Annotated in this window: 58 protein-coding genes (1 of these 58 only partly in view); 29 read left to right on the top strand and 29 right to left on the bottom strand. The window is 68.2% G+C overall.

Going from position 1 to position 54971, the window contains the following annotated elements; translation table 11 throughout:
• Positions 1 to 188 precede the first annotated feature (188 nt).
• Positions 189 to 1304 (top strand): succinylglutamate desuccinylase/aspartoacylase family protein, encoded by a 1116-nt coding sequence (locus WT53_RS12330; RefSeq protein ID WP_034206018.1) that lies wholly within the window; start codon positions 189 to 191, stop codon positions 1302 to 1304.
• 131 nt (positions 1305 to 1435) lie between these two features.
• Here the strand turns inward: WT53_RS12330 and WT53_RS12325 are convergent, their stop codons facing one another.
• The gene (locus tag WT53_RS12325; RefSeq protein ID WP_034206017.1) at positions 1436 to 2242 is read right to left on the bottom strand and encodes a MetQ/NlpA family ABC transporter substrate-binding protein; all 807 of its coding nucleotides are present in this window, start codon (positions 2240 to 2242) and stop codon (positions 1436 to 1438) included.
• Positions 2243 to 2548: 306 nt separating this feature from the next.
• On the opposite strand from WT53_RS12325, the gene WT53_RS12320 reads away from it, so the two are divergent.
• The 10 genes from WT53_RS12320 to WT53_RS12270 all read left to right on the top strand — a co-directional run bounded on the left by WT53_RS12320 (position 2549) and on the right by WT53_RS12270 (position 12143).
• Positions 2549 to 3706 (top strand): porin, encoded by a 1158-nt coding sequence (locus WT53_RS12320; RefSeq protein WP_034206016.1) that lies wholly within the window; start codon positions 2549 to 2551, stop codon positions 3704 to 3706.
• 220 nt (positions 3707 to 3926) lie between these two features.
• Positions 3927 to 4187, top strand: a complete 261-nt coding sequence (locus tag WT53_RS12315; RefSeq protein WP_011548992.1) for a DUF2866 domain-containing protein — start codon at positions 3927 to 3929, stop codon at positions 4185 to 4187.
• A gap of 124 nt (positions 4188 to 4311) precedes the next feature.
• Entirely contained in the window at positions 4312 to 4695 is a 384-nt protein-coding gene (locus WT53_RS12310; RefSeq protein ID WP_034206015.1) for a DUF6232 family protein, read from the top strand.
• A gap of 210 nt (positions 4696 to 4905) precedes the next feature.
• Complete coding sequence (locus WT53_RS12300; protein ID WP_034206014.1) at positions 4906 to 5133, top strand: hypothetical protein; 228 nt, start codon at positions 4906 to 4908, stop codon at positions 5131 to 5133.
• A 233-nt stretch (positions 5134 to 5366) separates the two neighbouring features.
• Positions 5367 to 7640, top strand: coding sequence for a TonB-dependent hemoglobin/transferrin/lactoferrin family receptor (locus tag WT53_RS12295; protein WP_060260016.1), 2274 nt, complete (start codon positions 5367 to 5369; stop codon positions 7638 to 7640).
• A gap of 49 nt (positions 7641 to 7689) precedes the next feature.
• On the top strand, positions 7690 to 8781 hold the full coding sequence (locus WT53_RS12290) for a hemin-degrading factor (RefSeq protein ID WP_060260014.1): 1092 nt from the start codon (positions 7690 to 7692) through the stop codon (positions 8779 to 8781).
• Entirely contained in the window at positions 8778 to 9695 is a 918-nt protein-coding gene (locus WT53_RS12285; protein WP_059780075.1) for a hemin ABC transporter substrate-binding protein, read from the top strand. The genes WT53_RS12290 and WT53_RS12285 overlap by 4 nt, the downstream gene beginning before the upstream one ends.
• Positions 9696 to 9710: 15 nt before the next feature.
• Complete coding sequence (locus tag WT53_RS12280; RefSeq protein ID WP_060260011.1) at positions 9711 to 10799, top strand: iron ABC transporter permease; 1089 nt, start codon at positions 9711 to 9713, stop codon at positions 10797 to 10799.
• Between the two features lie 19 nt (positions 10800 to 10818).
• A complete protein-coding gene (locus tag WT53_RS12275; protein ID WP_060260008.1) occupies positions 10819 to 11649 on the top strand; it encodes a heme ABC transporter ATP-binding protein in 831 nt (276 codons plus the stop codon).
• Between the two features lie 104 nt (positions 11650 to 11753).
• Positions 11754 to 12143 carry a VOC family protein gene (locus WT53_RS12270; protein WP_060260004.1) on the top strand — a complete coding sequence of 130 codons (390 nt, stop codon included), beginning with the start codon at positions 11754 to 11756 and terminating at the stop codon, positions 12141 to 12143.
• Between the two features lie 30 nt (positions 12144 to 12173).
• Here the strand turns inward: WT53_RS12270 and WT53_RS12265 are convergent, their stop codons facing one another.
• The gene (locus tag WT53_RS12265; RefSeq protein WP_034206008.1) at positions 12174 to 12785 is read right to left on the bottom strand and encodes a trimeric intracellular cation channel family protein; all 612 of its coding nucleotides are present in this window, start codon (positions 12783 to 12785) and stop codon (positions 12174 to 12176) included.
• Between the two features lie 8 nt (positions 12786 to 12793).
• Positions 12794 to 14956, bottom strand: coding sequence for a penicillin-binding protein 1A (locus WT53_RS12260; RefSeq protein ID WP_060260001.1), 2163 nt, complete (start codon positions 14954 to 14956; stop codon positions 12794 to 12796).
• Between the two features lie 239 nt (positions 14957 to 15195).
• On the opposite strand from WT53_RS12260, the gene WT53_RS12255 reads away from it, so the two are divergent.
• Positions 15196 to 15990: an aminoglycoside phosphotransferase family protein gene (locus WT53_RS12255; RefSeq protein WP_034206006.1), complete on the top strand. Its 795-nt coding sequence runs from the start codon at positions 15196 to 15198 to the stop codon at positions 15988 to 15990.
• A gap of 80 nt (positions 15991 to 16070) precedes the next feature.
• Here WT53_RS12255 and WT53_RS12250 read toward each other — a convergent pair whose 3' ends face one another.
• The 5 genes from WT53_RS12250 to WT53_RS12235 form a co-directional block, all read right to left on the bottom strand.
• Positions 16071 to 16907 carry a bifunctional allantoicase/(S)-ureidoglycine aminohydrolase gene (locus tag WT53_RS12250; RefSeq protein ID WP_034206005.1) on the bottom strand — a complete coding sequence of 279 codons (837 nt, stop codon included), beginning with the start codon at positions 16905 to 16907 and terminating at the stop codon, positions 16071 to 16073.
• Positions 16908 to 17763: 856 nt separating this feature from the next.
• The gene (locus WT53_RS12245) at positions 17764 to 18201 is read right to left on the bottom strand and encodes a hypothetical protein (protein ID WP_027781621.1); all 438 of its coding nucleotides are present in this window, start codon (positions 18199 to 18201) and stop codon (positions 17764 to 17766) included.
• A gap of 375 nt (positions 18202 to 18576) precedes the next feature.
• A complete protein-coding gene (locus tag WT53_RS12240; protein ID WP_059780081.1) occupies positions 18577 to 19236 on the bottom strand; it encodes an isoprenylcysteine carboxylmethyltransferase family protein in 660 nt (219 codons plus the stop codon).
• 159 nt (positions 19237 to 19395) lie between these two features.
• Complete coding sequence (locus WT53_RS33835) at positions 19396 to 19572, bottom strand: hypothetical protein (RefSeq protein ID WP_179949012.1); 177 nt, start codon at positions 19570 to 19572, stop codon at positions 19396 to 19398.
• Between the two features lie 248 nt (positions 19573 to 19820).
• Positions 19821 to 20240 carry an HIT family protein gene (locus tag WT53_RS12235; protein WP_034206003.1) on the bottom strand — a complete coding sequence of 140 codons (420 nt, stop codon included), beginning with the start codon at positions 20238 to 20240 and terminating at the stop codon, positions 19821 to 19823.
• A gap of 245 nt (positions 20241 to 20485) precedes the next feature.
• Between WT53_RS12235 and WT53_RS12230 the strand changes: the two genes are divergently transcribed.
• Positions 20486 to 21907 (top strand): serine hydrolase, encoded by a 1422-nt coding sequence (locus WT53_RS12230; protein WP_060259998.1) that lies wholly within the window; start codon positions 20486 to 20488, stop codon positions 21905 to 21907.
• Between the two features lie 75 nt (positions 21908 to 21982).
• Here the strand turns inward: WT53_RS12230 and WT53_RS12225 are convergent, their stop codons facing one another.
• The 6 genes from WT53_RS12225 to WT53_RS12200 form a co-directional block, all read right to left on the bottom strand.
• On the bottom strand, positions 21983 to 22606 hold the full coding sequence (locus tag WT53_RS12225) for a glutathione S-transferase family protein (RefSeq protein ID WP_034206001.1): 624 nt from the start codon (positions 22604 to 22606) through the stop codon (positions 21983 to 21985).
• Positions 22607 to 22678: 72 nt separating this feature from the next.
• Positions 22679 to 24178, bottom strand: a complete 1500-nt coding sequence (locus tag WT53_RS12220; RefSeq protein WP_060259995.1) for a TIGR01777 family oxidoreductase — start codon at positions 24176 to 24178, stop codon at positions 22679 to 22681.
• Positions 24175 to 25044, bottom strand: coding sequence for a thiol-disulfide oxidoreductase DCC family protein (locus WT53_RS12215; RefSeq protein WP_060259993.1), 870 nt, complete (start codon positions 25042 to 25044; stop codon positions 24175 to 24177). Before WT53_RS12215 ends, WT53_RS12220 begins: the two co-directional genes overlap by 4 nt.
• A gap of 94 nt (positions 25045 to 25138) precedes the next feature.
• Positions 25139 to 25609: a DUF2269 domain-containing protein gene (locus WT53_RS12210; protein ID WP_059780085.1), complete on the bottom strand. Its 471-nt coding sequence runs from the start codon at positions 25607 to 25609 to the stop codon at positions 25139 to 25141.
• Positions 25606 to 26925 (bottom strand): SDR family oxidoreductase, encoded by a 1320-nt coding sequence (locus tag WT53_RS12205; RefSeq protein WP_059780216.1) that lies wholly within the window; start codon positions 26923 to 26925, stop codon positions 25606 to 25608. Before WT53_RS12205 ends, WT53_RS12210 begins: the two co-directional genes overlap by 4 nt.
• Positions 26926 to 27013: 88 nt before the next feature.
• Positions 27014 to 27547 carry a GbsR/MarR family transcriptional regulator gene (locus tag WT53_RS12200; protein ID WP_034205998.1) on the bottom strand — a complete coding sequence of 178 codons (534 nt, stop codon included), beginning with the start codon at positions 27545 to 27547 and terminating at the stop codon, positions 27014 to 27016.
• Positions 27548 to 27710: 163 nt separating this feature from the next.
• Between WT53_RS12200 and fabV the strand changes: the two genes are divergently transcribed.
• The gene (fabV, locus tag WT53_RS12195; RefSeq protein ID WP_034205997.1) at positions 27711 to 28913 is read left to right on the top strand and encodes an enoyl-ACP reductase FabV; all 1203 of its coding nucleotides are present in this window, start codon (positions 27711 to 27713) and stop codon (positions 28911 to 28913) included.
• Between the two features lie 49 nt (positions 28914 to 28962).
• Here fabV and WT53_RS12190 read toward each other — a convergent pair whose 3' ends face one another.
• Entirely contained in the window at positions 28963 to 29667 is a 705-nt protein-coding gene (locus tag WT53_RS12190) for an SDR family oxidoreductase (protein ID WP_034205996.1), read from the bottom strand.
• A 347-nt stretch (positions 29668 to 30014) separates the two neighbouring features.
• On the opposite strand from WT53_RS12190, the gene WT53_RS12185 reads away from it, so the two are divergent.
• Positions 30015 to 30599, top strand: a complete 585-nt coding sequence (locus tag WT53_RS12185) for a TetR/AcrR family transcriptional regulator (RefSeq protein ID WP_060259990.1) — start codon at positions 30015 to 30017, stop codon at positions 30597 to 30599.
• Positions 30600 to 30638: 39 nt separating this feature from the next.
• Here WT53_RS12185 and WT53_RS12180 read toward each other — a convergent pair whose 3' ends face one another.
• The gene (locus WT53_RS12180; RefSeq protein WP_034205994.1) at positions 30639 to 31217 is read right to left on the bottom strand and encodes a membrane protein; all 579 of its coding nucleotides are present in this window, start codon (positions 31215 to 31217) and stop codon (positions 30639 to 30641) included.
• Positions 31218 to 31242: 25 nt separating this feature from the next.
• Complete coding sequence (locus tag WT53_RS12175; protein WP_060259987.1) at positions 31243 to 31773, bottom strand: GNAT family N-acetyltransferase; 531 nt, start codon at positions 31771 to 31773, stop codon at positions 31243 to 31245.
• A 204-nt stretch (positions 31774 to 31977) separates the two neighbouring features.
• Here WT53_RS12175 and WT53_RS12170 point away from each other — a divergent pair, with 204 nt between their 5' ends.
• The 3 genes from WT53_RS12170 to WT53_RS12160 all read left to right on the top strand — a co-directional run bounded on the left by WT53_RS12170 (position 31978) and on the right by WT53_RS12160 (position 33394).
• On the top strand, positions 31978 to 32343 hold the full coding sequence (locus WT53_RS12170; protein ID WP_060259986.1) for a helix-turn-helix transcriptional regulator: 366 nt from the start codon (positions 31978 to 31980) through the stop codon (positions 32341 to 32343).
• Positions 32315 to 32800 carry an SRPBCC family protein gene (locus tag WT53_RS12165; protein ID WP_060259983.1) on the top strand — a complete coding sequence of 162 codons (486 nt, stop codon included), beginning with the start codon at positions 32315 to 32317 and terminating at the stop codon, positions 32798 to 32800. The genes WT53_RS12170 and WT53_RS12165 overlap by 29 nt, the downstream gene beginning before the upstream one ends.
• A 117-nt stretch (positions 32801 to 32917) precedes the next feature.
• The gene (locus WT53_RS12160) at positions 32918 to 33394 is read left to right on the top strand and encodes an SRPBCC family protein (RefSeq protein ID WP_059821935.1); all 477 of its coding nucleotides are present in this window, start codon (positions 32918 to 32920) and stop codon (positions 33392 to 33394) included.
• A gap of 15 nt (positions 33395 to 33409) precedes the next feature.
• Here WT53_RS12160 and WT53_RS12155 read toward each other — a convergent pair whose 3' ends face one another.
• From WT53_RS12155 to WT53_RS12140, 4 genes are all read right to left on the bottom strand, one after another.
• The gene (locus WT53_RS12155; protein ID WP_034205990.1) at positions 33410 to 34525 is read right to left on the bottom strand and encodes an amidohydrolase; all 1116 of its coding nucleotides are present in this window, start codon (positions 34523 to 34525) and stop codon (positions 33410 to 33412) included.
• A gap of 1 nt (position 34526) precedes the next feature.
• The gene (locus tag WT53_RS12150; protein ID WP_060259980.1) at positions 34527 to 35834 is read right to left on the bottom strand and encodes an MFS transporter; all 1308 of its coding nucleotides are present in this window, start codon (positions 35832 to 35834) and stop codon (positions 34527 to 34529) included.
• An 83-nt stretch (positions 35835 to 35917) separates the two neighbouring features.
• Positions 35918 to 37210 carry a CaiB/BaiF CoA-transferase family protein gene (locus WT53_RS12145; protein WP_060259977.1) on the bottom strand — a complete coding sequence of 431 codons (1293 nt, stop codon included), beginning with the start codon at positions 37208 to 37210 and terminating at the stop codon, positions 35918 to 35920.
• Entirely contained in the window at positions 37207 to 38193 is a 987-nt protein-coding gene (locus tag WT53_RS12140) for a hydroxymethylglutaryl-CoA lyase (protein ID WP_060259974.1), read from the bottom strand. The genes WT53_RS12145 and WT53_RS12140 overlap by 4 nt, the downstream gene beginning before the upstream one ends.
• 172 nt (positions 38194 to 38365) lie before the next feature.
• Between WT53_RS12140 and WT53_RS12135 the strand changes: the two genes are divergently transcribed.
• Positions 38366 to 39184 (top strand): IclR family transcriptional regulator, encoded by an 819-nt coding sequence (locus tag WT53_RS12135; protein WP_060259971.1) that lies wholly within the window; start codon positions 38366 to 38368, stop codon positions 39182 to 39184.
• A 141-nt stretch (positions 39185 to 39325) separates the two neighbouring features.
• Positions 39326 to 39964 carry a 2-hydroxychromene-2-carboxylate isomerase gene (locus WT53_RS12130; protein WP_060259967.1) on the top strand — a complete coding sequence of 213 codons (639 nt, stop codon included), beginning with the start codon at positions 39326 to 39328 and terminating at the stop codon, positions 39962 to 39964.
• Between the two features lie 27 nt (positions 39965 to 39991).
• On the opposite strand, the gene WT53_RS12125 is transcribed toward WT53_RS12130, so the two are convergent.
• Positions 39992 to 40975, bottom strand: a complete 984-nt coding sequence (locus WT53_RS12125; RefSeq protein WP_059834305.1) for a LysR family transcriptional regulator — start codon at positions 40973 to 40975, stop codon at positions 39992 to 39994.
• Between the two features lie 101 nt (positions 40976 to 41076).
• Here WT53_RS12125 and WT53_RS12120 point away from each other — a divergent pair, with 101 nt between their 5' ends.
• Positions 41077 to 42309, top strand: a complete 1233-nt coding sequence (locus tag WT53_RS12120) for an MFS transporter (RefSeq protein WP_060260154.1) — start codon at positions 41077 to 41079, stop codon at positions 42307 to 42309.
• A gap of 426 nt (positions 42310 to 42735) precedes the next feature.
• Entirely contained in the window at positions 42736 to 43428 is a 693-nt protein-coding gene (locus WT53_RS12115; RefSeq protein ID WP_060260149.1) for a phosphatase PAP2 family protein, read from the top strand.
• A 102-nt stretch (positions 43429 to 43530) separates the two neighbouring features.
• Here the strand turns inward: WT53_RS12115 and WT53_RS12110 are convergent, their stop codons facing one another.
• Entirely contained in the window at positions 43531 to 44190 is a 660-nt protein-coding gene (locus WT53_RS12110) for a glutathione S-transferase family protein (RefSeq protein WP_034205982.1), read from the bottom strand.
• A gap of 122 nt (positions 44191 to 44312) precedes the next feature.
• A complete protein-coding gene (locus tag WT53_RS12105; protein WP_060259964.1) occupies positions 44313 to 45383 on the bottom strand; it encodes a rhodanese-like domain-containing protein in 1071 nt (356 codons plus the stop codon).
• A gap of 495 nt (positions 45384 to 45878) precedes the next feature.
• On the opposite strand from WT53_RS12105, the gene WT53_RS12100 reads away from it, so the two are divergent.
• From WT53_RS12100 to WT53_RS12085, 4 genes are all read left to right on the top strand, one after another.
• Positions 45879 to 46616 (top strand): HipA family kinase, encoded by a 738-nt coding sequence (locus WT53_RS12100; protein WP_060259961.1) that lies wholly within the window; start codon positions 45879 to 45881, stop codon positions 46614 to 46616.
• Positions 46613 to 47482 (top strand): DUF3037 domain-containing protein, encoded by an 870-nt coding sequence (locus WT53_RS12095; RefSeq protein WP_060259958.1) that lies wholly within the window; start codon positions 46613 to 46615, stop codon positions 47480 to 47482. Before WT53_RS12100 ends, WT53_RS12095 begins: the two co-directional genes overlap by 4 nt.
• A gap of 103 nt (positions 47483 to 47585) precedes the next feature.
• The gene (locus WT53_RS12090; protein ID WP_060259955.1) at positions 47586 to 48491 is read left to right on the top strand and encodes an HTH-type transcriptional regulator ArgP; all 906 of its coding nucleotides are present in this window, start codon (positions 47586 to 47588) and stop codon (positions 48489 to 48491) included.
• Positions 48492 to 48646: 155 nt separating this feature from the next.
• Positions 48647 to 48859, top strand: coding sequence for a DUF1059 domain-containing protein (locus WT53_RS12085; RefSeq protein WP_034205979.1), 213 nt, complete (start codon positions 48647 to 48649; stop codon positions 48857 to 48859).
• A 109-nt stretch (positions 48860 to 48968) separates the two neighbouring features.
• Here WT53_RS12085 and ltaE read toward each other — a convergent pair whose 3' ends face one another.
• The 3 genes from ltaE to WT53_RS12070 all read right to left on the bottom strand — a co-directional run bounded on the left by ltaE (position 48969) and on the right by WT53_RS12070 (position 50989).
• Positions 48969 to 49982 (bottom strand): low-specificity L-threonine aldolase, encoded by a 1014-nt coding sequence (gene ltaE, locus WT53_RS12080; protein ID WP_060259952.1) that lies wholly within the window; start codon positions 49980 to 49982, stop codon positions 48969 to 48971.
• A 115-nt stretch (positions 49983 to 50097) separates the two neighbouring features.
• Positions 50098 to 50649, bottom strand: coding sequence for a YMGG-like glycine zipper-containing protein (locus WT53_RS12075; protein ID WP_034205977.1), 552 nt, complete (start codon positions 50647 to 50649; stop codon positions 50098 to 50100).
• A 13-nt stretch (positions 50650 to 50662) separates the two neighbouring features.
• Positions 50663 to 50989 (bottom strand): hypothetical protein, encoded by a 327-nt coding sequence (locus tag WT53_RS12070; RefSeq protein ID WP_059780102.1) that lies wholly within the window; start codon positions 50987 to 50989, stop codon positions 50663 to 50665.
• Between the two features lie 469 nt (positions 50990 to 51458).
• On the opposite strand from WT53_RS12070, the gene WT53_RS12065 reads away from it, so the two are divergent.
• The 3 genes from WT53_RS12065 to WT53_RS12055 are packed head-to-tail and all read left to right on the top strand — an operon-like array spanning position 51459 to position 54069.
• Positions 51459 to 52880, top strand: a complete 1422-nt coding sequence (locus WT53_RS12065; RefSeq protein ID WP_059780103.1) for a cytochrome ubiquinol oxidase subunit I — start codon at positions 51459 to 51461, stop codon at positions 52878 to 52880.
• 30 nt (positions 52881 to 52910) lie between these two features.
• Positions 52911 to 53918, top strand: coding sequence for a cytochrome d ubiquinol oxidase subunit II (gene cydB / locus WT53_RS12060; protein WP_060259949.1), 1008 nt, complete (start codon positions 52911 to 52913; stop codon positions 53916 to 53918).
• Positions 53890 to 54069 (top strand): hypothetical protein, encoded by a 180-nt coding sequence (locus WT53_RS12055; RefSeq protein ID WP_034205973.1) that lies wholly within the window; start codon positions 53890 to 53892, stop codon positions 54067 to 54069. The genes cydB and WT53_RS12055 overlap by 29 nt, the downstream gene beginning before the upstream one ends.
• Positions 54070 to 54320: 251 nt before the next feature.
• On the opposite strand, the gene WT53_RS12050 is transcribed toward WT53_RS12055, so the two are convergent.
• Together WT53_RS12050 and WT53_RS12045 are read right to left on the bottom strand one after the other, a co-directional pair.
• Complete coding sequence (locus tag WT53_RS12050; RefSeq protein ID WP_034206306.1) at positions 54321 to 54515, bottom strand: YqaE/Pmp3 family membrane protein; 195 nt, start codon at positions 54513 to 54515, stop codon at positions 54321 to 54323.
• 179 nt (positions 54516 to 54694) lie between these two features.
• A protein-coding gene (locus WT53_RS12045) for an alkaline phosphatase family protein (protein ID WP_060259945.1) crosses the window boundary here: on the bottom strand, positions 54695 to 54971 show its 3' portion. 1400 nt of this gene lie beyond the right edge of the window; only the last 277 of its 1677 coding nucleotides appear in the window; its start codon lies beyond the right edge, outside the window; the stop codon is at positions 54695 to 54697.

Here is a 54971-nt window from a genome sequence, read left to right as displayed (position 1 = left end):
CGGGCTCCGCGAGGAGCCCGTTTTTTTTGCGCGCGGCGCCGGCGACGTTATTTTTTTCGCGTCAACCCGATGATTCGCAAAGGAAAACCGCGCGTTCTGGCGCCGGTTTGATGGCGGCGAGAAAGGCAACGTACAATCGATCTTCCACGCACATGGATCATTCGCGGCTGCGCCGCACTCCCCTCATCATGCAAACGCAGACCCATCCGCTGATTTCCCCCGCCGTCGGTACCGAACGCCAGATCACCAGCTTCCATTACGGCCCGCGCGGCGGCAAGAAGGTCTATATCCAGTCGTCGCTGCACGCGGACGAGCTGCCCGGCATGCTGGTCGCCACGCTGCTGCGCCGCAAGATCGCCGCGCTCGAAGCCGCCGGCAAGCTGCGCGGCGAAATCGTCGTCGTGCCCGTGCCCAATCCGATCGGCCTGTCGCAGCACGTGTTCGGCGATCACCTCGGCCGCTTCGAGCTCGGCTCGATGCAGAACTTCAACCGCAATTTCTACGATCTCGCGGCGCTCGTGCTGCCGCGTGTCGAAGAGCGCCTCACGAACGACGCGCAGCGCAATCTGGCCGTCGTGCGCACGGCGATGCGCGAAGCGCTCGACGAGCAGAAGCCGCGCACCGAGCTCGACTCGCAGCGCCTCGCGCTGCAGAAGCTGTCGTTCGACGCCGATATCGTGCTCGACCTGCACTGCGACAGCGACGCGGTGATGCATCTCTACACGAATCCCGATCTGTGGCCGGACGTCGAGCCGCTGGCGCGCTATCTCGATGCCAAGGCGTCGCTGCTCGCGCTGAATTCGGTCGGCAACCCGTTCGACGAAATCCACAGTTTCTGCTGGTCGGATCTGCGCAGCCGCTTCGGCGACCGCTTCCCGATCCCGAACGGCGCGATTTCGGTCACGGTGGAACTGCGCAGCGAACGCGACGTGTCGTACGAGTTCGCCGAAAAGGATGCGCAGGCGATCGTCGAATACCTGACCGAGCGCGGCATCGTCGAAGGCACGCCGGCGCCGCTGCCGCCGCTCGCGCACCCGGCCACGCCGCTCGCGGGCACCGATCCGCTCGTCGCGCCCGTGTCGGGCGTGATCGTGTTCCGCACGCCGGTCGGCGCGATGATCGAGGCAGGCCAGGCCGTGGCCGACATCGTCGATCCGCTGACCGATCGCGTCGTCACGCTGAAGAGCAGCGTGTCGGGCGTGCTGTACGCGCGCCAGGTCGTGCGCTTCGCGACGGCCGGCATGGAAGTCGCGCGCATCGCGGGCGCGACCGCGATCCGCACCGGCTCGCTGCTGTCCGCCTGAGCCCGGGCGCGCAACCCGCGCGCCAGGCCATCCCGCACTGTGCATGCAATCGCATGCACCAACGCAATCGCCCGCTTGCGCGGGCGATTCGCTTTCCGGAGCACGCGTCGGCGGCCGCGCGCGAACGCCGTTCAGAACGCCGGCACGATCGCGCCGCCGAACTTCTGGTCGATGAACTTGCGCACGTCGTCCGACTCGTAGGCCGCGACGAGCTTCTTCACCCACGGCTTGTCCTTGTCCTGCGCGCGCACCGCGATCAGGTTCGCGTACGGCCCGCGCAGATCCTCGATCGCGATCGCATCCTTCACCGGCGTGAGCCCGGCCTTGACCGCGTAGTCGGTGTTGATCGACGCGGCATCGACGTCGGGCAGCGCGCGCGGCAGTTGCGCGGCGTCGAGCTCGACGATCCTGATCTTCTTCGGGTTCTCGGCGACGTCGAGCGGCGTCGCGTTCACGCCGTTCGTGCCGACGCCGGCCTTCAGCTTGATCACCCCGTACTTCTGCAGCAGCAAGAGCGCGCGGTTGCCGTTCGACGGGTCGTTCTGGATCCCGACCTTCGCGCCGACCGGCAGATCCTTCAGCGACTTGAGCTTCTTCGAATAGAAGCCCATCGGCGCGGTATAGGTGAGCCCGACGTTGACGATCTTGTAGCCGCGCTGCTTGATCTGGCTGTCGAGGAACGGCTGGTGCTGGAAGCCGTTCGCATCGAGATCGCCGGAATCGAGCGCCGCGTTCGGCTGCACGTAGTCGTTGAATTCGATGACCTTGATCGCGAGCCCTTCGCGCGCGGCGACCTTCGTCACTTCGGTCCAGATCTGCGCGTCGGGGCCGCTCATCGTGCCGACTTTCAGCGTTTGCGGGTCGGCGTGCGCGCCGGGGGCGGCGAATGCCAGCGCGGCGGCGAGTGCGCCGAGGCCGGTCAGGATCGAACGTCGCATGGTGTCCTCTTGTCCCGTGTCGTTGTTGAAGCGCGCATCGTGGCACGGGGCCGGAACGGCACCAACCAAGCTTATTTCATGTGCATATTCCCGACCGTCATCGAATCTCAGGCGGAATCGGTATAACTCCCTGCTGTACAACCGGGCAAAATCCAGTGTCGCATCGGCACCACACATTCTTCATATGACAGTCGCTGTCATATTCATTACGTGGCCCGCCGATAAAGTTGCGCCGGTCCGTGAAAGCGCCCATAGAGTGCGCCGGAACCGCAACTGGACACGCCATTCATTCGCTCGGAGAATCCTTTGAACAAGAAACTGTTGACCCTCGCCGCCCTGGCAGCAACGGCCGGCACGGCACACGCACAAAGCAGCGTGACTCTGTACGGCGTCATCGATGCCGGTATCAGCTACGTGAACCACAGCAAGACCGCCAACGGCGGCACGGGCAAGCTGTTCAAGTACGACGACGGCGTGGCCCAGGGCAGCCGTTGGGGCCTGCGCGGCACCGAAGACCTCGGTGGCGGCCTGAAGGCGATCTTCGTGCTCGAAAACGGCTTCAACAGCGGCAACGGCACGATCGGCCAGGGTGGCGCGATCTTCGGTCGCCAGGCTTACGTCGGCCTGAGCCAGTCGCAATACGGCACGGTCACGTTCGGCCGCCAGTACTCGTTCTCGACCGACATCCTCGGCTCGAACTACTCGACGGGCGGCAACACGGTCGCGGGTAACTACGCGTACCACGTGAACGACATCGACCAGCTCACGTCGAGCCGCATCAACAACGCCGTGAAGTTCCAGAGCGCGAACTACTCGGGCTTCACGTTCGGCGCGTTGTACGGCTTCTCGAACTCGACCGACTTCGCAGGCGCACCGGCAACGACGACGGGCACGACGACGACGGCAGGCTCGTCGCGCGCATACAGCTTCGGCCTGAACTACGCGAACGGCCCGTTCTCGCTCGGCGCCGCCTACACGGACATCCGCTTCCCGAGCCAGTCGACGCCGGCCTTCTCGACGACGATCGCGAACCTGAGCACCGGCAACGTCCGCGACCTGCGCACGTACGGCGTGGGTGGCCGCTACGTCTGGGGCCCGGCGACGGCATGGCTGCTGTGGACGCGTACGCAGTTCTCGACCGTGTCGGGCGCGGGCGGCACGTTCTACAACGCATATGAAGCAGGCGCGAAGTACGCGTTCACGCCGGCACTGTCGGGCGGCCTCGGCTACACGTACACGAACGCCACGCAGAACGGCAACTCGTGGCACTGGAACCAGGTCAACGGTATCGCCGACTACGCACTCAGCAAGCGTACGGACGTGTACGGCCTGGTCGTGTACCAGCAGGCTTCGGGCAAGGGCGTGCAAGCGCAGATCGGCTCGAGCACGAGCTACTTCAATACGTCGGGCACGGGTTCGAAGAACCAGATCGCCGCACGTATCGGTATCCGTCACAAGTTCTAAAAGCATCCGCTCGACTGTCCGCGTCACGCGGACCGCGACGGCAAGCAGCGCCCCGCTCCACGCGGGGCGCTTTTTTATGGGCTTTTAAGTTTCGCTTAATTCTGGGCTGAGAGGATGCTCTCACCCCCCCTGTTGGCCGCCTGAGCATCGGCGGCTTTTTTTTTGAGACACCCCTACGGCACCGCCATCAACTGCCCACAAGACAGGATCGGAGGCCACGATGATCGAAGATACCGTTTTCAGCCATCTGCACGCGATTCTGACGTGCCAACATTCGCTGCCGGTCCAGAGTTGCCGCGTGTCGGTGGAAATGCAGCGCCCCTGGGGCCGTCCGTATCGCCTCGTCGAGTGGACGATGCATCTCGACGCGCCCGCGCGGCGCCAGATCGTGCCGGCCGAATCGACCGACGAAGAAATCGCCGAGGTCGTCGCGTCGCACGTGCCCGGCCGGCTTTACGGCGACGGCCGGCTGCAGTTCTGAACGCGTCTGCGCGCCACCCGCCTTCCGGCTTTCGGCCGCGCCGCACGCATCGTGCGGCAGTCGGTCTCGTTTGACGCGGCAACGAAACCTGCTACGCTGCGCGTTTTCGTCCACGCAACACACGATGGAAAACGCATTCAACGAACGCGGCGTCATGGTCACGCGCAACGGCCTGTCGGCCGCCGGGCAGGTATTCGCACTGCGTGACATTCGCCACGTCGACGTCGTCAAGATTCCGAAGAACCGGCTCGTGCCGTCGCTGATCTCGCTGATCGGCGCGGCCATCGCCGTCGCCGGTGGCATCGGCGCATCGAGCGCCGCGCTGGTGGTCGGCGCGATGCTCGTCGTCGTCGGCTATCTCGCCTGGGCCACGCAGGACATCACGTATCGCCTGATGGTCGAGATGCCCGACGGCAAGCGCGAAGCGCTGTCGAGCGTCGACGCCGCGTTCGTCGAACGCGTCGCGCAGGTCGTGCGCGATGCGCAGGCCGCGACGGCGGCCGGCTGATTCCATTCGCGTCGCGGCACGCTTCGGTTCGCGATCGGCGGATGCACGCGGCGCGTATCGGCTCACGCGGCGCGTCGTCGTTTCGGGCCGAGGCATCTTCGTCGAATCGGCTTCCCGCGTCATCGTCTCGCGTGCCGCGCGTGCGCGGCGACTGCCGACCGCCTAGTATGGAAAGAGCGGCCCGCCGCCGCATCGTCCGAGGAGGCCAGCATGAACGCCCAATCGCTGTCCGGCATGCTCCGCGCACAGGAACTGCTGATCGTGTCGATGATCCGCGCGCTTCCCCTTGACGAACGCCGTGCGCTCGTCGATCTCTACACCGAACAGATCGCGTTCGCCGAACAGGCCGGTATCGAAGGCCACGGCGATCGCGCGACACACGATGCGTTCATCGCGCATGCGCGCAACCTGCTGATTCGCATCGAAGCGCTCGCTTAAAACCCCATTTCCCCGGAATTTCCGTCCCGGCTCGCACGAGCCGTGCATGCGAGCACTCACTCGCGTGGGTCGCTTCGCGTCCTTGTATCGATAATAATTCTCATTTACACTGACAAAATTGTCAGTTGCCTTTCAAATCGCCGTTTGCCGCATGCCGCGCGCAAACGGGCCAGCCAGGTGAACGCGTCACCCAGCCAGCCTTCGGGCTTGTTATCGTCAATGGGAGACCACCTGTGCATTGCTATACGCTGGCGCGGCGGCCGATCTGTGCCGCGCTGTTCGGCGCGTTCGGCCTGTCCGCCGCCACGGCTCACGCCGATTCGGCGCCGCAAGGCGCCACCCCGCCTGCCGCCGTCCTGACCGCCGCCGCGTCCACGCGCGGCGATGCGGCGCTGCTCGACCCCGTCACCGTCACGGCCACCCGCACCGCCACCGCGGCGAGCCGCACGGCGGCGTCCGTGTCGGTGATCACCGACGAGGATCTCGAAGCGCAGCAGGCCACCAACATCAAGGACGCGCTGCGCTACGAGCCCGGCATCACGGTGCGCCGCACCGCGTACCGGCCCGGCAGCGCCGCGCTCGGCGGCGGCCGCGACGGCGATTCGAGCATCAACATCCGCGGCCTCGAGGGCAATCGCGTGCTGCTGATGGAAGACGGCATCCGCCTGCCGAACGCGTTCTCGTTCGGGCCGCTCGAAGCCGGGCGCGGCGACTACGCCGATCTCGACACGCTCAAGCGCATCGAGATCCTGCGCGGGCCGGCGTCGGCGCTCTACGGCAGCGACGGCCTGACCGGCGCGGTGAACTTCATCACGAAGGATCCGCGCGACCTGCTGTCGATCTACGGCAAACCCCATTACTTCTCGTTCCGGCCGAGCTACGACTCGGCCGACCGCAGCGTCGGCGCGACCGTGTCGGCCGCGGGCGGCAACGATCGCATCCAGGGGATGATCATCGCCGACGGCCGGCGCGGCCACGAGGTCGACACGCGCGGCGGCAACAACTCGGCGAGCACGCTGCGCACGACGTCGAACCCGCAGGACGTCTATTCGGAATCGCTGCTCGGCAAGCTCGTGCTGACGCCGACCGCGCGCGACACGGTCAAGCTCACCGCCGAAACGGTGCAGCGGCGCGTGAGCACGGATGTGCTCTCCGCGATCAATGCGCCGGCGACGCTCGGCCTCACGACTCGCGACCGGCTCGAGCGCAACCGCTTCAGCGTCGACTACGACTTCCGCGACGACGCATTCCGCTGGTTCCAGACCGCGCACGTGCAGTTCTACTACCAGGACGCGAAGCAGGACCAGTACGCGTTCGAGACGCGCGGCGCGCCGCTGAAATCGCGCTCGCGCGACAACCAGTACAAGGAACGCACGTTCGGCGGCGCCGCGTTCGCCGAAAGCGGCTTCGCGACCGGCCCGCTCGCGCACAAGCTGCTGTACGGCGTGGACGGCAGCCTGTCGCGCGTGACGAACATGCGCGACGGCACGGTGCCGGGCGTCGGCGAAGCGTTCCCGAACAAGGCGTTCCCCGACACCGACTACACGCTGTTCGGCGCGTTCGTGCAGGACCAGATCGGCTACGGCCGCCTGCTCGTCACGCCGGGCCTGCGCTTCGACACGTACCGGCTGAGCCCGACCGAAAACGATCCGCTGTTCACCGGCAAGGCCGTGTCGACGAGCGCGAACGAACTGTCGCCGCGCGTCGCCGTGCTCTACGAGATCACGCCCGCGGTCATTCCGTACGTGCAGTACGCGCACGGCTTCCGCGCGCCGACGCCCGACCAGGTGAACAGCAGCTTCTCGAATCCGGTGTACGGCTACACGTCGATCGGCAATCCGAACCTGAAGCCCGAAACCAGCGACACGTTCGAAGCCGGCCTGCGCGGCAAGGCCGGCACCGGCTACGGCGTCGTGCGCTACAGCGCGGCCGCGTTCACCGGCCGCTACCGCAACTTCATCTCGCGTACGACGATCGCCGGCAGCGGCCGCCCGGTCGACCCGTTCGTGTTCCAGTACGTGAACTTCGCCGACGCGCGCATCCACGGCCTCGAAGGCCGCGCCGAATGGGTGATGCCGAACGGCATCACGCTGAAGACGGCGATGGCGTTCACGAAAGGCTCGACGCAGAACGACGGCGCGGCCAGCCAGCCGCTCAACACCGTGAACCCGTTCTCGGCCGTGTTCGGCGTGCGGTACGAGCCGGGCGAACGCTGGTTCGTGCAGACCGACCTGCTGTTCCAGGCCGCCAAACGCGACAAGGACGTCGACAAGTCCGACTGTTCGAACAAGGCGTGCTTCACGCCGCCGTCGTCGTTCGTCGTCGACCTGCGCGGCGGCTACCGCTTCAACAAGCACGTGAGCGCGACGATCGGCATCCGCAACCTGTTCGACCGCAAGTACTGGAACTGGTCGGACGTGCGCGGCATCGCGGCCGATTCGCAGGTGCTCGATGCGTATTCGTCGCCCGGCCGCACGGTCGCCGTCAGCATGAAAGTGGATTTCTGATGCGCGGTGCCCGCGCTGCCACCCCAACCGTTACTTGAAGGAGTCCGACATGATGCCATCCGCCCTTCCCGGTCAATCGGCCACGCCGGCCCGCGCGGCCGCCGCGCTGCGCGACGCGTTCATCAAGCTCAAGACCGAGCGCCAACTGCGCAACCGCGACGTCGCGCAGGCGCTCGGCGTCAGCGAAGCCGAGGCGCTCGCCGCGTTCGTCGGCGAGCACGTCGTGCGGCTCGACGCGCGCTTTCCGACGATGTTCGAGGAAATGCCGCGCCTCGGCCGCGTGATGGCGCTCACGCGCAACGACACGGCCGTCCACGAAAAAGACGGCGAGTACGCGCAGATGAGCCACGACGGCCCCGTCGGCCTCGCGCTCGGCGACATCGACCTGCGCATCTTCTATCGTCACTGGGTGTCGGCGTTCGCGGTGCGCGACGAAACCGCGCACGGCCCGCTGAAGAGCCTGCAGTTCTTCGATGCGCAGGGTCATGCGATCCACAAGGTCTACCTGCGCGCGCACAGCGATCATGCCGTATACGACGCGTTCGTCGAACGCTGGCGCGCGCCGTCGCAGGAGCCGGGCCTCGAGGTCGCGCCCGCCGCGCCGAAAACGCCCGAGCGCGCGGACACCGAGATCGACGTCGCAGGCTTTCGCGCCGCGTGGGACGCGATGACCGACACGCACCAGTTCTTCGGCATCACGCAGCGCTTCGGCGTGAGCCGCATGCAGGCGTTGCGTCTCGCCGATCCGCACTACGCGTATCCGGTCGAAACCGCGCATGCGTTGCGCCACGTGCTCGAACAGGCGGCGAAGAGCGGCCAGCCGATCATGGTGTTCGTCGGCAACGCGGGGATGATCCAGATCCATACGGGCCCCGTCGCGAACGTGCGCGAGGTCGGCGCGTGGATCAACGTGCTCGATCCGGGATTCAACCTGCACGTGCGCGAAGACCTGATCGCCGCGGCGTGGGTCGTGAAGAAGCCGACGAGCGACGGCATCGTCACGTCGCTCGAGCTGTTCGACCGGCAGGGCGACCACGTCGCGCTGTTGTTCGGCGAGCGCAAGCCCGGCAAGGCCGAGCGCGACGACTGGCGCACGCTCGTCGCGACGCTGCCGGCGGCCGCCCGCGGAGCCGCGCGGTGAGCGCGCGGCCGTTCGATCCGCGCCGCCGGTCGCTGCTGGCCGGCGCAGCGGCCGGCGCGCTCGCGGCCGCGCTGCCCGGCGGCGTGCTCGCCCAGGCCGCACCGGCCGCCCCGACGCGCGTGATCGTGATCGGCGGTGCGCTCGCGGAGACCGCATTCGCGCTCGGCGGCGCCGAGACGCCGCGTTATCGGCTCGTCGGCGCCGACACGACCTGCACGTATCCCGACGCCGCGAAGCGCCTGCCGAAGGTCGGCTACCAGCGCGCGCTGTCGGCCGAAGGGCTGCTGTCGCTGCGGCCCGATCTCGTGCTGGCATCGGCGGAAGCCGGCCCGCCGACGGCGATCGCGCAAGTGAAAGGCGCCGGCGTCACGGTGACGACGTTCGACGAGCGCCACGACGTCGAATCGGTACGCGCAAAGATCGCCGGCGTCGCGCAAGCGCTCGACGTGCGCGACGCCGGCGCCGCGCTGCTGCGGCGTTTCGATCGCGACTGGCAGGCCGCGCGCGACGCGGTCGCCGCGCGCGTGCCCGGCGGCGCGCAGCCGCCACGCGTGCTGTTCGTGCTGAACCATACCGGCACCCAGGCGCTCGTCGCCGGCCAGCGCACCGCCGCCGACGCGATGATCCGCTACGCGGGCGCGCGCAACGCGATGCAGGGCTTCGATCACTACAAGCCGCTGACGACCGAGGCGCTCGCGGCGGCCGCACCCGACGTCGTGCTGATCTCCGACGAAGGGCTGGCGGCCGTCGGCGGTCACGCCGCGCTGCTCGCGACACCCGGCTTCGGCGCGACGCCGGCCGGCCGCGCGCGGCGCGTCGTGTCGCTCGACGCGCTGTTCCTGCTCGGCTTCGGCCCGCGCCTGCCGCTCGCCGTCACGACCTTGCATCGACGCCTGTCGGATGCGCTCGCCTGATTCTGGATCGACCCGATGCCCGCTCACGTTTCGCCTTTCAACGCGCCATCGTCCGCCTCGCGTACCGGCGCCGCGCGCGTCGGCACGTCGCGCCGCTTCGCGCCGTTCGTCCTGGCCGCGCTCGCCGTTCTGGTTGGCGCGATGTCCGTCGTCGCGCTGTGCGTCGGCGCGTACCGCATTCCGCTGGCGGAAGCCTGGGCCGCACTGAGCGGCGACGCGGCTGCGCAACAGGCGCGCGCCGTGCTGTTCGACATCCGCGCGCCGCGCGTCGCGCTCGCGCTGCTGGTCGGCGGCGGCTTCGGCGCGACCGGCGCCGCGATGCAGGCGCTGTTCCGCAATCCGCTCGCCGATCCGGGGCTCGTCGGCGTGTCGAGCGGCGCCGCGCTCGGCGCGACCGTGCTGATCGTGCTCGGCCCCGCGCTCTTCGCCGCCCACGCGAGCGCGGCCGCGCTGCCGGTCGCCGCGTTCGCGGGCGGCCTCGCGGTCGCGGCGCTCGTCTACCGGCTGGCCGCATCGCGCGGCCGGCTTGCGCTACCGCTGCTGCTGCTCGCCGGCATCGCGATCAATGCGCTGGCCGGCGCGGCGATCGGGCTGCTCACGTTCGTCGCCGACGATGCACAGCTGCGTTCGCTGACCTTCTGGAGCCTCGGCAGCCTCGGCGGCGCGCAATGGTCGACGCTGGCGGCCGTCGCGCCGTGCGTCGCGATAGGCTGCGTGCTGCTCGTGCGCGAACGCGACGCGCTGAACGCGCTGCAGCTCGGCGAAACCGAAGCGCTGCATCTCGGCGTGCCCGTGCAGCAACTGAAGCGGCGCGTGCTCGTCGCGGTCGCGCTCGCGGTCGGCGCGCTCGTGTCGTGCGCGGGCATCATCGGCTTCATCGGGCTCGTCGCGCCGCATTGCATGCGCCTCGCGTGCGGCCCCGACCAGCGCATCGTGCTGCCCGGCGCCGCATTGCTCGGCGCGTTGCTGACGCTCGCGGCCGATCTCGCCGCGCGCACCGTCGCCGCGCCCGCCGACATTCCGCTCGGCGTGCTGACCGCGCTGCTCGGCGCGCCGTTCTTCCTCGCGCTGCTGTGGAAGAACCGCGGCGCGCTCGGCGGGTAATCCCTTCTTCGAGACGACCATGCTGACCGCCCACCACCTCGACGTCGCCCGCCGGCACGGCACGATCCTGCGCGACCTGTCGCTGTCGATCGAACCCGGCCGCGTGACGGCGCTGCTCGGCCGCAACGGCGCGGGCAAGAGCACGCTGCTGAAAGCCTTCGCCGGCGAGCTGACCGGCAGCATCGCGCCGAACGGCGTGCGCGTGACGGGCGACGTCACGCTGAACGGCGAATCGCTCGCGCGCATCGACGCGCGGCGGCTCGCGTGCCTGCGCGCGGTGCTGCCGCAGGCCGCGCAGCCGGCCTTCCCGTTCAGCGTCGACGAAATCGTGCTGCTCGGCCGCTATCCGCATACGCGGCGCGGCGGTACGCGGCACGTGATCGCACACCGCGATCGCGACATCGCGTGGCGCGCGCTCGAACGCGCGGGCGCCGATGCGCTCGTCGGCCGCGACGTCACGACGCTGTCGGGCGGCGAACTCGCGCGCGTGCAGTTCGCACGCGTCCTCGCGCAGCTGTGGCCGGACCACGACGCGACGGAACCGGGCCCGCGCTACCTGCTGCTCGACGAGCCGACCGCCGCGCTCGATCTCCCGCACCAGCACCGCCTGCTCGATACCGTGCGCGCCGTCGCGCGCGAATGGCAGCTCGGCGTGCTCGCGATCGTCCACGATCCGAACCTCGCCGCGCGACATGCGGATGCGATCGCGATGCTCGTCGACGGCACGATCGTCGCGCATGGCGCACCGCGCGACGTGATGACGCCAGCCCATATCGCGCGGTGCTATGGCTTCGCGGTGAAGATGGTGGAAACCGGCGACGGGACGCCGCCGGTGATGGTGCCCGCGTAGCGCGGGCGTGTGTCGCGCGATCGTTGCGTCGCTCGATGTCGTACGCCGCCTTTGGCTGCGGCGTTCTTTCCAGATCCGTCGTATCTCCCCTTCGAGGTGCCCCCGTGCCGCTTCCGATGACCCGCATCATCCTGTACGTCCGCGACGTCGCGTTGCTGAAGGCGTTCTATCGACGGCATTTCGCGCTGCCCGTCATCGAGGAAATCGACGGAGAATGGGCCGTGCTCGACGCGGGCGCGATCGAGCTCGCGCTGCATCGGGCCGGCCCGGCGTTCCGCCCTGCGGCCGCATCGGCAAGCACGAACGCGAACGTGGCCGCCAGCAACGTGAAGCTCGTATTCACGATCGACGCCGATATCGACGCGTATCGCGACCGGCTCGCCCGCGACGGCGTGACCGTGCGCGCGCTGAAGCGCTACGACGGCTTCCCGTACCGGATGGTCGACGGCATCGATCCGGAAGGGAACGTCTTTCAGGTGATGCAGCCGGACTGAATGCCGGCGCGCAGGCTCGGGCACGCGCGCTCAATGCTCGACGTCCGCCGCGCCGAAGCTTCGCATCTTCCAGCCGAGTCGCACGGCGAGCATCCGCATCGAGAAGCCGGCCGCCAGCGCGACGAGCGTCGCGCATCCCGCGTCGATGCCGACATGCTGCATCCCGACATACAGCGCGCCCGTGACGAACGCGACGCTCGCATACAGTTCCTCGCGCAGGATCAGCGGCATCTCGTTGCACAGCAGGTCGCGCAGCATCCCACCACACACGCCGGTGATCGCGCCGGCCAGCACCACGATGATCGGCGCCGTGCCGGTCGACGCGCCGATGTCGCAGCCGATGATCGTGAACGCCGCGAGGCCGATCGCATCGACGGTGACGAACAGCGTCTTCATGCGCGCGACGTGCCGCGCCGCCCACGACGCGACGGTCGCGGCGACGAGCGTAATCACCAGGTATTCGGGATGCGCGATCCAGCCGAGCGGATAGTGGCCGAGCAGCACGTCGCGCACGGTGCCGCCGCCGAGCGCCGTCACCGCGCCGACGAGCGCGAGCCCGAAGCGGTCCATCCCGCGGCGCATGCCCATCAGCGCCCCCGACATCGCTTCCGCGACGATCGCAATCAGATAGAGCGTATGCATGGCGCGCGTCAGTCGTCGGTCCGGAACAGGTCGAGCACGCGTTCGCGCTCGGCCGCATCGACGGCGGCGGGCATCGGTGCGTCGCGCTTGCCGTGGTCGGCCGGCGCATCCGGCGCATCCGGCGCATCCGGCGCATCCGGCGCATCCGGCGCATCGACGGCCGCCGCGCCGCCGCATGCAAAGCGGCTGCGGATATACGCCGGCACGTCGGCCGTGCACGTGCCGCGCGTGTATTCGGCGTAGACGAAATCGCCGTCGACGAGCGCGACGTCCTGCGGCGGCGTCGCGGCGACCGGCGTGCGCCCGTCGACAGCCGTCTTCATGTAGTCGAGCCAGACCGGCAGCGCCAGCGTCGCGCCGGTCGCCCGCCCCATCGGGCGCGGCGTGTCGTAGCCGAGCCACGCGACCGCGACGATGCCCGACGAGTAGCCGGCGAACCATACGTCCTTCGACCCGTTCGACGTACCCGTCTTGCCCGCCGTATCGTCACGCCGCAGCGCGAGCGCGCCGCGCGCGGTGCCGGCCCGCACGACGTCGCGCAGCATGCTGTCCATCACGAACGCATTGCGCGCCGATACGACCCGTTCGCCCGCCGGCACGGTCGCCTCGTACATCGCGCCGCCGTGGCGCTGCTTCACCGACAGGATCAGGCGCGGCTCCATCCGCGTTCCGCCGTTCGCGAACACGCCGTATGCGCTCGCGAGTTCGAGCGGCGTCACGGCGCCCGCGCCGAGCGCGAGCGGCAGCGACGCCGGATTGCGCTGCGCGTCGAAGCCGAAACGCACCGCGTGCTGCTGCACGTAGCGCGCGTCGGCCGCCTGCATCAGGCTGACCGCGACCAGGTTCTTCGAGCGCACGAGCCCGCGCCGCACCGGGATGAAGCCTTCGTAGCGATTGCCGAAATTACGCGGACGCCACGGCCGCGCGCCGGTTTCCGCGTGCGTGAGCGTGCGCTGCGTATCGTCGACGAGCACACCGGGGAAGTAGCCCTTCTCCAGCGCCGCCGAATAGACGAACGGCTTGAAGCTCGACCCCGGCTGGCGATACGCCTGCAGCGCATGGTCGAACACGTTGCGGTCGAAATCCGCGCCGCCGACCAGCGCGAGCATGTCGCCGGTGGCCGCATCGAGCGACACGAGCGCGCCTTCGAGCCCGTTGCGCATGTCGCGCTTCGCGCGCGGCTGCCGGCTCAGCGTGCGCTCGAGCGCGGCTTCGGCCGCGCGCTGGTCGCGCATCGAGATCGTCGTCGTCACGTCGAGGCCCAGCGTGTATGCGTCGTCGTGAAACCGCTCGACCATCATCCGGCGCGCGCGCTCGGCGACGTACGGCGCCGCGACGATCCCGGGCGGCGGCGTGGTCGCCAGCGCGATCGGCGCGTCGACGGCCGCGCGATACGTCGCCTCGTCGAGCTGGCCGAGCGCATGCATCCGGCCGAGCACGTAGTTGCGCCGCGCGGTCGCGCGCGCCGGGTTGACGACCGGGTTGAACGCGGACGGCGCCTTCGGCAACCCGGCGAGCGCGGCCGCCTCGCCCGCGCTCAGCGCGTCGAGCGGCTTGCCGAAGTACACGTGCGCGGCCGCCGCGAAGCCGTACGCGCGCTCGCCCAGATAGATCTCGTTCATGTACAGCTCGAGCAGCTTGTCCTTGCTGTATTCGCGTTCGAGCTTGGCCGCCATCAGAATCTCGGCGAGCTTGCGGCTCAGCACCTTGTCGCGCGTCAGGTAGAAGTTGCGCGCGACCTGCATCGTGATCGTGCTGCCGCCCTGCCCCGGCTGCCCGGTGACGACGTTCGCGAACGTCGCCCGCGCGAGGCCGCCGACATCGACCGGGCCGTGTTCGTAGAACTTCGCGTCCTCGGCCGCGAGCAGCGCATGCCGCATCAGCGGCGGGATGCGTTCGAGCGGCACGAACTCGCGCCGCTCGACGCCGTATTCGGCCAGCAGGTCGCCGTCGCGCGAGAAGATCCGCAGCGGCAGCGCGGGACGATAGACGGCCAAGTGTTCGACGGACGGCAACTGCGTCCAGATGCGGTCGATCGTCCAGGCGCCGATGCCGGCGCACGCGAGCGTCAGGCCGAGCAACGCGCCCGCGAGCGTGCGCCATACGCGGCGGCGGCGCGGCGGTGCGGAGGGCGGCGCGGGCGGCGGCAGGTTGGCGGTGGGGTCGGTCATGTCGGGCTCCTTCTTCAATGCCGCGACGGCCGGCGCGCGAGCGGCGCCGATCGGTCGCGAAAGGCGCGCATTGTCGAAGGGATGACGTGAAACCGGAACATTCTTTAGCCAAAGTTTGGCTGGCTAAATTTTATTTAGGAAAGGGCGGCGGGTCGGTTCGCGGCGCGCGTGCGGGCCTGCGGCACGCGGTCATGGCGGACCGCGCGGCGCGCGAGCCGGTTCGCCTGTACCATCGCGTGATGTTCGATCGATATCTCGACCTGTGGGGCCTCGTCCCCGACGGCGGCCCGATCCTGACCGCGAGCGGCGGCCTGTTGCCGGTCGTCTGGCGCGCGCGGCCCGCGATGCTGAAAGTCGCCACATGCGACGAAGAGCGCCGCGGCAATGCGCTGATGGCGTGGTGGAATGGGCAAGGCGCCGCGCAGGTGTGGCGGCACGACGGCGACGCGATCCTGCTCGAACGCGCGCAGCCGGCGCCATCGCTAGCCGCATTGTCGGCAGCAGGCCACGACGACGACACGATGCGCATCGCCTGCGACGTCGTGGCGCGGCTGCACGCACATCGTGCGCCGCAGGTGCCTGCGGTCGTGCCGCTGCATGACTGGTTCTACGCGCTGCTGTCGAGCGATGCGGACCACGATGCGCTGCGTTGTTCGGCGGCGGTCGCTCGCCAGTTGCTGGCCAAGCCATCCGTGGACGAAGTCGTGCTGCACGGCGACATTCACCACGACAACATTCTTCATTTCGACGATCGCGGCTGGCGCGCGATCGACCCGAAAGGGCTGCGCGGCGAGCGCACGTTCGACTACGCGAACCTGTTCTGCAATCCCGCTCACGACATCGCGGTCGATCCCGTGCGTTTCGAGCGGCGCATCGTGCTCGTGGCCGACGCCGCACGACTCGACCGGCGCCGGCTGCTGCAGTGGATACTCGCGTGGTCGGGGCTGTCGGCCGTGTGGTTGATCGAAGACGAGCTGCCGCCCGATACGCGGCTGCAGATCGCCGCGCTGGCTGCGGCCGCGCTCGACCGGTAGCCCCACACCGCGCGCATCGCCCATGAAAAAAGCCCACCGGCTCACACCGGCGGGCTTTCGTATCCGACCTACGTCGCGCTTCAGCGCGCCGGGTTCAGCGTCAGGTTCATGTGACGGTTCACGTCCTTGTACAGCAGATAACGGAACCGCCCAGGCCCGCCCGAATAGCACGCCTGCGGGCAGAATGCGCGCAGCCACATGAAGTCGCCGGCTTCCACCTCGACCCAGTCCTGGTTCAGGCGATAAACGGCCTTGCCTTCCAGCACGTACAGGCCGTGCTCCATCACGTGCGTTTCGGCGAACGGAATCACGCCGCCCGGCTCGAACGTCACGATGTTCACGTGCATGTCGTGACGCATGTCGCTCATGTCGACGAAGCGCGTCGTCACCCATGCGCCGTTGGTGCCCGGCATCGGGATCGGCTCGACGTCCTGCTCGTTCGTCACGAACGCTTCGGGCAGTGGAATGCCGTCGACGGCCTGGTAATGCTTGCGGATCCAGTGGAAACGCACCGCCGCATCGCTGACGTTGTGCAGCGTCCAGTCCGCGCCCGGCGGAATGAACGCGTAGCCGCCCGGCTTCAGCGTGTGCTGCTTGCCTTGCAGCGTCAGCTCGGCTTCGCCTTCGACGACGAACAGCACGGCTTCGGCGTTCTTGTCCTGCTCGGGCTTGTCGCTGCCGCCGCCCGGATTCACTTCGACGATGTACTGCGAGAAGGTTTCCGCGAAACCCGACAGCGGGCGGGCGATCACCCACAGGCGCGTGTGGGTCCAGAACGGCAGCCAGCTCGTGACGATGTCGCGCATCACACCCTTCGGGATCACCGCGTACGCCTCGGTGAACATCGCGCGATCGGTCAGCAGATCCGTTTGCGGCGGGTGGCCGCCGTGCGGCGCGTAATACGTTGTCTTAGACATATTGCATCCAGGCAATGGGTTGGTCCGGCCCCGGGCGCAAACGGCGTCGGGCGGTCCGCATGCGCGTGGGGCACGCAAGCGACGGCGGGACATCGTTGCCGGGGTGGCTTGAAAGCGCATGCGCCTTCGATCGGTCGGCCAGGCTTCGCGTCGGGTCCGTCCGGTTCGGCGGACGCGGCGGCCCGAGTCGTCGGGCCGGCGGCCGGGCCGCCGCGCTCGCGATCATGCGGCGAGGCGCGGACGACGGCACGGTTCGGTGCCGTACGCGAGCATCGCCGACGATAGCGAAGTCGATCCCGATCGACCAATTAAATGTTGCGATGACATCCATTCGATTTGCCACTACCCGCCGGCGCCCGTGATGCGCGGTCGGGAAGCGTCGAGGGACGGGCCGACTATCGGGGAAATCCTGACGGTTGCGACGTTCGCCGGAATGCGTCGATACACGGCAATGCGGCGCGCAAGCGACGGTCTCGGTGCATTTCGTGACGCGGATCGAAGTCGGTTGCTACGTGCGGGGCAGCGGATCGCTGCGACAGGATCGCGGGAGACGATCAGGTCAAGTCAGGTTGGAACGAGTCGACGTGTCGAAGGAAAAACAGATGTCGTTCGGCCGATCCTGTGCGGATGCGTTCGGACGCGGCAGACGATGTCGTCGAGAAACGGGCAAAACGGCGGGAGGAGAATGGCCGGCCCGTCGATCGGGCACACGGCAGCGGCTGATGCAGCCGGAGAAGAATCGCCGGTCTGGCCGGCGAAGCGGCCCGGCAGGACGCCGGGCTGAAGTTCGCGTCGGGATGCCGACGCCGTCGGCGCGCCGGTGCGCGGCTCGCGCACCGTGCCGCGCCAGCGGCGATCAGTCCCAGTCGCGGTGGTGACGATGCTTGCGGTGACGGTAGCCGCGGTCGCCGTGATCGCGATCGTACGAACTGCGCGACATGTTGCCGCCGAGTGCCGCGCCGGCGCCGCCGCCGACTGCCGCGCCCAGCAGGCCGCCCGTACGGCCGCCCATCGCGTTGCCTGCGGCGGTACCTGCGCCGCCGCCAAGAGCGCCGCCGATGATCGCGCCGGTGCGCTCGCGACGGTTCGACGTCACCGCGCCGCCGGCGCCGCCGCCGATCGCGCCGCCGATGACGGAGCCGGTGCTGCCGCCGACCGCGCCGCCGACCGCTGCGCCGGCAACCCCGCCGAGCGCGCCGCCGAGCGCGTTGTTCAAGTCACCGGCCACTGCCGGCAGTGCGGTCGCGCCGGTCAGCACGGCGACGACGAGAGCGGGGGCGATTTTCTTCCACATTCCCGTATTCTTCCTTGTTCGCAATTCTGGTTATCGAGGTCCGCTCGGTACGACGATCTGAATCGATCGACGTCGGGCCAGGCATTGTGCCGAACCGCGGACCAATTCATTTCAATGAGCTTGCGGCGAAGAATAGCACCGGTCCCGCATTCCTGCCGTAGACATTCTGGTAACAAGTTGTTTACGAATCGCGCATACCGCACGCGTACCGTAAATCGCTGGAAATCCTTGCTGGTATTGACTTGTGCGAGGGTCCGGCCCCGCTCGGGCATAGACCGCTCATGCACGCGAACGCACGTTCGAGACACACGTGGCAACACATCTGCACATGCGGTAAGCGGCCTCCGAACAACGGGCGGCGAAAAGATGACGGGGTCAGTACACGCCGGGCAGTAACCGCCACGTCCGTGCGCAGTACGCGTCGTATTCGGCGCCGAATTGCGAACGCAGCAATGCCTCCTCCGAGCGGATCCGCGCAACGAGCGGCACCAGCATCAGCACGACCAACAGCACGCCGACGCCGGAACGGAACACCAACGCCCAGCCGAGCGAATTGACGAGCAGACCGAGATAGCTCGGATTGCGGATGCGGCTGTAGATGCCGCCCGTCACGAGCGTATGGCCCGGCTGGATCGCGACGAGCCCGCTGAAGCGCTTGCCGAGCACGAACACGGGCCAGATGCGCAGCACGCCGCCCGCGATGTACAGCACGACGCCGATCCAGCGCACGGTGTCGCCGCCGAAGGTCCAGACGTCGAGCCGGTCGGTCAGCGCGGGCAAGTACGCAAGCAGGAAGCCGCTCGCCGCGAACGCCGCGAGCACCCAGCGATTGTCGCGGTTCTCGCGCTCGCCGCTGCTCAGGTTGCCTTCGGTGAACAGCGCGGCGACGGCCATCGCGAGCGTCGCGACGACGACGACGATCAACGACGGATGCGAGAAGAACGCGGCGAACCCGCCGCTGCCGAGGACGGCGAGCCCGAGATAGACGAGCGTGGAGACGCTCGACAGGACGACGACCTTGGGAGTAACGGTCATGATGACGGCCTCGCGGGGGCGTGCTTTCCCGTGAAGTATAGGAATTGCACACACCCGGTGCCGTGCGCCGCGGTCATGCGGCGCGCGCGTTCGCGCGCATCGTCGAGCCGCGGGCGGCCGACCGGGCCGATATGGCCGAGGCGGGCGCCCTACAGCGGATCAGCGGATGCGGAAGTGGCCGCCGATTCCGACGCTGACGGGCGGCGCGTAGTACGCGGGCGCATAGCCGTAGCCGTAACCGTAGTAAGCCGGCGCGGGCGCGTAACCGTACGGCGGCGCGACGTAGCAGCCGGACAGGCCGGCGATCAAGGCAAGCGTGATGAGAAGTCTGGACATGGCTCGGTTCTCCGCGCAAAAAACGAACGGCACCGCGCGAAGGCCGTGCCGCCGCGACGGGCGGCGGCCGGCACGAAGGGGCGATCCGCCCTTCCTGTCGCTCGATGAAACAATGCGCGGAGTCTAGCGCCGGGCCTGGCCGGCCGAGTTTCCCGGGCGGTTACACGTGTTACCTGGTGTGACCGCTGAAACACGCTCGGGCGGCACGGCGGTCGGTGGACGGCGGCTGCACCGAGTACGTCGGGCCGTTACACGAAGCGGGCGCGAATGCGCTGCGCGAGCGCTTCGAGCGTCGCCGCGTCGGCGACGTCGCGCGCATGCATCCGCAGCTCCGCGCCTTCCCAGCGCGGAATCACGTGGAAATGCACGTGCGGGACCGTCTGGCCGGCTGCCGCGCCGTTGAACTGGCCGATGAACACGCCGTCCGGATCGAGCGCCGCGCGCACCGCCGCCGCGACGCGCTGCGTCATGCGGATGCCGGCCGCGGCCGCATCGCCGGACAGCTCGAAGATCTGCGCGGCCGGCTCCTTCGGGATCACGAGCACGTGACCGTCGGCCTGCGGCATCAGGTCCATGATCGCGAGCGTCGCGTCGTCTTCGGCGACCTTCACGCACGGCAGTTCGCCGCGCAGGATCCTGGCGAACGGGTTGTTGTTGTCGTAGGACATGGCGTTTTCCGATCTCGGTTGGACAGTGGGACTGGGAGAGAGCAATGCCGGACGATTATCGGCCGATGGCCGGCCCGATATCAACTCGCCCCGACGCGCGACGCCGGCCGACCTGTCGGGTACGCGGCAGCGCGAATGCATGCGGCCGTCATCGCGCGTCACGCGGCTGCGATTGCAACGCCTCGCCCGAACCTGCGACACTGCCGCATCGTTGCCGGCCGGCACGCCACCGAGGATGCTCGCGCATGACGATCCCCCTCAAGAAAGTGATTCTGCGCGCTGTCGCGTTCATGCTCGTTGCCGCGCTCGGCTACACGGGCTACATGCTGTCCCGGCTTGCGCCGATCGCGACCGGCTATGCGGCCAAGGCGCTGTGCTCGGGCGTATTCGTGTCGGGCCGCCCGGCCGCGTCCGTGATCGACGTCGACATCATGGCCGGCGTCCATCCGCTGCTGAAACTGGTGCGCCCGTCGATCGACCCCGACCGTCATCGCGCGGTGGCGACCTTCGCCGGCTTCGCCGAACGCGAAGCCGACTTCCGGCCGGGACTCGGCTGCACGCTCGCGCTCGTGCCCGCGACCGGTGCGGCGGCGGCCACCTTGCCCGTCGCGTTGCCGCCCCTCCCCGATCCGCCGCCCGAGCGACCAGCGCTGCCCGCACCGACCACGCCCCCCGCCGGCATCGACGCCCACAAGCTGCAGGCCGCGCTCGACCGCGCGTTCGACGAACCCGATCCGGCGCGGCCGCGGCGCACGCGCGCGGTGGTCGTGCTGTGGCGCGGCCAGGCGATCGCCGAACGCTATGCGCCCGGCTTCACCGCCGACACGCCGCTGCCCGGCTGGTCGATGACGAAGACCGTGACGGCCGCGCTGGTCGGCACGCTGGTCGCGCGGCACAAGCTGTCGCCGGACGCGTCGGCGTTGCTGCCCGAATGGCGTGGCAGCGGCGATCCGCGCGCGGCCATCACGCTCGACGAGCTGCTGCGGATGACGAGCGGCCTGCAGTTCAACGAGGACTACGACGACCCGCTGTCCGATGTCGCGGTGATGCTGTTCACGCAGCCCGATACCGCGCGGTTCGCATCGGCGAAGCCGCTTGTCGCGACGCCCGGCGCGCAGTGGTCCTACTCGAGCGGCACGAGCGCGATCGTCGCGCGCGTGATGCGCGAAGCACTGGGCGGCAGCGACGCCGACTACCTCGCGTTTCCGCGCCGTGCACTGTTCGCGCCGCTCGGGATGCACAGCGCGGTATTCGAGCCCGACGCGTCGGGCACGCTCGTCAGCGCGTCGTACATGTATGCGAGCGCACGCGACTGGGCGCGCTTCGGGCAATTTCTGCTGCAGGACGGCGTGTGGAACGGACAGCGGCTGCTGCCGGAAGGCTGGGTACGCTACCTGACGCGCGCGACGCCGCAGTCGTCGCGACAGGAATTCGGCGCGCAGCTGTGGGTCAAGGTGCCGGAGCCGTTCAACGATCGCGATCCGCACGCGCGGGCGATGCCGGCCGACGCGTTTCATGCGGTCGGCCATGAAGGCCAGTTCGTGAGCGTGGTACCGAGCCGTCAGTTGGTGGTCGTACGGCTCGGGCTGTCGCGGCCGGAAGCCGCGTGGAATCACGAGGCGTTTCTCGCGCGCGTGCTCGACGCGGTGCCGGCGCCCGGGGCGTGACGGCCGGCCGTTGCCCGCCGGACGCGAGAAAGCGGCGGCAGTGACGCCGCCGCTTCACGCGCTATCTGCACCGCATTACGGATTCGCGCTGCCCGCGTACTGCTTGAAACCCTCGCGCGTCGCGAGGCGTTCGATATAGCGCGACACCGCCGGCAATTCCGGATGTTCGAACGGCGTGCCGAACCAGCGATTCACCGACAGGCCGATCGGAATGTCCGCGAGCGTGAAGGTATTGCCGGCCACGTACGCGCCGGTCTTTTCGAGCTGCGCATTCAGCACCTGCATGTGCTTCGTCCAGCCCGCGATCGACTGCGCGATGCCGTCCGGATCCTGATGGTCGGGCGATTTGCGCACGAGGCCGAGGAATGCGCCGACCCACGAGCGGTTCAGGTCCGAGCCCTGCCAGTCGATCCACTGGTCGACCCGCGCACGCGCCTGCGGCTCGGCCGGATACAGCGCATCGCCGCCGTAGCGGTTCGCGAGATAGCGGATGATCGTGTTCGATTCCCAGAGCACGAAATCGTCATCCTTGATGACGGGTACGAGCGCGTTCGGATTCAGCGCGAGATAGGCCGGATCGTGGGTCGTGCGGAAGCCCGCGCCCCAGTCTTCCTGTTCGAACGGCAGGTTCAGTTCGGTGCACAGCCACAGCACCTTGCGGACGTTGATGGACGGAATCTTGCCGAGGACGTGCAGCATGCAGTCTCCTTGTGAGGTCGGATGCGGCGCATTCGGCGCGCACGACACGCACCGAACGCGTTCATGCGGAATTTATACACGACCTCGCGGGAAACGGCAGGCCGCGGGCGCGAAATCGGCGTGCGGCCGATTCGTCAGGTCGCGCAGCGCGTGCTCGGCCGTCGGGAAGCGGAACATGAATCCGTCCTGATGCAGCCGTGCCGGCACCACGCGCTGCCCGTCCAGCAGCAGCTCGGCCATCTCGCCCATCGCGGCGCGCAACGGCGCGGCCGGCACGTGCAGGAATGCCGGGCGGCGCAGTACCTTCGTCACGATCCGCACGAACGCGCGCTGGGTCAGCGGCGCCGGTGCGACCGCGTTGTAGACGCCGCGCATGCCCGCGTTGGACATCGCTCGCGCGACGATCCGCAACACGTCGTCGCGGTGAATCCAGCTCATCACCTGCGCGCCGTCGCCGAATCGGCCGCCCAGCCCGAAGTAATGCGGCATCAGCATCGGGCGCAACGCGCCGCCCGGGCCGAACACGATGCCCAGCCGCAGCACCACCGCGCGCACGCGGTGGCGCTCGAGCGGTTGCACGGACTGCTCCCACTGCCGGCACAGCTCGGACATGAAGCCGGTGCCGGTGCTGCTGCCTTCGTCGAGCCGTTCGTCGCCCGGCCGCACGCCGTAGTAGCCGATCGCCGACGCCTGGATCCACGTACGCGGCTTGACCTCGGCGGTTTCCACCCAGCGCATCAGCGCCTGCGTGACGCCGACGCGGCTGGCGAGCAGCACTGCCCGCCGGCGCTTGCTCCAGCGTGCGCCCAGCACCGGCGCACCGGCGAGATTGACGACCGTGTCGAAGCGCTCGTGCGGCTGCAACTGGTCGACGGACGTCACGCTGCGCACGCGGCCGTGAAACAGGTAAGCCGCGCGCAACGGATCGCGCGCCAGCAACGTGACCGTATGTCCTGCTTCGAGCAACCGGTTGACGAGCGTTTCGCCGATGAAGCCGGTCCCGCCGGTGACGAGCACGTTGCCCGGCCGCTGCCCCGCGAACGGGTTGGCGGCCGGCGCGCGTGGCGCGATACGGCACGCGGCGATCCCGTCGCGCACGCCCGACACCGTCACGCCGACGGCGAACAGGCCGAGCAGCCAGCCGCGCCAGCCGAGGTCGATCGCGTGCAGCGCGGTGGGCGCGTGCACCCACACGGCGAGCTGCATCGCGATCATGCCGAACAGCGCGCCGCCGTTGACGGCCAGCAGCGTATGCAGCACGCGCTCGGTCGCCGGCAGCTTGCGGCTCTGGTCCTCGACGACGAAATCCCACAGCGTCAGCACCACTTCGACGAGCACGACCGCCGCGAGCGCCGCGACCCACGCGCCGTGAAACGCGACGTTCGCGATCGACGCGAACACGAGGCCGTACAGCACGGACCGCACCGCGTGAATCGCCAGTTCGAGCCGCGCGCGCGGGCTGTGCGGCAGATCCTGCGTGAGTTCGTGGTGGTAAAGCGTATCGAATGCGCCCATCGCGCCCTGCACGATCAGCAGGTCGAGCGCCCAGTCGAAAGCAGGCAACGTGTTCATGCGGTATCCCTCCTCCACAACCAGACCAGCGGCGGCACCATCGCGACGAGTGCGGCCACGTCGATCGCCACGTGCCCCCACACCTGCGCCTGCCACGACAACAGCATGTCCTGCGGCGCCCAGATCAACAGGCCGGCCAGCAGCCAGCCCCACACTTCCCGCTTCCGCAACCGGTTGCCGAGATGGACGAGCGCGAGCATCCAGACTGCGGCGCACTGCACCGTCGCGCCAAGCAGCGACATCCACCAGATCTGCTGGGCGCGCGCGGCGTCGGGCGCCGCGGTCGACCGGAAATGCCACTCGATGCCCCGGTGATACGCGTCGAGCCACGATGCGCCGGCAATCCACGGAATGGCCGCGCCAACGAGCAGGTGCGCGATCGCGGCTGCGTACATCCAGCGCACGACGGTGCGGCGCGGGATGTCGCGTGGCGGGCGATTCGCTGCCGTGCTTTCGGCGTTCCGGCCGAGGCTGCACGCGCCGCCTTCACGGCAGGCTTCCGCGCGATACCCGAGCCAGTGCGATACCGCATACCGGTTGTGGGCCAGGCGGCGATACAGCGGCGCGAACACGGCACGCATCGCCGGCACGCGAAGCAGCGAGGCGAACCGGCGACGCCCAACCAGCGCATGGGCGGCCGCGATCCCGTCGATGCCGGTCAGCATGCGTCCGTCGGGCAGGCGCGCATGCAGTTCGCGATTCAGCGCGGGCAGGTCGACGCCCAGCGGCCCCGGATCGAAACCCGGCTCGGCGATGTCGACGAACGCCAGCCGATGTCGCGCGTCGCGCTCGCCAAGACGCCGGATTTCCGCGACGCATAACGGGCATCGCCCGTCGAAGTAGAGAACCAATTCACTTGCATCCATGCTTTGCACTCCTTCTTGTTATCGCTGGCATCAGGAACCGGTCGATCGACTGCTTTCCCGCGCACGCCGCCGCTCCCGCGCGACGGCGACCGGCTCACATCGGCTTGACGACCATCAGGAAGTAAATGGTCAGCATCGCGAAGAACGCCGGATAACCGAGCCGTTCCCAGCGCTTCGCATAGCGCCAGTAGCGCTCGGGCAACGCGGCGTCGCCGTTCGCGTGCGCGAGCTTCGCCATCGATGCAAGTTCGATCTGCAGCCACACGACCGGCAACCAGCACGCGCCGGCGAGCGCATACAGCACGATCGACGCGAGCAGCCACGGCGTATGCCACGGCCAGCCGGCCGTGTGCGCGAGCCACAGCCCGGACGCCGGCTGGAAGATCACGGCCGGTGTCGTGAACCACCAGTCCGCGCGCACCACGAGCCGCGATATGGCCGCGATCGCGGGCACCGACCGCGTGCGGTTCGCGAAGAACAGATAGAACGCGGTGCCGAAACCCGTGCCGACCAGCAGCACCGAAGACAGGATATGAAGCGCCTTGACGACGAGATAGGTATTCATGCGTGTTCTTCTTCTGAATAGAGGATCAACAGGATGGCGAGAATCGGCACGTTCTTGAGCACGGGGCCGAACGGTTCGGCCAGCAGGCCTGGCATCGTGACCGCGATGACCGCCGAGTACGCGACGATCAGCGCGGCTTGCGCGGCCCACAGGCGCCGCGACGGCGCGACGACGGTCGCGATGCCGAACGCGAAATCCAGCGCGCTGGCCGCGTAAAGCGCGATCAACGCGGGCAGGCCCGTCAGGTGCGCAAGCGCCAGCAGCGCGAGGCTCGCGTGCAGCGGATGGATGAAGGCGCTCGCGATCGCCGTCCAGATCCATACGATCGCGAGCGCGCCCAACAGCAACGGGCGCCGCCACATCGCGAGCGCGTCGCGGCGCAATGCGCCAGCGTCCGCGCCGATGAAGCTGCCGAGGCCGCGCGGCGGCCGGCCCAGCACGGCGGTGGCGGCCGCCGGATCGCCGGTGTTGCCGCCGCGCAGCATCGTCCACGTATCGCGCGTCAGCATCGCCCCCGGCAGCGTGCCCAACAGGGCGGCCGCCGCGCCGACCAGCGGACCCGGCAGCGTCACGCGGGCCGCCGGCGGAAACCCGAGCGCGGCGCGGTAGCAGGCCAGCATCTCGCGGTATTCGACCTCGTCGCCGCCGACCACGTCGATCACGCGGCTGCCCGCCGCCCGCGAATCGCCCGTGTGCTCGACGAGCCGCACCACGACTTCGGCGAGATCGTCGACGTGCACCGGGCGCAGCCGCTGACGGCCGCCCTCTGGCAGTCCATGCACGGGCAGGCTCGCGAGCATCCGGAACAACCGCGCGGACGCGCCGGCCGCCCCGTAGACGAGCGCGGGGCGCACGATGCGGAAGTCGATCGGCAGCGTCTGCAGGAAGCGGTCGGCCGCGTGCTTGCTCGCGAAGTACCGCGTGTCGCCGCGCTCGACGCCGAGCGCCGAGATCTGGATCACACGCCCCACGCCGGCAAGGCAGCATGCGGTAAAGAGCGCGCACGGCGCGGCGCGATGCACGGCGTCGAGCGTCGCGCCGCGTCGATCGGCCAGCATGCCGACCGCGTTGATCACCACGTCGACGCCCTTCAGCCGCGCGCGCCACGCTCGAGGATCGACGTCCCGCGCGAAGTCGATCGCGACGTCGTGCGGGCCGGCCGCGCGGCGCACGCCGCGCAGCACGCGATGCCCGCCGCCTTCGAGCCGCGCGCACAGCGCCTGCCCGATGAAACCGTTCGCGCCGCACACGAGCACGGTCATGCCGCGTGCGCCGGTGCGATCGGGCGAACAGGTCGATGGCAACGCTGCGTTCATGCTCATCCTCTATTTACAGTTATTTCTGTACAGACAGAAATAAAAACCCCGAAAAAAGCGGGCTGCGTGCCCGCTCTGCCGTGACCGCTTACTTCGACGGCTTGCGCCTGACCGTCTGGCTGATCTTCGCGCCGATGCCGAGCGCCTTCATCAGCGTATCGGGCTTGAGCCGCAGCATTTCGTCGGACCAGGTCGTGAGCGTCTCGACGAACTGCAGCGTGTCGCGAATGCGCTGTTCGGTCTCGCGGCTCTCGTTCGCGATGTCCGGATTCGTCAGGCACTCGCGCAGCACCGTGAGCGTCGGCTCGATCTCGCGTTGCCGCCGCCCTTCGACGATCAGCTTGAACAACTCCCAGATGTCGGTCGACGTCTCGAAGTGGTCGCGGCGATCGCCCAGCACGTGCACGACCTTCGCGAGCCGCCACGCCTGCAGCTCCTTCAGGCTCGTGCTGACGTTGGAGCGTGCGACGTTGAGCGTCTCGGCGATCTCGTCGGCCGCAACCGGCCGTCCGGCCAGGTAGAGCAGCGCGTGAATCTGCGAGACAGTACGGTTGACGCCCCACCGCGAGCCCATTTCGCCCCAGTGAAGAATGAATCGTTCGGCAATCGGTGTGAGTTCCATGGTGGGGAATTTAGATATTTCAGTTATTTCTGTCAAGAGAGAAATAACTGGGCGATCCGACGCCTTCCGGCCGCGCCCGCCCGCGATCGGCCGCTTCCTTTACAATGCGCGGGATTTTTCCGATTTCAGGCCGTCCCCGCCTTTCTGATAGACAGAGGTTTCCATGATCATCAAACCGCGCGTGCGTGGCTTCATCTGCGTGACGACTCATCCCGTCGGCTGCGAAGCCAACGTCAAGGAACAGATCGACTACGTGACTTCGCACGGCCCGATCGCCAATGGCCCGAAAAAGGTGCTCGTGATCGGCGCGTCGACCGGCTACGGCCTCGCCGCCCGGATCTCGGCCGCCTTCGGCTCGGGCGCGGACACGCTCGGCGTGTTCTTCGAGCGCGCCGGCAGCGAAACGAAGCCGGGCACGGCAGGCTGGTACAACAGCGCCGCGTTCGAGAAATTCGCCGCGGAAAAGGGGCTGTATGCGCGCAGCATCAACGGCGACGCCTTCTCCGACAAGGTCAAGCAGGTCACGATCGACACCATCAAGCAGGATCTCGGCAAGGTCGACCTGGTCGTCTACAGCCTCGCGGCGCCGCGCCGCACGCACCCGAAGACGGGCGAAACCATCAGCTCGACGCTCAAGCCGGTCGGCAAGGCCGTCACGTTCCGCGGCCTCGACACCGACAAGGAAGTGATCCGCGACGTGTCGCTCGAACCGGCGACGCAGGAAGAGATCGACGGCACCGTCGCGGTGATGGGCGGCGAGGACTGGCAGATGTGGATCGACGCGCTGGCCGAGGCCGGCGTGCTGGCCGACGGCGCGAAGACCACCGCGTTCACGTACCTCGGCGAGAAAATCACGCACGACATCTACTGGAACGGCTCGATCGGCGAAGCGAAGAAGGATCTCGACAAGAAGGTGCTGTCGATCCGCGACAAGCTGGCCGCGCACGGCGGCGATGCCCGCGTGTCGGTGCTGAAGGCCGTCGTCACGCAGGCCAGCTCGGCGATCCCGATGATGCCGCTGTACCTATCGCTGCTGTTCAAGGTGATGAAGGAAACCGGCACGCACGAAGGCTGCATCGAGCAGGTGTACGGCCTCCTGAAGGACAGCCTGTACGGCGCGACGCCGCACGTCGACGAGGAAGGCCGCCTGCGCGCGGATTACAAGGAACTCGATCCGCAAGTACAGAACAAGGTCGTCGCGATGTGGGACAAGGTGACGAACGAGAACCTGTACGAGATGACCGACTTCGCCGGCTACAAGACCGAGTTCCTGCGCCTGTTCGGCTTCGAGATCGCAGGTGTCGACTACGACGCGGACGTGAACCCGGACGTGAAGATCCCGGGCATCATCGACACGACGGTCTGACGGCACGACCCGCCGCCGCGCGTGCGGCGGGCTCGCATTGCCGGCGGCGTCAACGCGGCGCCGGCTCTTCCAGATAGACGCCCGACGACAGCGCGGCCTTCACCTGCCGCGTGAATTCGTCGGTCGACACCTCCTCCGCCCCCGCTTCGATGGCGTCGTACGCCTGGCGCACGACGTCGGCCGGCGTGGCCTTCGGCACGTCGAGGCCGGCCGTCAGGTCGGTATCGATGAAGCCGGCATGCAGCCCGACCACCTGCGTATGCTGCTCGCGCAGCGAATGGCGCAGCCCGTTGGTCAGCGCCCATGCGGCCGATTTCGACACGCCGTAGCCCGACAGGATCGGCCGGTTCACCCAGCTCGCGACCGACAGGATGTTCAGGATCGCGCCGCCGCCGTGCGCCGCGAGGGTTCCCGCAAACGCTCGCGACATCGCCAGCATCCCGAACACGTTCGTCTCCAGGTGCGCGCGTAGTGCGTCGACGGCGCCGTCGTCGGTTAGGCTACCGAGCCGCGCGATGCCGGCGTTGTTGATCAGCAGCGTGACGTCGCGCGCGGCATCGGCCGCCGCGGCCACCGCCGCCGGATCCGTCACGTCGAGCTTCACGGGCACGACGCCCGGCAGCGTCACGCTGGCCGGATCGCGCGCCGCCGCATAGACCTTGCGCGCCCCTCGGGCGAGCGCCTGCTTCGCAAACTCGAGCCCCAGCCCGCGGTTCGCGCCCGTGATGAAAACGACTGCACCTTCGATCTTCATGATCGTTCCTTTCGCATGATGAATCGCCTGCGCGCCGGCTCGCCACGCGCTTGAGATCCGGTGAAAAACGAGGCTGCCGTCGCGAGCCGAGCCGTTGCGCCGCCGGTGGCGAACGACGAGCCGTCCATCCGCTGCCGGTCATGGCCCGCGACGTCGCAAACGTCGACCGATTGCCATCCCTGCCCCCGACTTGGCTTTGCGTTGCCTGCCAAGTCGGCTACACTCGATGTCAATGGTGATCGCCATCGTCTTTGCGATGCATTGTGTTCGCACCGGACGATCATGTCAATGGCGATCACCATTGTGTTTTTCAATCGATACGATCGGCAACGATCAGGGAGAGATCGATGGGCGTATCCAGACAGCAGGCTGCCGAGAACCGAAGCGCGATCGTCGCGGCCGCCGAGCGGCTGTTTCGCGTGCGCGGCGTCGATGCGGTGGGATTGACGGAGCTGATGAAGGAGGCCGGCTTCACGCAAGGCGGGTTCTACAACCACTTCAAATCGAAAGACGCGCTGGTCGCCGAAGTCATGGAAAAGGCGATGCGCGACCGCGCGGATTCGCCGAGCGCCGGCAATCTCGACGCGCAGGTGGCGGCGTATCTGTCGCCCGCGCATCGCGACAACGTCGAGGCCGGGTGTCCGCTGTCCGGCTTCGCGGGCGATGCACCGCGGCTGACCGATACGGCGCGCGCATGCTACGCGCACGGGCTCGCCGCGTATCTCGATCGACTGGAACGGATGGTGGCAACCGACGGCGCCGCGCCGGAGCAGACGCGTCGCGACGCGCTTGCGGCCTTCAGCCAGATGGTCGGTGCGCTCGTGCTGTCCCGCGCGATCGCCGGCAGCGATCCCGCGCTGGCCGACGAAATTCTGGACGCGGGGCGGGACGCGCTGACCGGCCGACGCGGCGATCCAGTCGCGTCGGCGTAACGGCGCGCGTTTCGTCGCGCCGCCGCCGTCCTGGTCGCACTATTCGATTGCCCGCGCGGCATCCCACAGCGGCTGCGTGCCGCGCGCCGCATTCCACGCGGCGAACTGCGTGCGCCACGATTCGAACGGTTGCGCGAGCGGATGGCGCGGATCGCCGCTGAGCGAATACGCCATCCCTTCGATCAGCCAGCGCGGCTTGGTCAAGACGGCGAGGTTGCCGAGCACTTCGGCCTGGCGATGATGGATCAACTCGTGCGCAAGAAAGTAGGTCTGCCAGCCGCGCGGCGCGATCACGATGCCGAAATCGCCGAGCGTCAGCGCCGCGCGCGTGCCGAGGCCGAACGCATCGGCGCACGCACGCGTCGCGCAGAACACGATGCGCGGTGCGGCGCGGAACGCGCCGACGGCCGCCGCCGCGCGCGCGGCGCCGTCGCGGTAGAGCTGCTGCGCGGCGCCGAGCGTCGCGACATCGTCCGTGCAGATGTCGGCGCTCGGGCACGACACGCCGGGAACCAGCGCGGGCGCGACGACGCGCAGCGGTTTGACGAGCGCGTACGCGGCAATCGGCAGCGCGACGAGCAGGCCCGCGAGGGCGAAAGCGATAGGGGCGCGTTTCATCGAGGCGGCGGTTTGACGGATGCCATCACGCGAGCTGCTTGTGGAAATACGTCGTCGCGCAGAGCGCGCCGTCGGGCATCAGCGCGTAGTTCGGCACGACGCCCACGCGTTGCCAGCCGGCCCGCTCGTACAGCCGCTCGGCGTCGCCGCCCGTCACCGTGTCGAGCACGAGCACGGTCTTGCCCGCATCGCGCGCGGCCGCGTCGGCCGCCGCCATCAGCCGCGCGGCGATGCCCTGCCGGCGCGCGTGTCGCGACACGAGCATCTTCGCGACGTCCGCGCGATGCGGCTGGTTCTCGGGCTGCGCGGTCACGAGCTGCACGGTGCCGACGATGCGGCCCGACGCATCCTCGGCGACGAGCAGGATGCGCTCGTCGTTCGCGACGCCCTCGGCCACGCGCGTCCAGAATGCGACGGCGGTCGGCCGCTCGATCGGCAACATGAAGCTGACGGATGCGCCGCCTTCGACGCAATCGATCAGCACGTCGGCCAGCGCATCGACACAGGCCATCGCTTCGCTCGCGCCGAGGCGGCGGACGGTAACAGGTTCGGTCATGCCCTCTCCGGTAGTCAGATGGGCCGCATGCACGGGTGCGGCATGGGCCGGAATCGGAACGCACGCCGGCCGGGTATCGAGGCTCGCGCGACGGCGGCAGGCGTCCGGTAACGTGGCGCCCGATCGGCGCGTGTTACCGCCCCATCATCGTACGCGACGGAAATTTTCGTTGCATCGGTTTCGACATCGCCTACACTTAGCCGAATGGATAACATTCAACCCGGCATCAGCGACGTGTTCCATGCCCTCGCCGATCCGACGCGCTGCGCGATCGTCAGCGCGCTCGGCCACGGCGAGCGGACCGTCTCCGCGCTGGCCGCGCCGTTCGACATGGCGCTGCCGTCGTTCATGAAGCATGTCGCCATGCTCGAGCGCAGCGGCCTCGTGGCGACCCGGAAAACCGGCCGCTCGCGCACCTGCGCGCTGGTCGGCAGCCGGCTGACCGAGGCCGAGGCATGGCTCGCCGCGCAGCGCGCGCAGTGGGAAGCGCGATCCGATCGTCTCGTCGAATTCGTCGAACGCCGTCACCAGGAGGAGCAAGATGTCCGCAAGCCACGTCGAACCCGCTGAAGCCCACGATCTCGTCATCACGCGCACGTTGCGCGCGCCGCGCCACGCGCTCTGGCGCGCATGGACCGACCCCGAACTGCTGAAGGAATGGTGGTGTCCGAAGCCGTGGACCACCGAGGTACGCGCGTTCGACCTGCGGCCGGGCGGCGCCTTCCATACGTTCATGCGCGGCCCCGACGGCGGCACGAGCGACAACCCCGGCTGCTTCCTCGACATCGTGCCGGAATCGCGCATCGTGTTCACGTCGATGCTCGCGGGCGGCTGGCGGCCGCAGGCGCCATGGCTGGGCTTCACGGCGATCGTCACGATGGCCGACGACGACGCGGGCAGCCGCTACGAGGCGCGCGTGATGCATCCCGACGCCGCGACGCGCGAGCGCCACGAAGCGCTCGGTTTTTTCGAGGGCTGGAACACCTGCATCACGCAGCTCGACGCGTTCGCCGCCACGTTGCGCTGAACGCCGCCTCGCGCGCGGTCATTGCATGCCGCCGCGCCCGCGCCTAGGATTCCTGAAGGAAGCACGACGACACGCCGAGCGCCGGCGTGCACCGTCGCGCGCTTGGCGGGAGGCGACATGTTGCACACGCACACACATTCGACCCGGGTCAGCCGGCACCTGAACGCCCCGCGCGGACGCGTCTACCGCGCGCTGCTCGACCCGCACGCGGTCGAACAGTGGAAGGTGCCCGACGGCATGACCTGCCGCGTCCATGCTTACGACACGCGCGAAGGCGGCGCGCTGCGCGTGTCGCTGAGCTACGACGCGCCGTCGGCCGGCACCGGCAAGACCACCGCGCGCACCGACACCTATCACGGCCGCTTCGTCACGCTCGTGCCGGACCGGCAGATCGTCGAGATCGATGTATTCGAAACCGACGACCCGATGCTGCGCGGCGCGATGACGATCACGATCACGCTGTCCGACGAAGCGGGCGGCACGCGCGTGGACGCGGTGCATGACGGCGTCCCGCCCGGCGTGCCGGCCGCCGACAACGAGACCGGCTGGCAGATGGCGCTGGCGCGGCTCGCGGCGCTGGTGGAGGCCGGATGACGCCGCGCAAGCGCATCAGCCGAGCCGGTACACCCGCGTAGCCGTGCCGCGGAACAGCGCGTCGCGCTCGTCGGCGCCGGCCTGCGCGGTCAGTCGCTTGAACGCGTTCCAGCCGTTCACGAACGCATACGATCCCTTGTCGACCGGGAAATTGCTCTCGAACATGCAGCGCCCGGGGCCGAATGCGTCGATGCAGGTCATCATCCACGGCTTCCACGCATCGGCGAGCTGCGCCGAGGACGGTGGCTTCGCGCCTTTCTCGAAATCGAACCCGTTGATGCGCATCCCGAGGCCGCCGACCTTCACGTACACGTTCGGCAATTGCGCGAGCGTGCGCATCGACGTCGACCAGCGCGCGAACACCTCCGGCCGCTTGTCCGCATAGCTGCCGATCCGCACGACACCGCCGCAATGATTGACGACGATCCGCGTGTCCGGGTTCGCTTTCGCGAGATCGAACAGTTCGGGTAACTGAGGGAAAAACAGCCATGCGTCGTACGACAGCCCGAGCGGCGCGAGCTGCGCGACGCCGGCCCGGTACGCGGGATCGAGCAGCAGCCCGCGCGGCACTGCCGACAACGGATTGGCGAGCGTCGGATCGGCATCCCACGTGCTCAGGTGCCGCACGCCGCGAAACCGCCCGCGCCCGACTTCTACATGCGCTTCCAGCACGTCGCGCACGCGTTCGCCGAGCCGCAGGTCCGCATGGCCGACGATGCCTTTCGCGACGGCCACGGGGCCGTGCTGCAGCGGCTCGGTCACGCCGGCGACATAGGCCGTCTCGCCTACCGGCTTCAGTTCCGCCGGGCCTGAATCGCGATAGCGCGTCTGCGCCTGCATGTAGACGGACGCCTGGATGTTGTGGCCCGAGCGTGCGTCCTGCAGATAGTCGTCGAGCATGTAGATCCAGCCCGGCCGTTCGTAGAAGTGATGATGCGCGTCGACGATCGGCAGGTCGGGCTCGAGCGCCGGTTCGAGCGCCGACGCGAGCCAGTCGGGACGGACCGCGAGGTAGTTGCTTTGCGTCATGCGGGGAGCTCCGTCGTGGGCCGGCGTGTCGGCGAACGTGGGCAGCGCGAGCGATGCGGCGGTCGCACCGATCAACCGGCGCCGTTTGATCGAAAAGGTCATGTCATTCGCTCCGGTCGAACGCGTACAGCGACAGCGTGAGCAGTGTCGTGATCGCCAGGACGATCGCGAGGCCGAGCATCCCGGCCGTGAACGTGCCGAAGCCGTCCTTCAGGTAGCCGACGAGATAGGGGCCCGCGAAGCCGCCGAGCGCGCCGATCGAATTGATCAGCGCCAGCCCGCCGGCCGCGGCCTGGCCGGACAGGAAGCGCGACGGCAGCGTGTAGAAGATCGTGCGGCCGGCAATCGTGCCGATCAGCGCGAGCGTGATGCCGACGAGCGCCGGCCCGAGGGTCAGGAAATGCGTCGACACGCCGAGCGCCACCGCGCCGATGAGCAAGCCGATCGCCAGGTTCGCGACCGGACCGCCGCGACGGTCCACCCGCTTCGCCCACCACAGCAGCGCGACCGTTGCGAAGAAGTAAGGCACCGCGGACAGCCAGCCGGTCTGCATCGTCGACATCCCGTGTGCCTTCAGCATTTGCGGCAACCAGATGCCGATTCCGTACGAGCCCATCGTGAAGCCGAACGAAATCAGCGCGAGCACGTACACGCGCACGTCGCGCAGCGCGACGCCGAAGCGCTTCTTGCGGCCGGCCGCCGCGCCGTCGCGCTCGAACGCACGCTGCAGCGCGGCACGCTCGTCGTCCGACAGCCACGCGGCATTCGCCGGCGAATCGGACAGCAGCTTCAGCACGAGGAAGCCGAGCGCGCACGCGGGCAGCCCTTCGACGATGAACATCCATTTCCAGCCGGCGAGTCCGAGCGTGCCGTCGAGCTGCAACAGCCACGTCGACAGCGGGCCGCCGATCAACGACGACAGCGGCGTCGACACGGTGAACCACGCGAGCACGCGCGTGCGGTAGCTCGCGGGAAACCACACGGCGAGGAAGAAGATCACGCCGGGAAAGAATCCGGCTTCGCCGATGCCGAGCAGCAGCCGGATCGCATAGAAACTCGTCGGCCCGGTCGCGAGCGCGGTCGCGGCCGCCGTCAATCCCCACGTGATCATGATCCGGGCGAGCCAGCGGCGCGCACCGAAGCGGTACAGCGCGAGATTGCTCGGCACTTCGAACACGCAGTAGCCGGCAAACATGATCCCGGCGCCCCAGCCGAACTGCGTGGCGGTCAGCCCGAGATCGCGATTCATCGTCAGCGCCGCGAAGCCCACGCTCGTGCGGTCCAGATAGTTGAAGAAATACGCGAGCGCGAGCAGCGGGATGAAGCGCCACGCGGCCTTGCGCACCGCGCGTTGCTCGATCGACGCGTCGGCCTCGCGATCGGCGGCCAGCGCCGGGGAAGCGGATGTCATGGTTGTCTCCGTGGATGCGGCGCTCCTCCCCCGCGCGGCGCGCGGCCGGGACGCCTTTGTTCGTTCGATGAATCGCGGCTGCGCTATGCGCTCGCCACTTCGTTCGCCGAAGGTGCGCCGCCCGGCCCGTCGCCGTGCGCGGCGACGTCCGTGCCGGTCGGCCCCGCGACGACGCCCGCATCGATCAGCGCACGCGCGTCGTCGGGCGTGTAGCCGAGCTCGCCGAGCAGCGCGCACGTGTCCTGGCCGAGCGCGGGCGGCGCCGAGCGCAGCCGCAGGCGCTCGCCTCCCAGCGTCAGCGGCAGCAGCGCGGTGCGCGTGTCGACCGGCCGCCCGGCGCTGCTCGCGTCGGCCGGCAGCGTCACGGCTTCGAGGCCGCCCGTGGCGAGCAGATGCGGATCGTCGAACAGGTCCTGCGGCTTCGTGATCGGCGCATACGGCAGGCCCATCGATTCGAAGATCGCGCCGATCTCCGCGGCCGAGTACGGCGCAAGCCGCGAACGCAGCTCGGGCAGCAGCCAGTCGCGCGCCTGCACGCGCAGGTTGTTGGTCGCGAGGCGCGGATCGTCCTTCAGCGCGGCCAGGCCGAACGCATCGCAGAACAGCGCCCACTGCGTGTCCGACACGACCGCGAGAAAAATCTGTTCGTCATCCTTGACGGAGAACACGTCGTAGACGGCCCACGCGGAAATCCGGCTCGGCATCGGCGACGCGGCCTGCCCGGTCACCGCGAACTGCATCATGTGCTGCGCGACGAGGAACACGTTGTTCTCGAACAGCGAACTCTGCACCTGCTGGCCGCGGCCGGTGCGCTCGCGCTGCGCGAGCGCGGCCATCGCGCCGATCGCGCCGAACATGCCTCCCATGATGTCGTTCACGCTCGCGCCCGCGCGCAGCGGCCGCCCTTCCGGGCCCGTCATGTAGGCCAGGCCGCCCATCATCTGCACGACCTCGTCGAGCGCGGTGCGATGCTCGTACGGCCCCGGCAGGAAACCCTTGTGCGACACGTACACGAGGCGCGGATTCAGCGACTCCAGCGCCGGGTAGCCGAGACCGAGCCGGTCCATCGTGCCGCTCTTGAAGTTCTCGCTGAAGACGTCCGCCGTCGCGACGAGCCGCCGCACGATCTCCAGCCCGCGCGGATCCTTCACGTCGACCGCGAGGCTCTTCTTGTTGCGGTTGAACATCCCGAAGAAGCCCGCGCCGGAACCCCGCAGCGCCCGCGTGCCGTCGCCCGCGATCGGCTCGATCTTGATCACTTCCGCGCCGAGATCCGCGAGCAGCATGCCGCACGTCGGGCCCATCACCATGTGCGTCATCTCGATCACGCGCACGCCCGCGTACGGCAGCGCGGCGGCCGGTTGCCGATCGTTCATCGTGCGACTCCCGCCACGCAACCTTCCGGTTGCACGGCCGATGGCGCGCGGCCGTCCGCATAGCGAAAGCCCTTCGGCAACCCCGCGTCGGGCACGTGGCCGTACAGCGCGTCGGACGGCAGCGCCGCATGCAGGATCGCGCGCGCGGCGAGCAGCGCGTCGACGTCGATGCCCGTGTCGTATCCCATCGCCTCGAGCAGGAACACGAGATCCTCGGTGACGATGTTGCCGGTGGCGCCCGGCGCATACGGGCAGCCGCCCAGGCCACCCTGGCTCGCGTCGATGGTCGTCACGCCCGCGTCGAGCGCCGCGACGACGTTCGCGAGCCCCTGCCCGCGCGTGTTGTGGAAATGCGCGCCGCCGGCCCTGTCGCCGACTTCGCGCCGCAGACGCGTGAACAGCCGGCGCACCTGCGCGGGATTCGCGTAACCGCTGGTGTCGGACAGGCCGATCTCGTCGACCCCGCATTCGGCCATCGCGACGGCCATCGCGATCGTCTCGTCGTCGGAGACCGCTCCGGCCCTCGTGCAACCGAACGCAACCGACACGCCCGCCTCGATCTGCACCGACGGAAACCGCGCGTCGCGCAGCGCGACGATCGCGCGCACCTCGTCGATCATCTGCGCGGGCGTCTTGCGGATGTTCGCGAGCGAGTGCGCTTCGGTCACCGATACCGGCAACGTCAGCTTGTGGACGCCCGCGTCGAACGCGCTTTCGGCACCGCGCAGGTTCGGCGCGAGCGCGGCGACGTGCAAACCGGGAATCGCGAGCGCGTGCGCCACGACTTCGCGTACGTCGGCCATTTGCGGCAACAGCGTGGCCGGCACGAACGACCCGACCTCGATCTCGCGCAGGCCAGCCGCGGCCAGCGCGGTGATCCAGCGCAGCTTGGCAGCCGTCGGCATCACGGTCTTGATGCTCTGCAGCCCGTCGCGCGGCCCGACCTCGCTGACCAGCACCGCCGGATTTTTGGAAACCTTCATTCGACACCTCATCGTTCTATCTGAAAGAACATAGTTCTGTTTGATAGAACTTTAAGTGTGTGTCGAACGGGCGATAAGCGGGGTATACCCGTGAAATCGCGTTTTTCTGGAACTTGTGTTCTGCCAGATGGAACGATATAGTCCGCCGACCATCATTCGAAGGAAGCAGGCCGTGCCCAGGAATCCAGCAGATCACGCTCGCGACCCAGCCGATCCGGCGGCGGAAGAAGCGTCCAGCGGCGTCGCCGTGCTCGACCGCGCGTTCGCGATCCTCCGTGCGTTCGGCCCGACCGACGACCGGCTGTCGCTCGCCGAACTGTCGCGCCGCACCGGGCTGTACAAGAGCACGATCCTGCGCCTGCTCGCCGCGCTCGAGCATGGCGGCTTCATGCGCAAGCTCGACGACGGCCAGTACGCGATCGGGCACGAACCGTTGCGGCTCGCCGCGCTGTACCAGCGCTCGTTCCGCGTCGGTCCGGTGGTCGAGCCGCTACTCGAGACGCTGAGCCGCGAACTCGGGGAAACGGCATCGTTCTATGTGCGCCAGGGCGACGTGCGCTCCGTGCTCTATCGCGTCGAGCCCGCGCGGGCGGTGCGCGTATCGATCCGCGTCGGCGAGGAGTTTCCGGTCGGCCAGGGCGCATCGGGGAAGGTGCTGCTGGCCTTCACCGACACGCAGGACGCCCGCTGGAACGACGTGCGCGAACAGCTGTGGGCCGCGTCGTACGGCGAGCGCGACCCGGAGACGGCATCGGCGTCCGTGCCCGTGTTCGGCGCGGCCGGCGAATGCGTCGGCGCGCTGACGGTGTCGGGCCCGAAGTCGCGGCTCGCCGCCGCGCCGGCGATGACGGCGGCGCTCGCGATGCTGCTGCCGCTCGCGCAGAAGGCGACCGTCGCACTCGGCGGCGCGGGCGCGCGCTACGACGCGCCCGCCGTGCGCGACAGTCTCGCGCGGCTCGCATCGTCGGCGGACGACGCCGCCCGGTCGTAGGGAGCCGGTTGCATCCGGCACGCGACCCGGCAGCGCGAAAGGCAGCCGCATGCGACACTGGCCGCCGATGCACGCAGCGCGCCGTTCGCAGGCAACGCACCGCGCGTGCAACCGTCAGGACCCGCACGAGGAGACACCGCGATGAACGCCGCGCGCACCGCCACCTGGTATTTCGATTTCGTTTCGCCGTTCGCCTACCTGCAACAGGAACGGTTCGACCGGTTGCCGCCCGCCGCTGCGTTCGAGCCGCGGCCGATCGTGCTCGGTGCGCTGCTCGCGCACTGGGGCCAGAAAGCGCCGGCGGAAATCGCGGCCAAACGCGTGTTCACCTATCGGCATGCGCAATATCGCGCGGACAAGCTCGGCATTGCGTTCCGGATGCCGCCCGCGCATCCGTTCAATCCGATCAGGCCGCTGCGCCTCGCGATCACGATGGGCAGCTCGCCGGACGCGATCCGGCGGATCTTCCGGCATATCTGGCGCGACGGCCAGGACGTGTCGACGCCGGCAGGCTTCGCCGCGCTGTGCGAAGCGGTCGGCTTTCCGGAAGGCGTGACGGCCGTCGAGGCCCAGCCGGTCAAGGACGCGTTGCGCGCGAACACGGATCGCGCGATCGCCGACGGCGTGTTCGGCGTGCCGACCTTCGCACTCGACGGCGACCTGTTCTGGGGCGAGGACGCGACCGACATGTTCGTCGACTGCGCGACGTCGCGCGCGTGGCTCGATTCGCCCGAAGTCCGCCGCATCAGCGCGCTGCCCGAAGGGATCCGGCGCGGCTGACGGCGCCCCCCGCCGACGTCGCCCGCTTCAGCCGTCGCGCCCTTCGACGAGCGCCGGCACGGCCTCGCGCATCATCGCCGCGAACCGCACGAGCCGCGACGGGTAGAACTGCGCATGCGGATAAGTCAGGTAGACGGGCAGCGGCGCGGCCTGCCATTCGGGCGCGAGGTGCACGAGATCGCCGCGCGCGAGATCGTCGGCCAGCATCCATGACGATCCGACACATGCGCCGACGCCCAGCAGCGCCGCGCTGCGCAGCGCATACAGGTTCGCGGTCGTGATGCGCGGTCGGATCGCGATGCGCCGCGTGTCGCCGGTCGCTGCATGCGTGAGCGCGAGCTCGGTACGGTAGTACGTGCGCAACGCGAGCCACGGCAGCGCGGCGAGCGCATCCGGATCGGCCGGCACGTCGGCGCCGTTCAGTATGGACGGCGCGGCGACCACGAAGCGCGGCACCTTCGTCAGCCGGATCGCGACCACGCCAGGATCGGTCGGCTCGCCGACCTGGATCGCGCAATCGATACCGCTGCCGACGAAATCGCGCACCTCGTCCTGCAGCAGCCACTCGACCGACACGCGCGGATAGTCGCGCAGGAACTGCGCGAGCGGCGCGACGAAACGCTGCTGCCCGAACGCGTGCGGCACCGCGACGCGCAGCAGCCCGTCCGGCTCCTCCTGCGCCCCGCGCAAATCGGCCTCGAACGCCGCCCAGCTCGCCAGCAGTTCCTTCGCCCGCTTGAAGCAACGCTCGCCGTCGACGGTCAGCCGCATCGTATGGGTCGTGCGTTGCAGCAGCCGCATGCCGAGCGAATTCTCCAGCGCCTGCAACCGCCGGCTGACGGTCGGCTGCGTCGTATGCAACTGCACGGCGGCCGCCGACAGGCTGCCGGCCTCGACTATGCGCACGAAGGTTTCCATCAGCTCGAAACGATAGCCGGCGCCGTCCACCGGCACCGTCTGAATGCGCCGAGACCCGCCAGCAGCGGGAGAGGAAGAGGATTTTTCGGTCATGCATGCAGCGTATAACAAATCTGCGCCAGCCGGTACTACCGTCGCCGGCCGCGTACCGCCACACTCGCGTCCATTCCATTCTTCAACCGAGGATGTACGCGATGTCCACCCCGACCCGTCTCGACACCACGCCCCGCGTGGCGCATGCCCCGGCCCATCCGGCCGCCCATTCGATGCCCGATCGCCGGCTCGTGCTGCTGCTCGCAGCGGCCGCCGGCCTCGGCGTCGCCCCGCTCTACTACGCACAGCCGATGCTCGGCGCGCTCGCGCCCGATCTCGGCGCATCGGCGCGAGCGATCGGCTTCGTGCCGACGCTCACGCAGCTCGGCTATGCGCTCGGCATCCTGCTGCTCGCGCCGCTCGGCGACCGCTTCGACCGGCGCCGCGTGATCGTGACCAAGGCCGCCGCGCTGGTCGTCGCGCTGCTGCTGGCCGCCGTCGCGCCGTCGCTCGGGCTGCTGCTTGCGGCGAGCTTCGCGATCGGTCTCGCCGCGACGATGGCGCAGGACGTCGTGCCGGCCGCCGCGACGCTCGCACACGACGCGCATCGCGGCCGCATCGTCGGCACGGTGATGACGGGGCTGCTGCTCGGCATCCTGCTGTCGCGCGTCGTGGCCGGATTCGTCGCCGAGACGGCCGGCTGGCGCGCGATGTTCGCGCTCGCGGCCGTCAGCGTCGCCGCGATCGGCGCGGTGGCCGCACGCGGGCTGCCGCGCTTCGAGCCGACCACGCGGCTGCCGTATCGCGCGCTGATCGGCTCGCTCGGCGCACTGTGGCGCGCCCATCCGGCACTGCGCCGCGCCGCCCTCGCGCAGGGGCTGCTGGCCGTCGGTTTCAGCGCGTTCTGGTCGACGCTCGCTGTGATGCTGCACGGCGCGCCGTTCCACCTCGGCAGCGCGGCCGCCGGCGCCTTCGGCCTCGCGGGCGCCGCGGGCGCGCTGGCCGCCCCGATCGCCGGGCGCCTCGCCGATCACCACGGCCCCGAGCGCGTCACGCGGATCGGTATCGGCATCGCGACGGTGTCGTTCGCGTCGATGGCCGCTGCGCCGCTGATGTCGCCGCATGCGCAGCTCGTCCTGCTCGCGCTCGCGACGATCGGTTTCGATCTCGGCGTGCAGGCCACGCTGATCGCGCACCAGGCGATCGTCTACCGGATCGATCCCGCATCGCGCAGCCGCCTCAACGCGGTGCTGTTCGTCGGCATGTTCATCGGGATGGCAGCCGGCGCCGCGATCGGCAGTTGGTTGCTCGCGCAACTGGGCTGGAACGCGGTGACCGCGCTGGCCGTCGCGACATCGCTGGCCGCGCTCGCCGTGCGGGTGTGGCGCAACTGAAGCCGGGCATCGCGTCGGGCCGGCGGGCGAGCCCACGAGGCTTGCCCGCTTTTTTTATTTTTCGATCGGCGCGCATGACGCTGCGCGGTGCGACAGATTCGCACCGTTGCGGCACGGCAATCGCTCATCCGGCGCAAGGACGGCGACGGCTCGCCGAATTGTCCAGTTCACCCAAATATTTTTTCCGATGCACGTGCACGCCCGCCCGCAAACGTCGGATGAATCGCCGCTGCCGCACCGCACGGCGCGCTCCCTTCCGGCCCCACCACACGGTCCCGGTTTATCAGGGGATTCCCGGTATTTTTTCGCATTTTCTTCGAAATAACGGGTGACATACTTGCCCCCCGTTGCGCTCCGTGCGAGCGCGCTTTCCGATCCAGCCGGCCGCCCGTCATGTGCTGCGCGTCCGCCCGGGTCGCACAGGACATGAACGATTTCGACACCACGATCCAGATCTTCCTCACCCACGTGACGTTCGGCCCGTTGATGAATCACGCGATCCGCGTGATCGCGGGCCTCTACACGTTCAAGGGCTTCGTGCTCATTCCCGTGCTGTGCTGGCTGTGGTTTCAGCCCGGCCCGAACCGCGAACGGCAACGCGAGCTGGTCGTCGCCACCGTCGCGAGCGGGCTCATCGCGCTGGCCGTCGGCCGCGTACTTGCGCAGGTGCTGCCGTTCCGCGTGCGGCCGATCTACAACCCCGCTCTGCACCTGCACTTTCCGTCGGCCGGACTGCGCGCGGCGACGCTGCAGACATGGAGTTCGTTTCCGAGCGATCACGCGATGCTCTGGATGGCGATCGCGACCGGCATCTTCATCATCGCGCGCCGCATCGGCATCGTCGCGCTGCTGTATTCGGTCGTGTTCATCTGCCTGCCGCGCGCGTATCTCGGCTTTCACTATCCGACCGACCTGATCGCGGGCGCGGCGATCGGCATCGCGATCGCATGGCTGCTGACGCGCGACGCGGTCCGGTCGCGCTTCGCGCCGGCGGTGCTGGAGATGATCCGGCGCTTCCCCGCGCCGGCCTATACGCTCGCGTTCCTGCTGTGCTTCGAGTTGATCACGCAGTTCGACGAGTTGCTGACGCTCGCGCAGTCGGCCACGCACACGATGTGACGGGCGCCCCCGCGATGCTGCCTCTGCTACTGTCGTTCCGTCGCCCCGGCGCACGCTGCCGGCCATGCGCGGCCGCGGCACGCGGTGCGACGGCCGCACCCGTCAGTCGCGATCGGGCGCGCCGAGCGGAAAGAACGAACGATACGGTCGTGCCTCGTCGACCGCGCGCGCGAACGACGGCCGCGCGAGCAGACGCTTGCGGTACGCGATCACGTTCGCGAACGCCGGGTCGATCCGGTGCGTCCAGTCCGCGTAGAACAGGAACGGCGCCGCGCCGCAATCGGCGAGGCTGAAGCGGTCGCCGGCCGCCCATTCGCGATCGGCCATCGTCTTGTCGAGCCACGCATACGACGTGTCGAGCATCGCGCGCGCATCGGCCACCCCACGCGCATCGCGTTCGGCTTCCGGCCGCAGCGCATCGAACACGACCTTCTGCTGCGGCGTCGCCACGTAGTTGTCGAAGAAGCGATCCATCGTCCGCACCTCGAGCGCCGCGCGCGGATCGTCGGGCAGCAGGCGCACGGGGCCCGGATGGTGCAGGCCGAGATACTCGATGATGATCGACGCCTCGATCACCGTGCGGCCCGCGTCGACGAGCACCGGGAAACGCTTCAGCGGCCACAGCGCGGTCAGTTCCTGCATCGGCTTCGGATCGTCGTGCGCGAGCACGCGATAGTCGAACGGCGTGCCGTTCTCGTACAGCGCGGTCAGCACTTTCTGGCAGTAAGACGAAAAGGGATGAGCGTAAAGCGTCGGCATCATGGACGGTCTCTCGGGTTTCGGCGCCGCGTCATGCGGCGCCACGTGATCGGATACCTTGACGACGAACGGCGCCCGGCCGTTTCGACATCGATCCGGAATTTTTTTCGAGGGACTGCCGGGGCCTACGAGCGGCCATCCGTCACGACACGCCCTTCGGCACGCCAGCGCAGCATCCCGCCGCCGAGATTCGCGACCGTTTCGAAGCCGGCCTTCTTCAGGATCACCGTCGCCTGCGCGGAGCGCCCGCCGGCCCGGCACACGGTCACGACCGGCCGCTCGCGCGCGATCTCGCCGGTGCGCGCGGCCAGTTCGCCGAGCGGGATCGGCATCGCGCCGGGCAGATGGCCGAGCGGGCCCGCGAATTCGTCCGGTTCGCGCACGTCGACGACCTGCACGGCCGGCAGATGATCCTCGAGCCATTGCGGATCGATTTCCCAGAAACCCGCGAACGTATAGACGAGCGGCGCCCAGTCGGCCGCCGCCCGCGCATCGGGCGCGTTCGCGGCGACGCCGCACTGGAGATTCGCCGGCACCGCGACGTCGATCTGGCGCGGATGCGCGAGCCCGAGGTTGCGCATGTAGCCGGCGAAATCGTCTTCGCTGAGATCGCCGCCGAGGCGCGGGTTGAAGCGCCGCTCCTCGCCGACGCTCGTCACCGTGAGCCCGCGATAGTCGTGCGCCGGATACAGCAGACACGCGGCCGGCAGCGTGAAGAGCCGGCCGTGCACCGCGCGATACAGCGCGCGCGGATCGCCCTGCTGGAAGTCGGTGCGGCCGGTGCCGCGGATCAGCAGGCAATCGCCGGTGAACGCCATCGATTCGTCGTCGAGCACGAGGCTGATGCACCCGCTCGTGTGGCCGGGCGTCGCGCGCACGGTCAGGTAGCGCGAGCCGAACATGCAGCGGTCGCCGTCGTTCAGGTAGCGGTCGGCGCCCTGCGCGCCGCTCGCGGCCGAGATCGCGATCGCGCTGCCCGTGTGCTGCTTCAGGAGCCACGCGCCCGTCACGTGATCGGCATGCACGTGCGTGTCGACGGTCGCGACGAGCCGCAGCCCGAGTTCGTCGAGCAGCGCCGCGTCGCGGCGCACCTGCTCGAACACGGGATCGATCAGCAGCGCCTCGCGCGATGCGCCGTCGGCGAGCAGATACGTGTACGTCGACGATTGCGGGTCGAAAAGTTGCCGGAAGATCATGGCTCTGGGGCTCCGTTATCGGTTGATGCCGGCTGCCAGCAAAAGGGCACGCCATAGCCGTATCGCCCGCACCGCGCGTCCTTAGAGGGTAGACCAAAACGTGGACCGCGGATGATCAGCGAGTAGCGGAATCAAACCGTACGTGCACTGCGATTCAGTAGATATATCGATGATAAGTACACGCAAGCCGTGACGAACACATCTCACCCCCGAGGGACATACACCACGAGCCCTAGCTATAATCGCGTGGTTGCGCTCTAGCCGCACCAGGGCTGTCAGTGCAAAGAGACACATACTGAGAGAGACCATAATATGAAAAGAATCGCTGCAATCCTGCTCTGCGTCGCTTTGGCAGCCCCTACGATCAGCCTTGCACGGGGTGGGCACTATGCCGGTGGTCACGGGTCATCCCATAAGGGGGGCAAGTACAAGAACGCTCGCACCGGAGACCATTACGAGCGCCGCCGCTGAGCCCGCCCATACTGGTCCGAAACAATGATTAACGATCGCGTGATCCAAGTGATGGAGGTCCTCGGAAGAACGACTCAAGGGATCACCGAACCATTCCTGTGTCGAGGCGACGACGGCGCGCTTTATTACGCAAAGGGCCGGGCTGCTGGCCGCAAGAGCTTGGTATCCGAATGGATCGGGAGCTCGCTCGCACGTGAATTTGGCCTCCCGATCGCGCCCTTCGCTGTCGGCGAGGTGGACGACGCGATCGTCCGGTTTGGAGCTCCTGAGCTAGCCGACCTGGGCACCGGCTACGTGTTCCTTTCCCGACGGGCCGAAAGCGTAATGGAATTTACTTGGCCGAACATACAAGAAGTCCCGTTAGTTGTTCGGAGCGACGTCCTCATCTTCGACTACTGGGTGAGGAATCAGGACCGCATACTCACCGATCTGGGAGGCAATCCCAATCTGCTTTGGGACCCGACACGCAAAGAACTTGTCGTCATTGACTTCAATCAGGCATTCGATACGGACTTCGATTGCGACACATTCTTTTCGTCCCATGCGTTCGCCGGATCGTGGGATCATGTCTTTGAGGACTTGATCGAGCGCCAACACTATGAAGATCGGCTTCATGCCACCCTCGGCCAACTCGCGGACATTTGCGATAAAATGCCCGATTCTTGGTGGTGGCTTGACGACGATCTTCCCCTCAATTTCAGCCAAGATGACGCACGTTCAATCCTGACGGAGTACCTGCCTAACTTCTGGAGCCGCCGATGAAACATGCTTGCCGATACACCATCGTGCGCTTCATGCCGTACCCAGAGACTGGCGAATTCGCAAACATCGGCATCGTTCTGATAAGTCCGACGGCCAAGTACGTCGGATACAAGCTGATCGAACGCGTATCTCGGATCACCGCATTCTTTGAAGAACTCGATGCAAACATTTTTCGTAAGGCACGAAAGGTGTACGCGACCGAGTTGGTCCGCATTGCACAATCAATCGAGCGAGCATTTGCGGAAGCAAACATGGGGCCAAGTGCGGATTTCGCAAACTTCGCGTTCCGGGAACTTGTAAAACCGCGAGAAGGGTTGGTGATTGCTCAAGGCGACCGGGTGGTGATGACAGATGGGCATCCCAGCGAAAAGCTCGAAGAGCTTTTCGATCACTATGTCGGTAGATCGTTTGCGACGAAAGCGTATCAAGAGCGATTCGTTGAGAAGAGGATTCACCAAATCCTCCGAGCGGCAGATCTGACCGGCCTCTATCGGGAACACACCTTAGGCAAGGACGATACCTACAAGGCACGCCTGCCCTTCGTTCGCGTTAACGCTGCCGGCGATGCGGTAAGAGCTATTAAGCCGATTTTCCTGGCCCATGACGATCCAACTCGGCTGTACGACCATGGTTGGGATTGGATCGGAAAAATCAGGAAATTGCGACGCGATCAGACTCTAGTGGGTGATGTTCTCTTTGCCGCCGAAGCCCCGAAAGAAAGCTTCGGCCCAAGGGCAGCGGCCTACGCAGAAATCAGCGAGCAGCTGAAACTCAGTAATATTGCCCTAGCCCGTGAAACAGAACGCAGTCGTATTCTCGCGTTTGCGGAAGACACTCCCGACCTTGAGACCAACGATTCTGACTAGCCACTGTCAACTAGCCCCGCCCAGTGCGGGGCTTCTCATATGTCGACACGTGGCTGGCGACGCCAAGCCGGAACCTCATGTCCGACTTTCTCTTGTCTAATACATGTCGATGACGATCGATCCGAAGCAGGCCGCCGCGCTGCTGGCCGTCGCCGACACCGGCAGCTTCGAGCAGGCGGCCGTGCGCCTGCACGTGACCGCGTCCGCCGTCACGCAGCGGGTCCGCGCGCTGGAGACGAGCCTCGGCACGCCGCTCGTGCTGCGCACGCGGCCGTGCCGCCCGACGGTGGCCGGACAGCGCGTGCTGCAGCACCTGCGCCGCGTCGCGCTGCTGCAGGCCGACCTGCAGAGCACGCTCGCGGCCGAGCGCGAATCGCCGATCTCGGTGACGATCGCGCTGAATGCCGACAGTCTCGGCACGTGGTTCCTGCCCGCGCTGACGTCCGTGCTCGCGGGCGAGCGGATCCTGTTCGAGCTGATCGTCGAGGATCAGGATCATACGTTCGCGCTGCTCGAAAGCGGGATGGCGGTCGGCTGCGTGACGACCGAACTGAAGCCGATGCGCGGCTGCATCGCGACGCCGCTCGGCACGATGCGCTACCGGCTGCTCGCCGCCGCCGCGTTCGCCGGTCGCTGGTTCCCGCGCGGTTTGAACCGCACGAGCGCGCGCCACGCGCCCGTCGTCGCGTATTCGCGGCGCGACACGCTGCAATCGTCGTTCCTGAAGGAGAAGTTCGGCTTGCCCGAAGGTGCGTACCCGTGCCACTACGTGCCGGGCACCCATTCGCACTTCGCCGCGGTGCGGCACGGGCTCGGCTACGCGATGGTGCCGGAGCCGCTGATCGGCGCCGCGCCGCTCGACGCGCAGGGGCTCGTCGATCTCGCGCCCGCGCATCCGACCGACGTCACGCTGTACTGGCACGCGTGGACCGTGCAGTCGCCGACGATGGCGTCGCTGTCCGAGCGGGTCGTCGAAGCGGCGCGCCGGCTGCTCGCGCCGTTGTCGTGACGCGCAGGCTCGCGGGCGATCGACGTTGCCGGCGCGGGATGCACGGCGACAGGAAAGTCAGCCGCGCCGCCTATACTTTTTCCATCGGCCTCGCGAACGCGCCGCGCGGCCGATCATCCAGGTCCGGCCGTTCCCTTTCGTGTGAGGAGAACATCATGTCCCGCCGCTATATCGATTGCCGCGAGTTTCCCAGCGCGACGCATTGCTCGGTCGCCATCTCCGCCGACTCCGACAACGAACTGCTGGAGGCCGCCGTGCAACATGCGGTTTCGGTCCACCAGCACACCGACAGCGCCGAACTGCGCACGCAACTGAAATCGCTATTCCACGACGGCACCCCGCCCGCCGACATGCCGCGGCAAGCGTAATCGGCCGGCACGGCAACGATCGAGCGACCGCGCGCCGCGTCACCTCTTCGTGCGTGACGTCACGTCGTACGACGCCGCGCCGGCCCGTCGCCGGCCGGCGCGTTCCGCTTCACGCGCGACGCTGCGCGAAATACGCCCCGACCGCGCCGACGAACGTGTCGATGTCCGCGCGCGACACGTCGCAATGCGTGACGAAGCGCGACGCATACAGCATCTGCGTGAGGATCCCGCGCGCCTTGAGCCACGCCTCGAGCGGCGCGCAATCGGCTTCGGGGAATTGCGCGAACACCATGTTCGTCGCATGCGACAGCACCTTCACCGCGTCGATGCGCGCGAGGCCGGCCGCGAGATGCGCGGCATTCGCGTGATCGTCCGCGAGCCGCTCGACGTTGTGATCGAGCGCATACAGGCACGCCGCCGCGAGAATGCCCGACTGCCGCATCCCGCCGCCCAGCACCTTGCGCCAGCGCTGCGCGCGCTCGATCAGCGCACGGCTGCCGACCAGCACCGAGCCGACCGGCGCACCGAGCCCTTTCGAGAAACAGAGCGACACGGTGTCGAACGGTGCGCACAGGTCGGCGATCGGGCGCCCCGATGCGACGGCCGCATTGCATACGCGCGCGCCGTCGAGGTGCGTGGACAGCCCGCGGCTGCGCGCGAACGCGACGGCTTCCCGCACATAGCCTTCCGGCAAGACCTGGCCGCCGATCGTGTTTTCGAGCGCGAGCAGCCGCGTGCGGGCAAAGTGATTGTCGAGCGGCTTGATCGCCGCGGCGATCTTCGCGAGCGGCAGCGTGCCGTCCGGCGCGTTCTCGATCGGCTGCGGCTGGATGCTGCCGAGCACGGCCGCGCCGCCGCCCTCGTACTTGTAGGTGTGCGCGAGCTGGCCGACGATGTACTCGTCGCCGCGCTCGCAATGCGACATCAGCGCGGCCAGGTTGCTCTGCGTGCCGCTCGGGAAGAACAGGCCGGCCTCCTTGCCGGCGCGCTCGGCCGTCACCGCCTGCAGGCGCAGCACGGTCGGGTCGTCGCCCCAGACGTCGTCGCCGGTTTCGGCGGCGGTCATTGCGGCCAGCATCGCCTGGCTCGGACGTGTCACGGTATCGCTGCGTAAATCGATCATCGCTGTGCCCTGAGTAAACGAGCCGGCATCCCTGCGTCCGGCCCTGCCGAAAACGAGACTCAGAGTGTACGCAATTCACGCAGCGCGTGCCGATGAAGGCACGCGGTCGCGCGGATCAATATCGCGGCGGGGGCGGCTGGACGCCCGCCGGCGGCATCGGCGGCGCCGCGCGCGGCGCCGTGCCGTAGCCGCCCCCGCCGTACCCGCCGCCACTACCGCCGCTCATGCCGCCCGGCACCGGCACACGGTTGCCGGTCGCATACATGCACTGCAGATACGCGTAGTCGTAGCGCCGCTGGACATCGTAGGCCGAGCCCTGCGCGGCGCCCGCGCCGACGACGCTGCCCGCGAGCAGCCCCGCGCCCGCGCCGACCGCCGCGCCGGTGCCGCCGTTGAACGCGGCGCCGGCCGCCGCGCCGAGCGCGGTGCCGACGGCCGCGCTGCCGACCGCGCTCGCGGTCGACGCCTGCCCGGCGCTCACGCCGCCCGATTGCTGGAACGCATACTGGCGGCAACTGCCGTCATCCGCGCGGAACTGGTCGAACGACTTGCCGGTGCCCGGCAGCGCCATCACGCTCGGGCCGGTCGGCATGTATGCGCATGCGCCGAGCAGCGCGACCAGCGCCAGCGCGGCCGGCACGCGCAGCGGTCGAAATACGGTCTTCATCGTCGCGCCTCCGTCACTGCGGTCGCGCCGGCACCGTGCGCCAGCCCGACTTGCAGGTCTTCACATACGGGTAGTAATGCTTCGACGCGTCGCAGTAGTACCAGAGGTTCGCGTCGCCGTCGTCCTGCGGCTGCCCCTTCTCGACATACTCGGGCGGCGGCGGCGGAGCGACCGGCACCGCGACGACGGGCGGCGGGTAGTAGTACGGCGCAGGTACGACGGGGGCGTAGTACGGGTAGCCGGGGCCGATATAGACCCCGACCCGGGCGGCATGCGCCACGCCGCCCGTCGCGACCGCCACCGCGGCCGCCGCGCCCAGCGCGAGCTTCAATCCATTCACGTCACGTTCTCCGGCAGGCCGGTTCGTCGATCCGAACCGGACATCCCGAACGCTACGCCGCACGCGATCCGGTATCCATTACGGGCGGGCGCGCAAATGTTGCGCGACGTTACCCATGTGACAGACGCCTCGCTCGTTCGGACGCGCGCGTTACGCGTTTAACGCATCGAAACCGTTGGCCCTCCCGACACACGGTTTTCGTCTGCGCAAAACCGTTCCGATGACGCGACGCGCCATATTGACGCATGTGCGTCAGACCGCCACGCCGCGGCCGTGCACGCCGCGGACGGCCTTCTTGATACGAATCAACGATTTATCCGGAAATCGCGCGCGACGGGCTGGACATCTGCGACGAGTTGGCGCATTTCGCGGTGCAACATCGCGGCCCATACTCCAGCCAACCCCGACGCCGTCCGCCGGGGTCCGCCGGCACCCGCCGGCGGGTATCGTCAAGCCTCGGTCAACTGGTATGGACACCGCACTTTCGGCCCTCGATCTGGCCCGCCTGCAATTCGCGTTCACCGTCTCGTTTCACATCGTCTTTCCGGCGCTGAGCATCGGCCTCGCCAGCTTCATCGCCGTGCTCGAATATCGCTGGCTGAAGACCGGCAAGCAGTACTACAAGACGCTCTGCCTGTTCTGGTCGAAGATCTTCGCGGTCGCGTTCGGGATGGGCGTCGTGTCCGGCGTCGTGATGAGCTATCAGTTCGGCACCAACTGGTCCGGCTTCTCGAGCTTCGCCGGCGCCGTCACCGGCCCGCTGCTGATGTACGAGGTCATGACCGCGTTCTTCCTCGAAGCCGGCTTCCTCGGCATCATGCTGTTCGGCTGGAACCGCGTGAGTCCGCGCGCGCACTTCGGCGCGACGCTGATGGTCGCGATCGGCACGCTGATCTCGACGTTCTGGATCCTCGCATCGAACAGCTGGATGCAGACGCCGCAGGGCTTCGAGATCGTCGACGGCCGCGTCGTGCCGACCGACTGGTTCGCGATCGTCTTCAATCCGTCGTTCCCGTACCGCCTGTTCCACATGGCGATCGCCGCGTTCATCGTCGCCGCGCTCGTGGTGGCCGCGACGGGCGCGTGGCACCTGCTGAAGGGCCGCCGCGACAAGGGCGTGAAGAAGATGTTCTCGATGGCGCTGTGGCTGCTGCTGGTGCTCGCGCCGCTGCAAGCCGTGATCGGCGACCAGCACGGCATCAACACGCTGAAGCACCAGCCCGCGAAGATCGCCGCGATCGAAGGGCTGTGGGAAACCGAAAAGGGCGGCACGCCGCTGAACCTGTTCGGCATCCCTGACATGAAAGCGGAGACGACCCGCTACGCGGTGAAGGTGCCGCACCTCGGCAGCCTGATCCTCACGCACAGCTGGGACGGCGAGATCCGCGGGCTGAAGGACTTCCCGCCGGAAGACCGCCCGAACTCGACGGTCGTGTTCTGGAGCTTCCGGATCATGGTCGGCCTCGGCTTCGCGATGATCGGCCTCGCCGTGCTCGCGTGGTTCCTGCGCCGCCGCGGCCGCCTGTACGAATCGAAGTGGTTCCAGCGCTTTGCACTGGCGATGGGCCCGACCGGTTTCGTGTCGCTGCTCGCGGGCTGGGTGACGACCGAAGCCGGCCGCCAGCCGTGGGTCGTGTATGGCGTGATGCGCACCGCGCAGGCCGTGTCGCCGCTGTCGGTGCAGCAGGTCAGCCTGTCGATGATGACGTTCGTGATCGTGTACTTCCTCGTGTTCGGCACCGGCGTGTACTACATGCTGAAGCTGATGAAGGCCGGCCCCGCGCTGCCCGACGTCGAGCACGACGCGACGCACGACCTGCCGGACACGCGCCCCGATCACACCGCGCGCCGCCCGATGTCGGCCGTCGACGAGCTGATCGAGACCGTCTGAGCCCACTCCTTTCGCATACGAGAAAAACTTATGGACGTCACCGTAATCTGGGCCGCGATCATCGCATTGGGGCTCTTCATGTACGTCGTGCTCGACGGCTTCGACCTCGGCATCGGCATCGTCTTCCCGTTCTTCCCGGACGAGCGGGAACGCGACCTGATGATGAACACCGTCGCGCCCGTGTGGGACGGCAACGAGACGTGGCTCGTGCTCGGCGGCGCCGGGCTGTTCGCGGTGTTCCCCGTCGTCTATTCGACGGTGCTGTCGGCGCTGTACCTGCCGCTGATCTTCATGCTGGTGTGCCTGATCTTCCGCGGCGTGTCGTTCGAGATCCGCGCGAAGGCGCGGCGCACGAAGCAGCTGTGGGATCTCGCGTTCATCGGCGGCTCGGCCGGCGCGACGCTGTTCCAGGGGATCGCGCTCGGCGCGTTCCTGCAAGGCATCGACGTGAAGGACGGCGTGTACGCCGGCGGCGCATTCGACTGGCTCACGCCGTTCAGCCTGCTGACGGGCCTCGGCCTGATCGTCACGTACGCGCTGCTCGGCTGCTGCTGGCTCGTCGCGAAGACGGAAGGCGACCTGCAGCGGCGCCTGCATCGCGTCGTGTGGCCGCTGACCGTCGTGCTGCTCGGCTTCATCGCGATCGTCAGCCTGTGGACGCCGCTGCAGGATCCGGCCATCGCGCAGCGCTGGTTCGATTCGGGGCTGTTCTGGCGCCTGCTGCCGGTGCCGTTCCTGGTGGCCGCGTGCGCGGTGTGGATGCGTCGCGCGGTACGCGACCGGCACGACATGACGCCGTTCGTGCTCGCGCTTGCGCTCGTGCTGCTCGGCTACGTCGGCCTGCTCGTCACGCTGTTCCCGTATGCGATTCCCCAGACGATGACGATCTGGGAAGCGGCGGCGCCGCGTTCGAGCCAGACCTTCACGCTGGTCGGCACAGCGGTTATCCTGCCGATCATCATCGCCTACACGACGATGGGTTACTGGGTATTCCGAGGCAAGGTGCGCCATGAAGACCAGCATTACTACCACCACTGATTCCGTCGATCGCCCGCCTGCGGCGCCGCGGCCGCGGATGCGCGGCTGGATGTGGTTCGTCGTTCTGTGGGTGGGCGGCGTGCTCGGCGCCGTCACGCTCGGCTATGCGTTCAAGATCTTCATGAACCTCACGCTGTTTGCGGTGAAGTAGGCGAAGCGGCCGCCCCGGGTCGAACGATGGCCCGGGCGGCCGTTTCGTCGTCGGGCCGCAGCTTTGGCCAGATGCATCAAGCGACGAATCGTGCATCCGCTCCCGCGGAGACGGCATCAGGCCGAACCACTCACGAATCCGCCATTCAGGCAGAAATCTATACAAATCACATCGCGGATGTGAGTAAAACATATAGATTTCTACCAAAATACAAGCCGCGCCGCTGGATCGATCAACCGCACACTGCGCGTCTACCCCCGCCCGCGCAACGCCGCCTCGATCTTGCGATCGGTCTTGTACTGGCTCAGCGCATACACCGACCAGATCGCGGCCGGCAGCCAGCCGATGATCGTGAGTTGCAGGAGCAGACAAATGATCCCGGCGATCGGGCGGCCGATCGTGAAGAACTGGAACCACGGGAGCAGCAGGGCAAGCAGAAGGCGCATGAGCGATCCTCTCGGTACGTCGTTGAACGGGTGATGCGCGACGAATATGCCGGTGCACGCGCCCGAATTCAAGCCATGCACCGGCATCGCGGCGCCTCGATCCGCCAGGCGCCGCGTTCATCACACTTCTCTTCCGAAGCGCCCGCGTCATGCCGCGGGCGCGCCGCCGTTCCCGGCGCTCAACGCCCGATACCGAGCCCCGGCAGCACGCGCGTATTCTCGGCCACGACCGCCTGCAGCAGGCGCGGGTCGGCGCCGAGCAGCGCGAGGATCGTCGGCGCGACCTGCTTCGTGCCGACGAGATCGTTCACCGTGCGCGCACGATGCAGGCCCGGATACGACACGAGCAGGCCGAGGTGGCTGTCGTCCGGCGCGTTGCCGCCGTGCTCCTCGTCCTTCTTCGTGCTCGACGTGTAGATCACGCCCGGATTCGGCTGGACGACGATGTCCGGCGTA

The sequence above is a fragment of the Burkholderia sp. MSMB2157WGS genome (genome assembly GCF_001532755.1).
Classification (GTDB): domain Bacteria; phylum Pseudomonadota; class Gammaproteobacteria; order Burkholderiales; family Burkholderiaceae; genus Burkholderia.
The sequence above is the reverse complement of the archived record's forward strand: the minus strand, read 5'-3'. Positions and strand labels throughout refer to the sequence as shown.

What these genes read in the sequence shown, in the direction of transcription:
- WT53_RS12330 (WP_034206018.1), top strand. Translation starts at nt 189, where the DNA reads ATGCAAACGCAGACCCATCCGCTGATTTCCCCCGCCGTCGGTACCGAA.
- WT53_RS12325 (WP_034206017.1), bottom strand. Translation starts at nt 2,242, where the DNA reads ATGCGACGTTCGATCCTGACCGGCCTCGGCGCACTCGCCGCCGCGCTG.
- WT53_RS12315 (WP_011548992.1), top strand. Translation starts at nt 3,927, where the DNA reads ATGATCGAAGATACCGTTTTCAGCCATCTGCACGCGATTCTGACGTGC.
- WT53_RS12310 (WP_034206015.1), top strand. Translation starts at nt 4,312, where the DNA reads ATGGAAAACGCATTCAACGAACGCGGCGTCATGGTCACGCGCAACGGC.
- WT53_RS12300 (WP_034206014.1), top strand. Translation starts at nt 4,906, where the DNA reads ATGAACGCCCAATCGCTGTCCGGCATGCTCCGCGCACAGGAACTGCTG.
- WT53_RS12290 (WP_060260014.1), top strand. Translation starts at nt 7,690, where the DNA reads ATGATGCCATCCGCCCTTCCCGGTCAATCGGCCACGCCGGCCCGCGCG.
- WT53_RS12280 (WP_060260011.1), top strand. Translation starts at nt 9,711, where the DNA reads ATGCCCGCTCACGTTTCGCCTTTCAACGCGCCATCGTCCGCCTCGCGT.
- WT53_RS12275 (WP_060260008.1), top strand. Translation starts at nt 10,819, where the DNA reads ATGCTGACCGCCCACCACCTCGACGTCGCCCGCCGGCACGGCACGATC.
- WT53_RS12265 (WP_034206008.1), bottom strand. Translation starts at nt 12,785, where the DNA reads ATGCATACGCTCTATCTGATTGCGATCGTCGCGGAAGCGATGTCGGGG.
- WT53_RS12260 (WP_060260001.1), bottom strand. Translation starts at nt 14,956, where the DNA reads ATGACCGACCCCACCGCCAACCTGCCGCCGCCCGCGCCGCCCTCCGCA.
- WT53_RS12255 (WP_034206006.1), top strand. Translation starts at nt 15,196, where the DNA reads ATGTTCGATCGATATCTCGACCTGTGGGGCCTCGTCCCCGACGGCGGC.
- WT53_RS12250 (WP_034206005.1), bottom strand. Translation starts at nt 16,907, where the DNA reads ATGTCTAAGACAACGTATTACGCGCCGCACGGCGGCCACCCGCCGCAA.
- WT53_RS12245 (WP_027781621.1), bottom strand. Translation starts at nt 18,201, where the DNA reads ATGTGGAAGAAAATCGCCCCCGCTCTCGTCGTCGCCGTGCTGACCGGC.
- WT53_RS12240 (WP_059780081.1), bottom strand. Translation starts at nt 19,236, where the DNA reads ATGACCGTTACTCCCAAGGTCGTCGTCCTGTCGAGCGTCTCCACGCTC.
- WT53_RS33835 (WP_179949012.1), bottom strand. Translation starts at nt 19,572, where the DNA reads ATGTCCAGACTTCTCATCACGCTTGCCTTGATCGCCGGCCTGTCCGGC.
- WT53_RS12235 (WP_034206003.1), bottom strand. Translation starts at nt 20,240, where the DNA reads ATGTCCTACGACAACAACAACCCGTTCGCCAGGATCCTGCGCGGCGAA.
- WT53_RS12230 (WP_060259998.1), top strand. Translation starts at nt 20,486, where the DNA reads ATGACGATCCCCCTCAAGAAAGTGATTCTGCGCGCTGTCGCGTTCATG.
- WT53_RS12225 (WP_034206001.1), bottom strand. Translation starts at nt 22,606, where the DNA reads ATGCTGCACGTCCTCGGCAAGATTCCGTCCATCAACGTCCGCAAGGTG.
- WT53_RS12220 (WP_060259995.1), bottom strand. Translation starts at nt 24,178, where the DNA reads ATGAACACGTTGCCTGCTTTCGACTGGGCGCTCGACCTGCTGATCGTG.
- WT53_RS12215 (WP_060259993.1), bottom strand. Translation starts at nt 25,044, where the DNA reads ATGGATGCAAGTGAATTGGTTCTCTACTTCGACGGGCGATGCCCGTTA.
- WT53_RS12210 (WP_059780085.1), bottom strand. Translation starts at nt 25,609, where the DNA reads ATGAATACCTATCTCGTCGTCAAGGCGCTTCATATCCTGTCTTCGGTG.
- WT53_RS12205 (WP_059780216.1), bottom strand. Translation starts at nt 26,925, where the DNA reads ATGAACGCAGCGTTGCCATCGACCTGTTCGCCCGATCGCACCGGCGCA.
- WT53_RS12200 (WP_034205998.1), bottom strand. Translation starts at nt 27,547, where the DNA reads ATGGAACTCACACCGATTGCCGAACGATTCATTCTTCACTGGGGCGAA.
- fabV (WP_034205997.1), top strand. Translation starts at nt 27,711, where the DNA reads ATGATCATCAAACCGCGCGTGCGTGGCTTCATCTGCGTGACGACTCAT.
- WT53_RS12190 (WP_034205996.1), bottom strand. Translation starts at nt 29,667, where the DNA reads ATGAAGATCGAAGGTGCAGTCGTTTTCATCACGGGCGCGAACCGCGGG.
- WT53_RS12185 (WP_060259990.1), top strand. Translation starts at nt 30,015, where the DNA reads ATGGGCGTATCCAGACAGCAGGCTGCCGAGAACCGAAGCGCGATCGTC.
- WT53_RS12180 (WP_034205994.1), bottom strand. Translation starts at nt 31,217, where the DNA reads ATGAAACGCGCCCCTATCGCTTTCGCCCTCGCGGGCCTGCTCGTCGCG.
- WT53_RS12175 (WP_060259987.1), bottom strand. Translation starts at nt 31,773, where the DNA reads ATGACCGAACCTGTTACCGTCCGCCGCCTCGGCGCGAGCGAAGCGATG.
- WT53_RS12170 (WP_060259986.1), top strand. Translation starts at nt 31,978, where the DNA reads ATGGATAACATTCAACCCGGCATCAGCGACGTGTTCCATGCCCTCGCC.
- WT53_RS12165 (WP_060259983.1), top strand. Translation starts at nt 32,315, where the DNA reads ATGTCCGCAAGCCACGTCGAACCCGCTGAAGCCCACGATCTCGTCATC.
- WT53_RS12160 (WP_059821935.1), top strand. Translation starts at nt 32,918, where the DNA reads ATGTTGCACACGCACACACATTCGACCCGGGTCAGCCGGCACCTGAAC.
- WT53_RS12155 (WP_034205990.1), bottom strand. Translation starts at nt 34,525, where the DNA reads ATGACCTTTTCGATCAAACGGCGCCGGTTGATCGGTGCGACCGCCGCA.
- WT53_RS12150 (WP_060259980.1), bottom strand. Translation starts at nt 35,834, where the DNA reads ATGACATCCGCTTCCCCGGCGCTGGCCGCCGATCGCGAGGCCGACGCG.
- WT53_RS12145 (WP_060259977.1), bottom strand. Translation starts at nt 37,210, where the DNA reads ATGAACGATCGGCAACCGGCCGCCGCGCTGCCGTACGCGGGCGTGCGC.
- WT53_RS12140 (WP_060259974.1), bottom strand. Translation starts at nt 38,193, where the DNA reads ATGAAGGTTTCCAAAAATCCGGCGGTGCTGGTCAGCGAGGTCGGGCCG.
- WT53_RS12130 (WP_060259967.1), top strand. Translation starts at nt 39,326, where the DNA reads ATGAACGCCGCGCGCACCGCCACCTGGTATTTCGATTTCGTTTCGCCG.
- WT53_RS12125 (WP_059834305.1), bottom strand. Translation starts at nt 40,975, where the DNA reads ATGACCGAAAAATCCTCTTCCTCTCCCGCTGCTGGCGGGTCTCGGCGC.
- WT53_RS12120 (WP_060260154.1), top strand. Translation starts at nt 41,077, where the DNA reads ATGTCCACCCCGACCCGTCTCGACACCACGCCCCGCGTGGCGCATGCC.
- WT53_RS12115 (WP_060260149.1), top strand. Translation starts at nt 42,736, where the DNA reads ATGAACGATTTCGACACCACGATCCAGATCTTCCTCACCCACGTGACG.
- WT53_RS12110 (WP_034205982.1), bottom strand. Translation starts at nt 44,190, where the DNA reads ATGATGCCGACGCTTTACGCTCATCCCTTTTCGTCTTACTGCCAGAAA.
- WT53_RS12105 (WP_060259964.1), bottom strand. Translation starts at nt 45,383, where the DNA reads ATGATCTTCCGGCAACTTTTCGACCCGCAATCGTCGACGTACACGTAT.
- WT53_RS12100 (WP_060259961.1), top strand. Translation starts at nt 45,879, where the DNA reads ATGATTAACGATCGCGTGATCCAAGTGATGGAGGTCCTCGGAAGAACG.
- WT53_RS12095 (WP_060259958.1), top strand. Translation starts at nt 46,613, where the DNA reads ATGAAACATGCTTGCCGATACACCATCGTGCGCTTCATGCCGTACCCA.
- WT53_RS12090 (WP_060259955.1), top strand. Translation starts at nt 47,586, where the DNA reads ATGTCGATGACGATCGATCCGAAGCAGGCCGCCGCGCTGCTGGCCGTC.
- WT53_RS12085 (WP_034205979.1), top strand. Translation starts at nt 48,647, where the DNA reads ATGTCCCGCCGCTATATCGATTGCCGCGAGTTTCCCAGCGCGACGCAT.
- ltaE (WP_060259952.1), bottom strand. Translation starts at nt 49,982, where the DNA reads ATGATCGATTTACGCAGCGATACCGTGACACGTCCGAGCCAGGCGATG.
- WT53_RS12075 (WP_034205977.1), bottom strand. Translation starts at nt 50,649, where the DNA reads ATGAAGACCGTATTTCGACCGCTGCGCGTGCCGGCCGCGCTGGCGCTG.
- WT53_RS12065 (WP_059780103.1), top strand. Translation starts at nt 51,459, where the DNA reads ATGGACACCGCACTTTCGGCCCTCGATCTGGCCCGCCTGCAATTCGCG.
- cydB (WP_060259949.1), top strand. Translation starts at nt 52,911, where the DNA reads ATGGACGTCACCGTAATCTGGGCCGCGATCATCGCATTGGGGCTCTTC.
- WT53_RS12055 (WP_034205973.1), top strand. Translation starts at nt 53,890, where the DNA reads ATGAAGACCAGCATTACTACCACCACTGATTCCGTCGATCGCCCGCCT.
- WT53_RS12050 (WP_034206306.1), bottom strand. Translation starts at nt 54,515, where the DNA reads ATGCGCCTTCTGCTTGCCCTGCTGCTCCCGTGGTTCCAGTTCTTCACG.